Below are 57,671 nucleotides of genomic sequence, written 5' to 3' on the forward strand. Positions count from 1 at the left end.
AAGCCCGTCAGCTCGATGAATGGCAAAACAGACTTCCAAAGTCCGGCGAGTCGCATTCGTTTACGATCGTGATATTTATGCATACACAGGAGCCAGACTTGCTGCAGGCATCATCGGCTTCGAGCAGATCGGCCCCGAGCTCTCCGCGAATTCAGTGATCAAGCTCCCTGTCATGGAAGCCTATATAGAAGATGAATGGATAACAGGCACAATCGATATTTTGGATATTCGCTTCGGCAATCTGTGGACGAATATCAGCAGGACGCTGTTTAGCACGTTAGACATTCACTACGGAGATGTATTGGAAGTCATGGTGATGAATAACGGACACAAAGTCTATCACCAGGTCATGCCATTTGCGCGTTCATTTGCCGCAAATCCCGGTGGGCCAGCCGCTTGTTTACGTGAATTCACTGAACAATTTGGGAGTTGCCGTCAACCAGGGATTTTTTGCTAAGTCGCACGATATTGGAACTGGAAACGATTGGCGAATCTCACTTCACAAAATCAAGAAACCGGCATAAAAAAACCATAATAAAACAACCTGGCGGAAAATCCAGGTTGTTTTTTGTTCGTTCAAAATACATAAAAATGAAAAAATCAATGATGAAGTTGATGAGAAAGGAAGGGATAAATGTTCAAAAAATGAGCCTAAGGTCACCTTAGTTCCTAAGTCTTATTGTCTAACAACTGGGAAAAGAATATATTGATGGGTGTGCCGCTAAAATGAAAATATTCATTCAATTCATTTGTTTGGAAAAAGAAGATCCGGAGGAATGATATGAACGACAATTTGCAGATGGCGATGAAAACGCTGTCTAATGAAAAGAACAAAAGTACGGTGTCCGTTGTTGTTTTGTGTCTTGTTACCCTGGGGATTTACATTCCATATTGGTTTTTATCCAGAAGAAAAAGCTTCGATTTGCTGCCATATCATGATATTCCCTACACCACGTTAAAAGCCATTATATTTTATCATTTATTTTCTATTCCGATGAGAATATCAGCCGCAATCGTATTTCCAGAGATGCACTACAGCCTTTATCTATTGCTGGATAGAATTATTTTGATTTTGTCTGCTGGTGTTCTGATTTACTGTGCGCTCGTTGTGACGGCTTCATTGAATAAACTGTCGGGAAAAGAACCTGCCAAAGGCTCTGTTTTCGCATTCCTTTTAAATGTGATATACATACAGCACAGAATCAATAAACTGGCAGAGCCCAAGCGGCCTTATTTGACCAGGGCATCATAAGAACGAAAAAGGAAGTGAAAAAATAATCGATGTTAAAGACGAAATTGAAAATAGACTTAAGCAAGCAGAAAAGAAATCCGGTCTTTCTGACACCGATGTCGGAAGACGATTTTAGAACCTATCAAACATACTCAATCCAACATTACGCCATGGCAAAAGTGAAAGCCGGCACATGGACGATAGCGGAAGCAATGGAGAAATCGGAAGAACAACTGAAAACGCTTTTGCCCGATGGAACGGCAACCATCAATCATTATCTCTGGTCGATTGTGAATGAAAACAAGGATGTCATCGGCTGGCTTTGGCTTTACGCAGATCCCTACCACCCGCAAAAGGAAGCGTTCATTTATGATTTCGGCCTTTACGAGGCCTATCGCGGACAAGGAAACGGCCAGCAGGCTTTAAAGGCATTGGAAGAGGAAGCAAAGCAATTGGGTATCAAAAAGCTTTCCCTTCATGTATTCGCCCATAATAAGACGGCGAAACGGCTGTATGAGAAAATGAATTTTGAAACAACTGATTTGCATATGAGCAAGCGGCTGTAAACACGAGGATCAAAGCTTTAAGCTTTGATCCTTTTTTGGAGCAGTTCTTTGTTCCTATTCATGTTGAAAGAAACGTGTCGAAAAAAAGTCAAAATGATCATATCGAACCTCTTTATGTTACAGAAAGTGAGATTTAATATTACAGGATGAAAAAAATGACGATTTTAGCCCTATTGATTGTCGATTCCCAAAGAAAAAGCACGAAATTTGCCTCGATCCAAAAGACCCGATTTATTTATCGTCATCAAAAAAAGGAACTGATATACCTAAAAAAATTCCATTAAATAGCTAGATTTGGTTTTGATTTATCAATTGCGTTATAGTACCTTTTTATATGGAAAGTGGAAAAGTATAGATGGCAAGGAAAGAAGTTGGTTTAACAATGAAAGAATTTGCGGAATTTCCGAAGATTCGAGCCGATCACGCGCTTTTGTTAACGCTCGTAACCTTCGGGATGTATATTCCATTTTGGTTTCTGTCGAGAAGACAGCTGTTCGAGAGGTATCAGATCAAGCTCCCGTACATTGCGATAAAAGTGACGGTGCTCTTATTTGCTTTTTCAATGCTGGAATCGTTTTGGGCAAGCCTACATTATGTCTTAGAAGATGTTCTCCCTTATGGCGACAACATCCTGCTGCGCGCTCTGTACCCAGCGCACAGCTTTTTGCCTCAAGTTTCATTCCTTTTATTCTGCTTTGTAAACATCAGAAGCTGTTTCAGGATTCGGAAGGCTCTTCTAAAGCGGCAATTGAAGACAAATGGGGTGATGACCTTCTTGTTCAACGTCACTTATTTGCAGCATCTCATCAACAAACAGATATCAGAAGATCATCAAGGTGTGAAAAGCGAAGCGGTATAAATGAAAAGCAGACAGCGGAGACATTCAGCATTGGCCAGGAGGCCAGTGCTTTTTGTGTGGAAAGTTATCCAAAGGGCTTGTGGATAAATGATCTAAAGAAGGGTAAAACCTATTAACATGTGAATAAATAGGGTATATTGAATAGGGAGCTTTTTCATAAAAGAGCCCAATGATACAGATATTGGAGGGACTTTCATGAAGTCTTGCGAAGAACATATTGAGACCGTCATTGACATGTATGTGGATGAGGAAGAATTAGCCCCGGAAATCAGAAAAATCGAACATACACACAGCTTATCCACAACCTGTGAATTGTGCGATAAGCCCGCAATATATATAGTGGGGAACGAATGATCGGGCACTAAATACACAACCCTTATCCACAATTGTGGATAAGCTATCTGAATAACTTGTTCTTAAAGTGGGGATGACCTGTGAATATATCAATCGTAGCAATCGGAAAACTGAAAGAAAAATATTTAAAACAAGGAATCGACGAATACAACAAACGGCTTTCAGCCTACGCCAAAATCGACATCATCGAACTCCCGGACGAAAAAGCGCCGGAAAACTTAAGCGACCAGGACATGAAAATCATCAAAGAAAAAGAAGGCGAACGGCTCCTCTCCAAAATCAGCCCCGACGCCCACGTCATCGCCCTCGCGATCGAAGGAAAAATGAAAAGCTCAGAAGAACTAGCCGATAATATGGATAGACTCGCCACATATGGAAAGAGCAAGGTAACCTTCGTCATCGGCGGCTCGCTCGGCTTGAGCGACGCCGTCCTGAAGCGCGCAGATGAAGAGCTGTCGTTTTCAAGGATGACGTTTCCACATCAGCTGATGAGGCTGATTTTACTCGAGCAGGTTTATCGGGCGTTTCGGATTAATCGGGGGGAGCCTTATCACAAATAACGGCAATTTTTAAAGGAGAGCATATATACCGTTATTATCGCTCATTAGAAAATAGAGTGAAGCAAGCTTCGATTTCGGAGGAAGAATGGACTTTGTTTGTCAAGTTAACTTGTGCAAGGCTAGTAAATAAAGGAACGCGCCTGATTGAGTCTGGTGATCACGTAAGCTGCAATTATTTTTGCTCAGAAGGTTTATTCCGGTTATTTTACACGCTGGCCAACGGCAGGGAATATAATGTCGCTTTGGAGAATGATTTTGTTACATCCTATGGTAACAGGCCAGCCCACCAACTTTACGATCAAAGCGATGGAGGATTCGGCCGTTATAGAAATTCGGAAGGACGTACTGGAAGAATTAATGAATAAAAGCCATATGTGAGAAAGAAATTAAAGATTTATACCCAGGGATACATGAAAATTAAAGATGTCATTATGGGCATGGAAAATGCTTTTAAGTCCTATGAGTCGGAAGTGCTCAAAATGAATTGATCAAGTTAGGATGTAAAAAGACCGGAAAAACTCTGTGAGTGAAGTCCGGTCTTTTTATCAACTTGCCCTACCGGTGAATGACTATGTTAAAAATATCTTTTTGGCAACATTTACAGCATTCAAGACTTTAGGAAACCCCGTGTATGGGTAGCATTGCAGTAATGCCTCAATCACTTCTTGTCTCGTTAGACCTACACGAATGGAGGCATTGAGATGAACGTGCAACTGTGTCTCGCATCCACCTTGAGCAGTTAAGGCTCCTAATGTGACGAGTTGGCGCTGTTTAGGGTTTAGTCCTGAGCGGCTGTAGATTTCACCAAACGCAAATTCAATGATTTGTTCAGCTAATACAGGGGCAATCTCGGCAAGTGAATCGGCAACCGCCTCACCATGTTTGCCGTCGATTTCTTGAAGTTTTGCTACGCCTCTTTCCCGTCGTTCCCCTATAGAATGTAGTAGTTCGTCCTCGATGTTTACTTCGATATTTTGTTCTGCAAAAAGTTGTTTCGCAACGGTAATGGCATTTAAAGCACGAGGAGCCCCGCAAAACGGAATACAATGGGTAGCAATTTCAATAATTTCGTTTGGCGTAATTCCAACTTTCAAACCGAAATTCATGTGCCACTTGAGTTGATTTGGAGTATCACCTAACGATGTTAACGCAGAGATCACGATCATTTCTCTTTGTTGATAGGTGAGTACGGGATTATTGAAAACTTGCCCAAAAAATTCAATAATGTACCGACTTATGTGGGGAGATACATCGTTTAAAGTATGAATAACCGCTTGGATTCCTGCTTCATCAGTTTCTTGAAAAAGTTTTTTTCCATTTTCATAGTTTGAGTTCATCGCTTAATTGCCTCCAGTTTTGATGTTTTCTATTTCCCGGTACTTCTAATGTAGTTTATTATTGCTGCTCGAAGTCAAATATATGTTTTTACAATAGAATTTGCTATTAGGTAGAGGTTACTAAAGCATTTTTCTATCTTTTTGATCTGCATTTCGTTATAGTAACTATAACGAAAGGGGACGGATCGGATGTCATTTTCGATGAAATATGTAGTTGATAACTTACATGTGACTGCAAATACACTCAGATTTTATGAAACGGAAGGGTTGTTAAGAAAAATTTCTCGAGATTCAAATGGTCGTAGAATATATAATGATGACGATTTGAGATGGATCAACTTTATCCGATCTCTGCGGTTGACAGGAATGCCTATTTCTAAAATAAAAGAATATATCGATCTTTATGAATTAGGCGATGAAACATTCCTGCAAAGAAAAGAAATGATGATGCAGCATAAATTAGAAGTACAGAATAAAATCAATGAAAACCTAAAACATTTAGAAGTAATAAGTTATAAGGTTGCGATGTACGAACTTCAAGAAAGGAAAGACACGCAGAAAATTTAGTATACTGGACTGTAAGATAAAAGCTCGGCTGTATGCCGAGCTTTTCCAATGATGACACAGCTGTTTCAACATGGTTGTTTGTTACACGTTCCGGCGCCATATGCTTTTTAGTCAGTCCAGCTGAACATAAAACGTCGTCTTCTCGTTCGGCACACTCTTCGCATAGATCTTGCCCGCATGTTCGGCGGGGATGCCCGGACCAGTATTGGTCACCGAAACCTGGATATGGCCCTGACGTTTTTTAAGCGTTACGTGGATTTGGGATCCTATCTTTAACAATAGATCGTCAATAAGACGGTCTTTTTTATTTTGAATTTTGAAAAGGAACTTTGAAATTATAATTTATAGGCTTATCTCAGTGTAACATATAATTGACATCTGAATAAATGTCATATATATTGTACATATCGATGGTGATGAAAGGGTGTTTGGCTTGAACAGGGTCAAAGAGTATAGAAAACGATGCAACCTTACTCAGATTGAACTTGCCAAAAGAGTTGGTGTTGCAAGACAAACCATTAATCTAATTGAAAATGATAAGTATAACCCCTCTTTGTCTTTGTGTATTTCCTTAGCTAAGGAGCTCAAAACAGACCTTAACACTCTATTTTGGGAGGAGAAAATGAATGAAGAATCAAATACTTAATCGCTTTATTGGCGCAGTTGACGATCGTGATGAATATCAGCGTTATGAAATTTATAAGGAATTAGCCTTTTCTGGGGTTTTGTTATGGTATTTATCCATGTTATTAATGTTCATTAGTCTCATCATTGATACAATACAAAACACCCTATCGTTTGCGACACCTTCACTTTTCATGATTAATATGATTTACGGGGCTATGATTATTATAAAAATGAGGAAAAAACATCTTGATGAAACAGATTGTGCTTCGATAGAAGAATATGAGGAAAAGAAAAAACGCTTGAAAAAAACGTCATTTTTAGCTGGTTTTCAATGGGGGTTATCCATGTTAATTTTTATGGAATATGTATCTCCTTATTTATCGACTGGTGAAATAAATGTAAGTTTGTGGAATATATTTGTTTGGGTTATAGGTGGAATATTCTTTGGTATGACAATGTATTGGTTTTCAAAATCAAAGCTACAGAAGCACTTTTGATCAAATGGTCAAGCAAGGAGCTTCAAAGGAAAATGGGAATAGGAACACTTCGCAAAATGTGTAAGTGTTCTTTTTTACGCAGTAAGAATTAGAAGACTCTCTGTGTACTTTTTAAACGTTGAAAGGAGATAAATATGACATTTACCATATATATAAAAGTAATTGTGTTTTTATCCCGAGTTACCAACTTTTTAAAAATCAAATTAGACAAGGACCTTCGGTATCTATGAAGAAAATTGTAAAAAAATTTTTATCACCAAGTAAAAAATACAAAGTTGAAATTATGAAAAGACATGATGGTCTATACACAACAGAAGTCTTTGCATGGTTTGAATGGGATGACGAGTATGAACATGAGTATTGGAGTCCAATTAAACAAGGTTTATCACTGATTGATACAGAGAAAAGAGCGATAGAAATTGGTATTGAACAACTAAAAGAATGTTCAGGTGAACTTATCGATTAAGGAGGAGTTGTTCTAAAAACATCTCAAAACGAGAGTGTCGATGGTTAGGAATGATCATTGTTCAATAAAGGAGCTGTCCTAAAAGGTCATGAAATTGAGCTGAAAGGCCAGCTAAAGCATCTGAAATGCCCATCGAGCAATAAACTGCTGATCACCCAGACCACACTCAAACCCACCCCTTCCCCTCTGCAATCCTCGCCGCTTCCATCCGGTTTTTCGCATCCAGCTTCTGCATCATTTCAGAAATATAATTCCGGACGGTTCCTGACGACAAGAAAAGTTCCGCGGAGATTTCTTTCGTCGTCTTACCGAGAGCGGCGAGGCGGAGGATGGCCTGTTCGCGTTCGGTGAGCGGGTTTGTTTCGCGGATGGCGGCGAAGCTGAGTTCCGGGCTGAAGGTTCGTTTGCCTTCTGTGCATTTGCGGATGGCAGCGGCGAGGTCGTCGATTTCTCCATCCTTGAGCAGGTAGCCGTGGACATTGCTTTTGACGGCGCGTTCGAAGTAGCCGGGACGCGCAAACGTCGTTAGGATGATGATTTTCGTTTTTGCGCCTTGCTTTGCGAGCTCTTCGGCCACTTCCAGGCCGCTTTTGACCGGCATTTCGATATCCATGAGGCAGACATCCGGTTCCAGTTTGAGAATGGCGGCGAGTGCTTCTTCACCGTTTATCGCTTGGCCGATCACTTCCATGTCTTCTTCCAGATCAAGCAAGGAGCCGAGCGCGCTTAACAGCATCTTTTGATCCTCGGCAATGAATATACGAATCATAGCATTTCCTCTTTTCGTTCTTTCTTTATCATGGGAACGGTTATCTTTAATACAGCGCCGTTATGGGTTGAAACATCGATGTCTCCGTCGATTAATGAGAGCCTTTCTTTCATCCCGCGCAGGCCGTTTCCAAACGGTTTTTGCTGATCGATTCCCATTCCGTCGTCCTTGACGGTGATGCTCATGTTTTCGTCTGTTTGCGAAATGGAAATGATGCAGTGGGTGGCGCGGCTGTGTTTGACGATATTTGTGGCGGCTTCGCGAATACACATGCTGACAATGTTTTGTGTGACGGGAGGGATGCTTGAAAAATCGGAATCTCCCATGTATTCGAATGTGATGTCGGCAGCCCGCAGGATTTGCTGGATGTGAATGAGCTCTTCGGCGATCGTTGCCGTTTTCATATCAGACACGAGTTCTCGGACTTGTTTTAAAGCCGCTCTTGATGTGGTTTCCATTTCTCTTGCTTCTTTTCGCGCCCGTTCGGGATCGCTTGCGACGGTGCGCTGGACAAGCTGGCTTTTTAATGTGAGCAGTGACAGGGTATGGCCAAGTGTATCATGGAGATCGCGGGCAATCCGGACACGCTCCTCGCGCTTGACCAGTTCCTGAATATGCTGATTGGCTTCATCAAGCTCTTGTTCCAGCTCCATGCGGCGGTTCATCGAACGGATGCCAAATGGTGAAATGAGCATAATCACGAGAAAGGGCAGAAAATAAGAGAGCTGGTTGTGCAGCGACTGATCATTGAGCAGATGATAGGTGAAAGGGGCGACCAATACAACAACCAGGCTGGCAAGCCCGCGCCGGAACTTCTTTTTTTCCCGGTAATAACCGATAAAGTTTGCTGGAAAAAAGCCTAAAAAGACTAAGTTGATATCATAGAATACAGTGTAGATTAAAATGATCGAAAGCTGGATGGCCAGCCAATAAGAAAACAATTTTTTTTGCGGCGAAATAAAATAAAGCTGGCGGTACGTCACAAGGAAAAGCAGCACCAGTCCGAAGCCGATCAGCTGTTTCAGGCCCGCCGTCTGATATGTCAAATAGCTGATCGGCAGCAGCAAATAGATTAAAAAGATATAAGGAAAAAAGCCGTATCGGCTCGGAAACATGCTGAACGATTTTTTCATTCTGGCTCACACCGCTTCTTGTTTTTTTCTCAGATATTTAGATAGTAGCATAAGTGCTGCTGAATAGGTCAACAGGATGAGAATGTTTTGCCAGCCGGGCATTTCGCCTTTCACAATCTCCCACGCTCCGCTGCCAAAATGATAGGAAGGCAGCCAATAGCCGATATTCTGCATCATTTTCGGCATCACCTCAAGCGGCATCCACATCCCGCCGGCAACAGCGAGCGCCATATAGAGCACATTGCTGACTCCGGCCGCTGTGTCGACTTTTTTCATCATCCCAATCAATGTTCCGATCGCCAGAAACGGGAGCGAGCCAAGCAAGATCCACAAGCCGCTCAAAATCCATTCCAACGGGGTTAAAGAAACGCCGTTGATCAAAGCGCCGGATAAGAAGATTACCGTAATCGACAGGAGATGAATGACACTTTGCCCGGCCATTTGCGCGGCAAAATATACATGATCCGGGAGGGGAGTCACGCGAATAAACGTCGACCAGCCTTGAGCGCGCTCTTGTACCATGCGGATTCCGAGCGTCATGATCGAGGAGCCCATCACACTGAATGATGTCATCGACATTAAATAATGCGCTTTCCAGGCCTCAGGGTCGGAAGCGTTCGTGTTGACGATATTGGTGAAAATATAGTAGAAAGCAATCGGCATCGCCAGCGACCAAAAAACATAATATCGATTTCTGAGCATTCTTTTGATCTCTGTTTTGCACTGCATCTGAAATACGCTCATTTTTCCTCGTCTCCTTTGTCTGTCAGCTGACTGAACGCCTTCTCCAGATTGCCGCGTTCGATTTGAATATCATAAGCGCCGATCTTCTCCTCGAAAATGAGCGCCAGGATGTTGTCCGTATTGGCTGTTTCGATGAAGATGCGCTTGTTTTTTCTGTAAATCCGCTCGATTTCAGGGTGCTGATACAGCTTTTCCAGCGGTTGTTCCGGGTCCGCCATAAATGAAACGGACTGCCTCACAATGTTTGCTTTGATTTCCTGCGGTGTTCCGTCTGCGACAATGCTGCCGTCTTTAAAGAGCAGGATTCGCTGTGCGGCATCATCTGCTTCTTGTAAATAGTGAGTTGAAAAAATAATCGTTTTTCCTTGATCAGCAAGGTTATGGATCGTTTGCCAAAAGCGGTTTCTTGATGTGATATCCATTCCGACTGTAGGTTCGTCAAAGATCATCAGCTCAGGATCGCCGGCAAGCGCCAAGGCAAAGCTCAGCCGGCGTTTTTGTCCGCCGGACAACTTTTCTGCCCGCGTTTTTAAATCGCGATCTGTCAGGCCTGTTAAACGCAAAAGCGTTTGAAGGGGCAAGGGCTTTGGATAGTAGCTTCGAACGAGTTCGATGATTTCCCCTGCATTTAACCCCGGCATCACACTGACTTCCTGCAGCATCGTGCCGATTTTCTCGCGCACGCGCCTTTCTTGGGGTGAGGCATGAAATAATCTAACGTCACCGTCCGTCGGCTTTAACAGCCCCAGCATCATTGAAATCGTCGTCGTTTTCCCGGCTCCGTTCGGCCCGAGAATCGCGACAATTTCTCCTTTTTCAATTGAAAAATCTATCTGATCAACCGCCGTTTTTTGGCGGAAAGTCTTTGTTACATTCGTCAAGCTCACAACATTGCACATGACTTATAAACCACCTCCTGATTTACTCATTTTATTGTATAAGCTGAGGAAGGCGGATTTTAGTAAGTGATGTCATGAAAATCGGATGACAAATGTCATTTTTTGAAACAATGAAAAAATAACATGGAGCAAGCTAACGGTGTAAAGCAAATGAAGTAGGGAGATGAGCAGAGCGCCATAAAAATCGACGCATCATGGAGATAGAGAGAGCGGTCTTCAATTGTGAAAGAAGCTCTCTCTACTTAAAAGTGTCAAAGGAGAGTCTTAACCATTATTTTTAACCGGATACTTCCTCCCGTTCTTCACAATTTTCTCTTCCACAATCTCTTTCACATCCAGTCCAAGATCGTTGCACAGCATGAGTGAGTAGATCAAAACATCCGCGATTTCTTCACGGATGTTTTCTTTATTTGCTTTGAGTGCTTCTTCACTGCTGATCCATTGGAAGTCTTCGAGCAGCTCTGCTGCTTCGATGGAGATTGAGATGGCGAGGTCTTTTGGGTTATGGTATTGTCTCCAGTTTCGTTCATCTCTGAATTCGTTGATTGCGTTGATTAGGTTTTGGATATCACTCATGATCATTTTCCCCTTTCTAACTCGAGTAGTCTCTTTCTTAATTTAGGGTCTGTCGCATAAATATAGAGGCCGTGTATGCCCCGCTTCATCAGGACATTTATTGAATTTAATATGATTTGTTCTTTAATTTGTTCATTCTGTTCTGGAGACAAATCTGTACGTGACACGAATGCCCCTTTATCTTTGTATTTAGAAGTATCAATTACCAGTTCGTCGTTGTCTTCATCATAGCTTACAGAAGGGCCGAGAACGACGCCGACGTAATTTAGATCAAACCCTTGAACAGTATAAATGGAGCCGACTTCTTTAATAGAATTTGGATTTTCGGCCCATGTCACTTTATCCTGGGTGCTGTTCCAGGGCATGTTAATCCCTTCTTCATCAACGATGTAAGTCTTTTTATCTTTTTTATGTAAATAATCAAAGGTCGAGACAATCCGGGAGAGCCCGTCTTCACTGTTTTTATGTTCAATAGCTGTTTTAAACGCAGCAGCATCTTCGAATATTTTTAGCTCGAAGGAGGAGTCTTCAGTCGGCAAGGGAAGAACTTTCTTTTCAACAAAGCTGTCAATCCACTTCATCGTTTCTGGATTGGCGTTCATTCTCATTTGGTCTGTAAGTTTTACGGTTTTCGCATCATACTGATTGATGATTTCTTCGAGCAGCCTATCGTTCCAATAACTTTTAATCTTTAGGACTTGTTTTGGATCAAAGATCACAACAGTGATTTTACTTCGCCTAATGATCTCATCCAGCTGGTTTTGGTAGCGAAAATTGTTATAGGAATCTTCCTTTGTCAAAAGCAGATGAGCTTCGTCTACTAATACGATATCCGCTGTTGCTCCCGTCTTTGTTTTCTCATTAATAAATGGTGTTGGCTTCATAAGACTCTTTTTCTTCAAATTCGGTAAGCTGTTGGCGATACTTTTATAAGTCTTCAGCATTTCACTGTGATTCACCAGCAAGTAATTATCTTTTTTACCTAAAAAAGGGTCCCCGCTGTTAGCCAAGTCTTGAATCGTATTAAACAGAGAGGTTAATAAGACACTTTTACCTGTGCCGGCATCTCCTTCAATGACAATGACATGATTTCCTTCTTTTTGTATATGTTCTTTACAGAAATCAAGGATCTTATTTTTAATATCGAGCTGCTGGGGTGAGAGTTCCTTATAAGGAGATAACTTATAAATGTCTTTATTCCTAAGGTTTTCAAGAGAATCGCTCACAATTTTCTCTTTTCTCAGCTTCTCCCAAATGACTTGAAAGATATTTTCATTATAAAAGGGTTTCTGATAGTAATTGTGCATTTCTCTAGACCTGGTCTGGCTCACGTTTTGCAGCTGATAGCGGTTATCGGCGATAAAATAGTTAATTAGATTTGATTCGATATTGTACGTCGCAGACTGATGAAATTTCTCATGGCCGATTAAAATAAAGCGATTTAAACTTTTCCGCTTTTTATCATCTATATGATTCTTCAAACGCCGTGCAGCTTGAACCGTTTGCCCAATATATGCAGTCGGTTTCTTTTTCTCATTATAAAGGATATACACAATCGGATAGTTATTTAAATGCATTGTTTTTACAACATTCACATGGTCTGGAGTAAATTCTCTCTTTTCAAACACAAGTTCATTCATTGCTTCAGCCTCTGAATCTCTTTTTTAAAATAATAGTACCATATTTATGGCAGCCTATTGATATAAGTATGCAAATATTTTCCGGAGAAAGAGTCAAAAAAAGCGGCGTGCGGTTGTCATGGACTCTACGATGACAAGGAAGCAGCTATAACAAAGCGTTTTTTGTTGAAATAAAGCTTAGTAACAAGCCTAGATAGGAGCTGGCTGTTAATACGATCAGAACGGCATTGGATCAAAGGATTAAACATGACAGCGAGCTGCGGAAAAAAATATAAGAAGTGTTGCTTGAACAATTTATCATGATATCGAGAATTAGGCGGGAGGAGCCTATCATAAGTAAATGAGGTTTTTATAGATTCCACTCTAATAGATAAAAGAGGTCGTCTGAAAAGAGAAAATTCCTCCCTTTCATACCACCTCTGCAAAATGGGCTACCAAAGGGTTTGATTTAATGGGTCCATTTTGAAATGAATTTTTGAAGACTTATTGGGACAGCCTCGTTTTATGGATTTTTACTTTTTCAATAACAAATAAATAAAGTAAGGTGCCCCGATTAATGAGACCATGATTCCAGCTGGTATAGTGGTTTCAATGATATTACGTCCGATTGTGTCGGCGAATAATAATAACCAACCGCCAAGTAGAATAGCAACAGGGATAAATAGCTGATTTCTAGGTCCTACCAAAGTTTTTGCGATATGTGGGGCCATTAATCCGATAAAGGTAATACCTCCAGTGACAGAAACAGCAGCAGCAGCTAATGCGACAGCTGTTAAAAGTAAAATGATCCGCTCCCTTTCAATGGAAACCCCCACTCCAATGGTTACAGGCTCGCTTAATCCTAATAGATTTAGTCGATTTGCTTTGTACAAAGTAAACGGAATCAAGATGACTAACCAAGGCAGGAGAGCCCAAATAAATGGCCAATCTGTTCCCCAAATATTTCCTGCCAGCCATTTGGCGATGAAATCGACTTTTGTCCGTTCAGCAGAAGAAATAATGACAATCATAGCTCCGGAAAGTGCGGTTGAGAACCCGACTCCGATGAGGACTAAGCTTACAGGCTGCATGCCATTATTTTTGTTATAGGCTAACAGATAAATGAAGAAGCCTGTTATAATTGCACCGATAAAGCCAACAATTGGAATCATATAAACAAATGATCCAGCTTCGGTTGGGAAAAATAAAAAGAAAATGGCAATGGCAACCCCAGCACCGGAATTAATCCCAATAATGCCTGGATCAGCTAAATCATTTTTTGTGATTCCTTGCAAAATAGAACCTGATAAAGCAAGTGCCATCCCAGCTAATAAAGTAATCAATATTCGAGGCAAGCGAATAGAATATAATATAAATTCCTCTTTAAAGGTTCCTTGACCTAATAGAGTCCGGATGAGTCTGTCAAAAGATAAACTAGCAGACCCTATTCCCATCCCAATAACAGCTGTAGCTAGGATGAGTATGAGAGAAATCGATAAAATCATTCGCTGTTTTTTGATTAGTGCTGAATGTGTCATGAGAGTGCTTTTCCTCCCTTTCGGACAATGATCAGGAAGAACGGTAAACCTAGCATAGCCACAATGGCTATAACAGGTGTTTCATATGGTGCATTTAAGGTACGGCCAAGTGTATCAGCAAATAGCATAAAAGCAGCACCACAAGTTGCAGACATTGGTAAAATATAACGATAATCGGTTCCAACCATTGCTCGAACAATATGAGGAATTATAAGACCGATAAAGGTCATATTCCCAACAAGAGCAACAGATGCCCCGGCGAGAATGATAATGACAATAAATAGAAGGATTTTAATTCTGATGATATTTTGGCCTAAGCCAACTGCAACTTCTTCATTTAAGCTGAGAATGGTAAGTTGTCTCGAAAGGAAAAAGGAAACAACAACTCCAATTACAATGAAAGGTACAATCGTTTGCAGTTGGTTCCAATTCGTTCCGGAAACCCCTCCTGCTGTCCACATTGAGATATCTTTAGAAATTTTAAAATAAAGGCCAAGCCCTTCGGCAATGGCGTATAAAAAGGCGGAAACAGCAGAACCCGCTAATACAATACGGAGAGGAGAAAATCCGCCTTTTTTCATCGCACCAATTCCAAAAACCAACAAGGCGCCGATTGCGGCTCCAATAAAACAGGCAACCATCGTCAAAAAGTAGTTAGCTGAAGGAACGAAGGCGATCGTAACAGCCAATGCTGCATAAGCCCCAGCAGATAATCCTAGTAAACCTGGATCAGCAAGTGGGTTTCTTGTTATACCTTGCATGATTGCACCAGAGACAGCAAGAGCTGCGCCCACAACAATGGCGGCTATTTCGCGAGGTAACCGAATATCACGGATAATCGAAATATGATCACCGGTTGCAGAAGACGAAAGAGCCAACCATACATCTTCAACTGAGGCGTCTGCAGCTCCAAATATCATCGCTATAAAAAACATACCAATCAGAACTAGAATTCCTAAGATCAGTTTGAATGCAAATGAGGTAAAAGATAGAGTTTTTCTTACCATAAGGCTCGTCATTTTCCTTTCTTAGAATGGGAAAGGGGCTGACAGACAGGGAAATAACGTCCCTTTCCGGCCAACCCTTTTCAAATAGACCTCTACTTTTTCCAGTTTTAGTTTCCTAGAAATGCTTCTTTAAAGAATGCCAGTTGCTTTTCAAGTGTGATTGGGTCAGTGAATGATGCGCCTTCACCTTGCATTTCAATGACATGTCCCTTTTGGACAGCAGGAATGTTCTTGTATGTGTCTGTTTCTTGGAAAGAGGTATTTGCATCAGAGTACTTACTTAAAATGACATAATCTCCCGCATATTCTGGAAGCACTTCAGCTGATAACGTATAATACCCTGCTTTTAATGCGTCTTCCTTTACTTTTTCAGGCATTTTTAGTTTCATCGTTTGATATAAGATTTCTGTACCGCGCGCCCAGTTATTACCGAAAACATAAAGGTCTTTCCCAGATGCTTCAATAACAGATACTGTTGAATTCTCGCCAATTTTTGTACGAATATCTTCTCCAATTTCTTCTGCACGTTGCTTAAAGTCATCAACCCATGCTTGGGCTTCTTTTTCTTTGTTTAGTAGCTTGCCAATTTCCACGTGTTGAGTTAAATAATCTACTTTACCCCATGTATAAGTAACAGTAGGTGCGATTTCATTTAATTTGTCTAAGTTTTTTACCGTTGATAACGCGATGATTAAATCTGGCTCTAATTCAATAATTTTTTCTAGGTCATCCTCTGAAACTTCTTGAACATCTTTTAACTTTTCTTTAAAGGTTGGATTGTTTTTAGACCAAGTGTCTACACCGACAACATTGACTCCTAAATCTAAAACATTGCCAGTGTAGCCTGAAAGCATAACAACTCTTTGTGGGTTAGCTGGAACTTCAATTGGTCCTGTTTCCGCTTGGTATGTAATCGTTTCGGATTCTTTTTTTGTTGAGCCGCTGTCCTTTGTTGTTGACTCTTCATTGCCACATGCACTAATAATAAGAGTTAACAGTAGCAAAAACGGGATTAATAGTTTCTTCATGCTCATTTTCACCTCTTTATAAATTGTAAGTAACACTTATTTGTTCTCGAGTCACGGCCAATAACGGCATCAATTTGAAAGACTTCCCGCAGTCCTCACCTCTTCACAAGCCCAGCCTTCACGACTTCGCCGTCTTTAATGCAATGATATAATCCGCAAAACGAGCTAAAAGGACTGAGTCTGATTGATGTGGAATAATATGCGTAATGGCCTTCAGTAGATGTAGATTTTCCACAACCATTGGATTCGAGATGGTTGTCACCTTTTATCTGGAAATTGTTACACTGAGATTTTTTACAATTAAACGTCCCCCAGAGCCAGTACTTTAATTCTCTAGTAAATACTGAATCATCTTTATGGCCCGCAGAATGAGAAATGAATAAATAATCGATAATGATTATCAATATCAATAAATATATATTTCATTTTTCAATATGTCAATACAGAAATTGTGTCCTTATCCTAGTACCCTCATGAAAATGAAAACTTTTAGAAAGATAAAATGAATTATGATGAAAATGGGTTTAATAACTTATCATTGATAAGCAATTGCGAATGATGTTTGGGAGTCAACAGGATGATATTCAACCTTTGATAGCGGGTTAGGAGAGAGGAAGCTAATTGAATATTGGCCGAAACTTGGCGGGGAAATCCTTGTTTACCCGGAGAAAAATTTGGGATGTTAGTTGATTGACCTTTGATCCAACAGCTGTGTTGAATGAAAAAATAGAATTGATACCCATTTTTGCTTGCGCGGCGTCAGGTCAAAATCATTATACAAAGACAGTGATTATTGCTGTTGGGAGTGGAATTTTGCATTTTAAAAAGCTTGAAATTGAAGGAGCAGAGCGGTTAAAGTCGCTAATTTTCATTATGAAAAGATAAAACCGTAATCAGGAGGTGGAAATACTGCTGTTAATTAAACATTCCGTCTCGCCTGAGAACCCTCCTAAATGAAACTTGGCAGCAGGCTTTAGGTGAATTATTGAATCACTTTGTGGATGTTGAAAGGTCACACACCAAAGGAAATTTTCCAAAGAAAAAAATCAATGATTGGCTCATCTTCAGTTCATCCGCTACCATTATCCAATGTGATCGACTTCACGATCTTTGATCATGCGGAAGTGGGAAGAGATATAAGAAGTGTTGCTGGAGGGAGGGTTTAGAATTTGGTGTGGTGAACCATGCCAGGTGCGCATATTGTGTATGTTAATTACTTTTTAATAGAAAGAAAAAAGCCGCCACACTGCTATTTAAGCAGTACAGCGGCTTTGTATACTAGTTAGTTGCGAATCAGGTAATCAAACGCGCCTAAAGCGGCATTTGCACCAGATCCCATCGAAATGATGATTTGGTTATACGGGCTGTCTGTGCAGTCGCCTGCAGCGAACAATCCAGGAATGGTTGTTTCGCCGCGTTTATCGACTGCGATTTCGCCGATGCGGTTGCGTTCGACGGTTTCCGGCAGCCATTCTGTGTTTGGCACAAGGCCGATTTGGACGAAGACGCCTTGGAGTTCGACGTGTTTTTCTGCTCCTGTTTCACGGTCAACGTAAGTGATGCCGTTAACGTTTTCGTCGCCTGTGATTTCTTTTGTTTGCGCGTTTTTCACAACAGTTACATTAGGGAGGCTGTAGAGACGTTTTTGCAGAACTTCGTCCGCTTTCAGCTCCGGCGCGAATTCAAGAACAGTCACATGGTTGACGATGCCTGCAAGGTCAATCGCTGCTTCGATTCCGGAGTTGCCGCCGCCAATAACGGCTACGTCTTTGCCTTCAAACAGTGGACCGTCACAGTGCGGGCAATATGCGACACCTTTGTTTTTGAACTCTTGTTCACCAGGTACGCCGATATTGCGCCAGCGGGCCCCTGTTGAAAGGATGACGGTTTTGCTTTTCAGAACAGCGCCGTTTTCCAGTTCAAGTTCAAACAGATCTTTTTTCTCGAGACCTTTTGCGCGTTGCAGGTTCATGACGTCGATATCATAATCCTTCACATGTTCTTCAAGGCTTGCCGCAAGCTTAGGGCCTTCGGTGCGCTTCACGCTGATAAAGTTTTCGATGCTCATCGTGTCAAGGACTTGGCCGCCGAAGCGTTCGGCAACGATTCCCGTGCGGATGCCTTTGCGCGCTGCATAGATCGCTGCGCTTGCACCGGCAGGTCCGCCGCCGACAACGAGGACATCGAACGGATCTTTATCAGAAAGCTCAGACGCTTCTGTGCCGCTGCCCATCTTCGCAAGAATTTCTTCAAGCGTCATTCGGCCGCTGCCAAAGGATTCGCCGTTCAAGTATACGGTCGGCACCGCCATGATGTTTTTGCTCTCAACTTCTGATTTGTATGCCGCACCGTCAATCATCGTGTGTGTGATGTTCGGGTTGAGCACACTCATCATGTTCAATGCTTGTACAACATCAGGGCAGTTGTGGCATGTGAGGCTGATATAAGATTCGAAGCGGAATTCGCCGCTGATGTTCTTGATTTGATCGATGATTTTTTGATCGACTTTTGGCGGTCTGCCGCTCACTTGCAAGAGTGCCAGCACCAAAGATGTGAATTCGTGTCCGAGCGGAACGCCGGCGAATGTCACGCCTGTTTCCTCTCCGGCGCGATTGACGCTGAAGCTTGGCGTTCTGTCGAGCTGCGCCTTTTCAACAGTGATTTTGGATGACATGGAAGCCAGCTCTTCTACAAGAGCCAGCATATCCTTAGAGACACTGTCATCGCCTGCACTGACTTTAAGGACGATGTCATTTTCAATCATCTGCATGTATTGGTTTAGTTGTGCTTTGATATTTGCTTCAAGTACCAATTGTATGCACTCCTTAGATTTTGCCTACGAGGTCAAGGCTTGGTGTCAGGGTTTCAGAACCTTCTTCCCATTTAGCCGGGCAAACTTCGCCTGGGTTTTGGCGGACGTATTGAGCCGCTTTTACTTTGTTGATCAGGATGCTTGCATCACGGCCGATACCGCCGGCGTTGATTTCAACGGCTTGGATGACGCCGTCCGGATCGATGATGAATGTTCCGCGGTCAGCAAGACCTTCTTCTTCGTTAAGTACTTCAAAGTTGCGGGAGATCGTTTGAGACGGGTCGCCGATCATCGCATAAGTAATTTTGCCGATTTTTTCTGAGCTGTCGTGCCAGCCTTTGTGTACGAAGTGCGTATCTGTAGAAACAGAGTATACTTCAACACCAAGCTCTTTTAGAGCAGCGTATTCGTTTTGCAGATCTTCAAGCTCAGTCGGGCAGACGAAAGAGAAATCAGCTGGATAGAAGCAGAAAATGCTCCATTGGCCTTTCAGGTCCTCATTTGTTACATCGATGAACTCACCGTTTTTGTAAGCTTTTGCTGCGAATGGTTTTACTTCTTTTCCGATTAAAGACATGCGTAAATTCCTCCTAAATGTGTTATAGAAAAATAAAATAATAGAATTTATTTTTCTGTAATAATTCTAATTATATATAGATTATTAAATAATATATATTTTTTGTCAAGGGAAAAGAAGCACTTTATTCTTTTGGCTTTTTTATGGATGGTTTAGAATGTTGAGCCTCCTTTATAGCCAGGGTATCAGCGGGTGGAGATGAGAATGAAGACTGCTACTTGAAAATGCACCCGTCTTCTCATAGCAAGAAAAAGCCACCCACTAAAAGAATGGACAGCTTCTAAGACTTTTTCTTTTTCTCAACATGTTCGATCGTTTCTCCGTTCATTACGCTGTATAACCGGCTCTTTGGTTCATATATTTTTTGAGACGGCCATAGTCCGTGATGACCGGAAAATATATAGCTGAGCAGACAAGCGATAAAAAAGTACTCTGCTCCTTTTCCATCAAACATTTCCAATGCCAGCAAGAATGCGGCGATAGGGGTATTCGCACCGCCGGAAAACGCTGCAATCAGTCCCAACGCTGCTAAAAATGAGAGAGGTAAATGGAAAAAGGAGTGCAGGGTGTTCCCTAGTGTTGCTCCCATGAAAAATAATGGTATCGCCTCACCGCCTACAAAGCCTGTCCCCAAAGTAATGGCTGTAAAAATGAGCTTGGCCAGGAAGGCAAAAGGAGGTACATCTTCTTGAAAAGCCTGCTCCAACATGTTCAAACCCCGTCCATTGTAATCTTGTGAACCAGCCAATAAAAATAAACATACGATGATAATACCGCCAACAAAGGCTCTTATCATATGGTTTTTCTTAAACACTCTCTCGCTGTATATTTGTATGCCGTGTCTCAATTGGCAATATGAGACGCTTAATAGACTGAATATAACAGAAACAAGAAGAATTTTTACAAACGTAATGAAAGATAACTCAGGCAGAGCATGGATCATAAATTCTTCATGTTTCACTCCCCAAGCTGCAGTCGTGATATAGTGACCGGTGAAGCTAGCTACAACACAAGGGACAAGCGCTTCAAATTTCAGCTTTCCTAAAGCGGTCATCTCCATTCCAAATACAGCCCCGGTCATGGGTGCGCCAAATGCAGCACCAAATCCGGCGCTAATACCGCTCATAATGAAAATTTTAGTTTCTGCCAAACGGACCTTAAACAACTTGTTGATCATTTCCGCGACGCTGCCTCCCATTTGGACAGCCGCCCCTTCTCTTCCGGTCGATCCGCCGAAAAAAACCGTGATAAAAGTTCCGAAATAGACAATAGGCCCCATTCTCTTCGGAACTTTTTTGTTTCTATTAACAGCATCAATGACAAGATTATTTAATTGGGCCGTGTCATGTAAGGTGTTATTTAAGACTACTTTTCCATATTTCATGTATATGTAGCCAATGACAAGTCCTCCAAGCGGCAGAAGGTAGATGAGCCAGTCATTTTGCTCTCTGACTTCACCCAGGTAGTCGTTTGCTTCAAGCAGGAAGGCTGTCACTGATCCGACAATACCGCCAATGATGCCTCCACATAATATCCATTTGCCAAGAATATTAAAAAAAATGCTATACTTCATAGACAGCCTCATTTCAATCCTTTTGGATGCTTTTTGGAATGTGTAGGGTCATTAATTTTCGTAAAAATGTTGTCTGAGGAGTTTGCTTGCGGTGCCGGGGTGTCCATACGAGTTTGCTTGAGATTCATTTCAAGCAGTGATTTCAACTGTTGAATATCTTCTTTAGTCGCATATTGCTTATTCGGCTTTAACATGTATCCTAACTGACCGTTGGATTCGAGTGTCGCTCATTGTAAATCCTTGAATGATTGAATATTTTGTTGTCTCAATCTTACTTCAAGCATATCTACAGTTAAGCGCATTTTTTTATATGATTGATTTGAATTTGACCACCCTCGACGATTGGAACTGATTTTCCATAAATAAAGCTCTCTAAAGCATCAAATTTCAAAGTAAGATACTCAATCAAAAGAAGAGTGAGAATCATTAAGAATGTAACAATCAAGGTAATCCGAATATTTCCATCATTAACTGGTTGCATAATTAATGAACCGACAGCTATCATGATGACAGTATGTGCAACAGTAAGCTGTGAAATAGATTTTCTGCCAGGTAACCGTAAAATGAGTACTCCTCCTATAACAATGACAACAGCTTTCCAGATGAAATGTAAATCCAAGAATATTCCTCCCAAAAAACAAAGAATAATTATATGTTGTAAAAGAAATACAAAATTATTCATGGCTAAAAAAACAAAAGCCATCCCCTAAAAGAATGGCTTCGAATTGATAATTAAATTCCTTGATAAGCAGAACGGTAAATCTCAGCCAGCTCAGACACCAATGGAAGCTTCGGATTGGCTGTTGTGCATTGGTCTTCAAAGGCGCGATCTGCCAAGGTGTCGACTTTGCTTTCAAATTCTACTGCGTCTATGCCGTTATATTTCAGGCTCATTGGGATATCGAGCTCTTTGGCAAGAGCGATGATCGCTTGAACAAGGCTTTCGACGCCTTCTTCAGTCGTTTTGGCCGGCAAGCCCAGCATTCTGGCAATTTCCGCATAGCGCTTATCGGCTACAAAATGGCTGTATTTCGGAAATGCCGTGAATTTCTTCGGTTTTGTCGCATTGTAGCGGATGACATGCGGCAGAAGCACGGCGTTGGCGCGTCCATGGGCAATATGGAATTCAGCTCCAAGCTTATGGGCCAGGCTGTGGTTGATGCCTAAGAAGGCGTTGGAGAAAGCCATTCCGGCAATGGTTGATGCATTATGCACTTTTTCGCGCGCCAGTTCGTCACTGCCGTTTTTGTACGCCTTCGGCAGGTATTCGAATATCAGCTCGATGGCTTTCATCGCCAAGCCGTCGGTATAGTCGTTGGCCATGCAGGATACATACGATTCAATCGCGTGTGTCAGGACGTCCATCCCTGTGTCCGCTGTAATGTGCTTCGGCACCGTCATGACAAACTGCGGATCGATGATCGCTACGTCAGGCGTCAATTCATAATCAGCGAGCGGATATTTCGTATTGGCCTCCTTATCTGTAATAACGGAGAATGAGGTGACTTCAGAGCCGGTTCCTGATGTTGTCGGGATCGCCACGAACTGTGCTTTATCGCCCAATTTCGGATATTTGGCGATGCGCTTGCGGATGTCCAGGAATTTTTGTTTTAATTCAAAGAATTTCGCGTCAGGGTGCTCATAGAACATCCACATTCCTTTTGCGGCATCCATCGCAGAACCTCCGCCAAGAGCGATAATGACATCAGGCTCGAATTTAGCCATCATGTCGACGCCGTTCATGACCGTTTCAATAGATGGATCAGGTTCTACATCGGAGAAAATTTCGCAATGAACGTAGTCCGGGCGTTTCCTTAAGTAGTGAAGGACGCGGTCGACATAGCCCAGCTTCACCATTCCCGGGTCTGTCACAATGAACGCTTTTGAGATGTTCGGCATTTTCGCTAAATATTGTGTTGCGTTTTTTTCAAAGTAAATTTTCGGCGGCACTTTAAACCATTGCATGTTAACATTCCTTTTTGCCACTTTTTTCGTATTGATCAAGTGAACGGCGCCAACGTTTGTCGATACAGCGTTCCCTCCGTACGTCCCGCAGCCGAGTGTCAAGGAAGGCATATAAGCGTTGTAAATATCGCCGATCGCTCCCTGGGAAGACGGGGCATTGACGATGATCCGTCCCGCTTTCATCCTCAGGCCGAATTGCTCGATCGCGTCTTGATCTGTTGTGTGAATCACCGCAGAGTGGCCGATACCGCCGAACTCCAGCATTTCTTCAGCCCGTTTTAAGCCTTCCTGGAGTCCGTTCACTTTGTAGCAGGCCAAAACCGGACTTAATTTTTCTCTTGAAAGCGGGTATTGCGGTCCGACACCTTTCAGCTCGGCAATGAGGATTTTCGTGCCTTCAGGAACCTTGATGCCTGCCATTTCGGCAATTTTGCATGCGGGCATACCGACGATATCAGCATTGACGGCACACGTATTTTCATTGATCACCAATTTTTCTACCTTTGTTTTTTCGTTTTCATTTAAGAAATAGCAGTTGTTTATCGTCATTTCGGCTTTGACGTCTGAATAAATGTTTTTATCGATGATGACGGCCTGTTCTGATGCGCAAATCATGCCGTTGTCGAAGGTTTTCGATAAAATCAGATCATTGACGGCTTGCTTGATGTTTGCAGATTTCTCGATATAGCACGGTACATTTCCCGGTCCGACGCCAAGGGCGGGTTTTCCTGAGCTGTAAGCGGCCTTCACCATGCCGGCGCCGCCTGTGGCAAGGATCAAAGATACTTTCGGATGGGTCATTAAAGCCCGGGTTGCTTCAAGTGAAGGGGTTTCAATCCACTGAATGCAGTGTTCGGGAGCCCCCGCTTTGACCGCCGCATCTCTGAGGATTTTTGCCGCTTCACTGCTGCACGTTTGTGCGGATGGATGGAAGGCGAATATAATTGGGTTTCTTGTTTTCATTGATATCAGGGATTTGAACATCGTGGTCGATGTAGGGTTTGTCACAGGTGTCACCCCTGCAACGATACCGACAGGCTCGGCGATTTCGATGACGCCCTCATGTTCATCCTCGTTGATGATGCCGACCGTTTGATTGGATTTGATATTGTGATAGACATATTCTGTGGCAAACATGTTTTTGATGATTTTATCTTCGTATACCCCGCGTTTTGTTTCCTCTACAGCGAGCTTTGCGAGGGGCATATGCTGATCAAGCCCGGCAAGCGCCATCTGCTTGACGATGGCGTCGATTTTCTCCTGGTCCAAGCGGCGGAATTCTTCCAACGCCTTCAGCCCTTTTTCGACTAAACGGTCAATCATGTCTGAGACATTTTGCTTTTGTTTGAGTTCCTTTTCTTCAACTGCCATTGCAAACCCTCCAATAACTTGATAGGAATCTGATTACAATAGAATTGCCAGAGAATGTTTGTGAAACATTTCACAAGTTGTGTTAAAAAAATTTTTCCCGTTGATTCAGGCCGTTTTTTTGTGGTCTCATCTCCTTGTATTTTTGAATGAATTTATCATAACACGGATTTGAAATAGAAGTTTGTGAAATGTTGAACAAAGTATGAATCCTATTAAAAATAGGACTTAGGACATATATCTGGATTTCTCAGAAATAAAACTGCACATCCAAGAAGATGTGCAGTTCATCTGTCATTCATACCAATCCGTATGAAACACGCCTTCCATATCCGTGCGCTCATACGTATGGGCGCCGAAATAATCGCGCTGCGCCTGCAAAAGGTTTGCGTTGGAGCGGCCTGTGCGGTAGCCGTCATAATAAGAGAGGGCGGTGCTCAGGCACGGGAATGAGATGCCTGAGCTGATCCCTTCACAGACGACTTTTCTGAGTCCTGTTTGGTATGCCTTGAGCTTTTCCGCAAAGTACGGCGCCGTCAGCAAATTGGACAGGTCCGGCTGTTTGCGGAATGCATCGCTGATCAGATTTAAGAAATCGGCGCGAATGATGCAGCCGCCCCGGAAAATCAGGGCGATATCATTTAACGGTAGATCCCATCCGTACAGGTCGGACGACATTTTATATTGGGCGAAGCCTTGTGCATAGGCGCAGACTTTCCCCATATATAAGGCTTGTCTGACGTAATCGATCCACAAATCCTGATCCAGGTGTTGAGCTTTTTTTTCCGGCCCGGCAAGGATCTTCTCCGCGGCGACCCGCTCGTCTTTTAAAGACGACAGGTAGCGGGCGAATAACGATTCCGTGATAATCGATGATGGGATGCCATTGTCGACGGCTTGCAGGCTTGTCCATTTGCCTGTGCCTTTTTGGCCTGTTTTATCAAGGATGACATCAATCAGCGGTTCACCCGTCTTTTCATCTGTTTTCCTTAGAATGTCCGCGGTGATCTCGATGAGATAGCTTTTCAGCTCGCCTTCGTTCCACGTTTCAAAAATGTCAGCGATTTCATTAACGGATACATGTAATTGGTCTCTTAAAAATGTATACGCTTCCGAGATCAGCTGCATATCGGCGTATTCGATCCCGTTGTGGACCATTTTCACAAAATGCCCCGCACCTTTTGGTCCGATATATACACAGCATGGGTCATCTCCCACTTGCGCAGCGATTTTCGTCAAAATCGGAGCCGCTTTTTCATAGACATCCCGGTCTCCGCCAGGCATGATGGAAGGTCCTTTTCGAGCGCCGACTTCACCGCCGGAAATGCCGATGCCCAGGTAGCCGATTCCCTTCGCTTTCAGTTTTTCATATCTTCGTTCTGTGTCTTGGTAGTGGGAGTTGCCGCCGTCCATGATGACATCCCCTTCTTCAAGCAAAGGAATGAGTGAGTCAATCACTGAATCGACCGGTTTTCCCGCTGTGACCATTAAAAAGATTTTGCGCGGTGTTTCTAATGACTGAACGAAATCCTGAAGCTCGTAGTACGGATTGAGTACCTTTCCATCAGTCTTTTGGACAAGCTGGTCGGTTAAATCCCTTGTGTAATTATAGACTGCGACCTGTTCCCCTTTGCTGGCCATGTTCAGAGCGATATTGCTGCCCATGACGCCTAAACCTATGACTCCTATTGTATTGAACATTTGTTACCTGCTCCTTCTTCTTGAAACTCTTTATACAATTAGGCTTAACAATAATGTAAATCCTAATCCGGCTACTGCGATAATTGTTTCCAGCACCGTCCATGTCGCGAATGTTTCTTTCATGCTTAAGCCGAAGTACTCTTTGAACATCCAGAAGCCTGCATCATTGACGTGGGAAGCGATTACACTTCCGGCCCCTGTGGCCAGCACCACCAATGCAAGGTTGACATCGGTTTGTCCAAGCATTGGAATGACAAGCCCGGTTGTGCTTAAGGCAGCAACTGTGGCAGATCCTAAAGAAATACGCAAGATGGCCGCGATCAACCAGGCAAGCAAAATCGGAGACATTGACGTTCCTTTGAATAATTCGGCCACATAGTCGCCTACCCCGCCGTTAATAAGGACTTGTTTGAAGGCGCCGCCGCCTCCGATGATCAAAAGCATCATGCCGATTTGCGTAATGGCTGTTGAGCAGGAATCCATCACCTGTTTGATCGGAATGTTTCTCGCGATTCCCATCGTATAGATGGCGACTAATAAAGAGATCACCATCGAAGTCGATGCATTTCCGATGAATTGGATAAATGCAAGCGCACCATTATCGGCAAATCCCATCGTCTCATGAAGCAATGTGATAATCGTAGAGATGGACATGATAATAACCGGAAGCATCGCTGTAAATACGCTGATGCCGAATTTTGGTGTTTCCTCGAGCTTGAATGTTTTTTGTTCACCTAATGACGCGATGCTGCCCATTTTTTCAAATGATTGCGGGACGATTTTTTTTGCTATTTTCGTAAATATGGGTCCGGCTAAAAGCACTGTTGGAACGGCAACGATGAAACCGTAAAGCAGAACTTCCCCGATGTTGGCTCCGAGTTCTCCGGCGATTGCCGTCGGCCCCGGATGCGGAGGCAGGAAGCCGTGTGTGACGGATAAAGCCGCCGCCATCGGAATCCCCAAATATAAAATAGAAATCTTTAATTCTCTTGAAATGGCAAATACAATTGGAATAAGCAAAACAAGTCCGACTTCAAAGAATAAAGCAACCCCGATGATAAATGAAGCGATGACAACGGCCCATTGAATATTTTTTTCGCCAAATTTGTTGACGAGGGTCATCGCAATCCGCTGCGCGCCCCCTGAATCCGCGATCAGTCTGCCGAGCATGGCGCCGAGCCCGAAGATCAAGGCGATGTGGCCAAGCGTGCCGCCGAGTCCTTCTTCAATCGTTTTGACGATTTCATCAAGCGGCATGCCGAGCGCCAACGCGACGCCGAACGATACAATAATCAAGGAAACAAACGTGTTCAGTTTCAATCCCATAATTAACAGCAGTAATGCGACAATCCCGATTGCTACAATGAGTAATGGCATGATAACGCCTCCAATTCTTGTTGTTTTTTTTGTTAGTTAAGGCTTCTTTGGTAATTGGAAATTTGTGTATATTCGTGTTCCAAAGACCGCGACAAGTTGATAAAGATCGGCATTAATTTTCTGTACTCCCGGGCAGCTTCTTCTTTCGGCGAATGCCGGTGGGTGCTGCCGATCATGTCTGAGACGATGTCGAAGGAATCGATTTTTCCTGTGGCATAAAGGCCTAAAATGCAGGCTCCCAGACACGAACTTTCGAAGCTTTCAGGGACGACGACTTCCGATTCGAAGATATCGGCCATCATTTGCCGCCACACGTCAGATCTTGCAAAGCCTCCTGTCGCTTGAATGCGGGTGACAGGTCCGTCCATGCATTCCGTTAATGCCAAAAAGACGGTGTATAAGTTGTAAATGACCCCTTCCAATGCCGCGCGAATCATATGTTCCTTCTTATGGGACATGGTGAGGCCGAAGAATGAACCGCGCACATCCGGATTCCACAGCGGAGCGCGTTCGCCCGCGAGATACGGGTGAAAGAGCAAGCCATCAGCGCCGGGTCTTACCCGTTCGGCGATTTTGGTTAGCACATCGTACGGATCAATGCCGAGCCTTTTTGCCGTTTCGATTTCTGCAGAGGCAAATTCGTCCCTGATCCAGCGAAGAACGATGCCGCCGTTGTTGACAGGTCCGCCGATGACCCAATGGTTCTCTGTAAGCGCGTAGCAAAAAATGCGCCCCTTTTCATCGGTTTGAGGTTCATCGATGATTGTGCGGATCGCGCCGCTTGTCCCGATTGTGACGGCAATTTCGCCTTTTTTAATAGCGTTGACGCCGAGGTTGGACAGCACGCCGTCGCTTGCTCCGATGACAAAAGGTGTCGCCGGATCGATTCCCATTTGCTCGGCAAAGGCCGGCTGGCAGTTTTCAAATATCGCTGTTGTCGGAACCAGCTTTGACAAATGATCTCGTGTAACGCCTGCGATGGATAACGCTTCTTCGTCCCAATCCAAGGTTTTCAGGTTCATCATTCCCATGGCTGAAGCCAGAGAGTAATCGACGACATATTGATCGAAAAGCTTTTTGAAAATGTACTCTTTGATTCCGATATATTTTTTGGTTTTGGAAGCGATTTCATGACGTTCATTCACAATCCAGGCGATTTTGCTTAACGGTGACATCGGATGGATCGGTGTACCTGTTCGCTTATAGACTTCATGTCCATTCAGTTCATCCTTGATCTTATGGGCCCAGCCTTCGCTTCGATTATCAGCCCAGGTGATGCACGGTGTCAGCGGCTGGTCTTTTTCATCCATGGCGATGACACTGTGCATGGCGCTGCTGAATGAAACAAATGAGATCTTTTTGTGCGGATGTTGTTTCGTGATGTTGCCAGCAGCAAGAATCACGGCCTGAAAAATTTCATCAGGGTCTTGTTCGGCTGTCGAGATATCCGGTGTGTAAAGCGGGTATCCGATGCTTTCCTTTTGGATCACATCCCCTTTCTCACTGAATAAGACAGCCTTCGTGCTTGTCGTCCCGATATCAATCCCTAACATATAACTAGTCATTTTCTTGTTCAGCCCCTTTAGACAGCATTTGTTGCGATAACCAAAGGTCTTCAACCTTATCTTGTACGTCATCGAAATTTTGATGTAAGGACTTGAGCATCAGGGCTCTATCTTTTGTTTTGATCGCTTCAATATAAAGCTCATGATTGTTCAATACCCTTGCAAAGTCTTCATACTTTTCCTTTAAGCGCGCACGCATCGATAAAAGGATGAAGCTTTCCATTACAGGCTTTAAATTATTCCAGATCATCAGAATATAGGAGTGGTTGATAGACCGTACAATCGTTTCATGAAATAACACATCTTGATAAGAGAATTCATCCGCATCTTTGTATTTGATGGAGATTTTCATCATTTCTAGTATTTTGCTGAGGTCGGTCACTAATTGATCGACATCGGCTCTTCCCAGCCGCTCAAAGACAAACGTTTCCATGAGCAGACGGACATCGTAAATCTCCCTAATCTTTTTCTCTGTTAAACCAATGACAACGGCGCCCATTCTTTCCAGGCGAATGATTCGTTCAGAAGCAAGGATTTTTAAGGCTTCGCGAACGGGCGACCGGCTCACCGAAAATTCCGCAGCCAATTTATTTTCCGAAATGATGGTACCGCTTTCAATCATTCCGGAAATAATCCGCATCCTCAGTTCTGATGCCACGCGGACACCGGTTGAAGCTCGTGAAAGCCACTTCTCGGGATATAAAAAACTGTTAGATTCACTCATAACGTCACCTTCCAGTTATACGAGTATACTTGTATACAAGTATGATAACGCGAATTTTTTGATTATGCAAACACTTTCATTTCTAATTTTTATGAGAAATTTTCCCATGATTGCAAATGATCAAGGCCAGAGCGGTTATGTTTACTTTTGAGAAAGGAAGTGATGAGAGAAAAAAAGAAAGGGCGATTATTGTATCGCCCTCATATGTTGAGAGATGAGATTGAAGTCCTGTTGACCGATTTCTACATGTCCAAATCTGAAGGGATATCCCCAGTGTTTTTGATTTTCGATAAAAGAGAGGTGAGGAATAAGTGGATGGATGGACGTTTCCACACATTTTTGAAAGTCGATATTTCTTCTAAAAGGCATGAATCCATTCCCCATATCAAATTTGAATACATGATCATCAATGACCTTCCCGATAGCCGTAAATTTTTGATATGGTGTGTGATCTCTTAAATGAAGCTTTGGGGAGTAATAAATGATCCAATCCCCGGGATTCATTCTTTTTAAAGGCGCCTCTTTTCCGTGACAAAGCTGGGCAAAGCCCCCGGATACAGCCTTTGCGACATGATCCCGGGAAGCCACACCGATCCAATACTTTCGCTTTAACATCCGCAAGTATCGCTCCCAGTATTGTCTTCAGTGGATGTTGAGACAGGGAAGTTCATTTTTTGCCAGGCGGCTATGCCCCCGGCCAGTTCTTTTACTTGATAGTCTTGTTCTAATAGACATTTTGCTGCTTTAGCGGCAGTATTGCACCACACGTCCCAGCAGTATACGATTATTTCCTTATCCTTGGGGATGTCATTCAACCGGTCCCGCAATTCTTGTTCCGGTATGACCACCGCACCCTTTATCGTAGGATTTCTTAATTCGCTTGGACCGTTTCTGACATCGATTAAAAAATATGTCTCAGGGTTTCTTTTTGCTGACTTTAAATAATCCATCGGACTTATGGTGGCTTCTAAACGGGCGTTGAAAAAATCAAGTGCATTCATAAGGTAACCTCCTATTTTTTGTACTGGCTCCACACTCTTAAAAGCATATCTTTAAAGACCTTTTTTTCATGTTCATTTAAAGGGGATAACACGTCAGATTCTGCTTGTGCTAAAAGCACTCTGCATGATGACAACACATCACTGCCTTTTTCAGTGAGGATCAGACTGTATGCTCTGCGGTCATTTGGATTTTTAGCCCGCTCAACAAAGCCCAATGTCTCTAAGTGGTCAACATGGCTGACCATTGTTGTTCGATCGATCTGCAGTTTTTCGGAGATCAGCTTTTGGGAAGAGTAAGGGTGTTCCTTAATAAATAAGAGAACCCCGAGCTGTCTGGCTTCAAGGTGATATGGCGTCAGGGCATCTGCGACCTTGTTTTCCATTTGCTGAAGGACTTTTCCTAATAAAAACCCGTAAGACTGGCTTAATAGATCCAGTATAATCACCTCTTTTTATTATCAGTATTGTATATAGTCAGTTTAACTGACTATTTTGCGAAAAGCAACTACAATTTATCATCTCGTTAATTAATTAAATTAATTATGTGTGCTACAATAAAACAAATCATTCAATGGAGGATTCCCATGCAGCGAGGAACATTTCAATTAATGAAATCGGTGAACAAGTCGATCATTCTCAATAAAATCAGAACATCAGAGCCGATTTCGAGAGCCGAGATCGCCAAAGAGACGAAGATTACCCCGCCTACGGTCTCAAGCATTGTCAAAGAGCTGATCGGACAAGGACTCGTCAAAGAAAGCACGCTCGGTCATTCGAGCGGCGGAAGAAAGCCGACAATGCTGCACATCAACACAGGTGCCTTTTATGTCATAGGCATTGATGCCGGGCCTGAGACGGTGGAGTGCGTCTTAACCGATTTAGCCGGAGGGATTCTGCAGCGGACATCGAGCCTGTTGAAAAAACCGCTGACAAACGAGATGTTCATGGATGTTTTAAAAGAAAATATCTATGCGATTTTGGGGCGGGCCGATGTCGATCAAGAAAAGATCATCGGGATCGGCATCGCCATGCACGGGGTCGTCGATGCTGAAACGGGAATGTCACGCATTGCGCCGATTTTAAACTTAACCAATATTCCCATTAAAGATGTGCTGGAACAAGAATTCAACTTAACCGTAAGAGTTGAAAACGATGCCAGGGCGATGGCGCTTGGCGAATCGTGGTTCGGCGGCCACGATGACGCAGGCAGCATGGCTGCCGTGAATATTGGCCGCGGCGTCGGTGCGGGGATCGTCATCAACGGAAAACTGTACCATGGAGTTGAAGGAATCGCGGGTGAACTGGGCCATATGATCATTGATATCAATGGAGAAAAGTGCGAGTGTGGCAACCGCGGCTGCCTGCAGACGATTGTGAGCGGAAAAGCGATTGCCGAACGGGGGAAAAAGCGGTTGAAGGAAAGGCAGGACAGCCTGACAGCTAAAGATTTGTTTGAAATGGCCGAGAACGGCTGCCAAACGTGTATCGAACTTTTTCGGGAAACTGGTGTGATCATCGGAATCGGGCTGACCAACTTCATTCATCTTGTCAATCCGGGCAAAATCGTGCTGGGCGGCGGAGTGATGAAGGGCGGGAGGTTCATATTGCCGGCGATACGAGAAACGATACAGCAGAAAGCTTTAACAGCCGAAGCGAGGCAGACGGATGTGACGATAACGAAGCTCGGCGATGAAGCGACGCTTTACGGAGCCGTTTCATTGCTGCTGGCGGAGCTGTTTGATCCGGTGTTAAAGTAAGCTTATTTTTTTCGCCTATTTTAACACCGGTGAAGCCTTACCCCTGATGATTGACTGTGCGGATAAAGCGCATGAAAGCTTCGCGATCTTTAAAAACTCCGGCGTCCTCAAGGGCTTTGACAAATTTCTTGCTAAGTTCTTTTCGTACAATTGATTCAGCCTGCTCCGGCTCGGACAGCTCTCCGTATTCGGCTTTGAGCTGTTCGGCCCATTCCCGGTGATGCGCTTCAACGGCATCTGACTGACCGAGCAGGAATTCTTTTACTGCCGCCAATTCGGTCTTTAAGCGGGGAGGAAGGACGGCTAGGCCCATCACTTCGATTAAGCCGATATTCTCTTTCTTAATATGGTGAACATCAGTATGCGGATGGAATATGCCATATGGGTGCTCGGCAGATGTCCGGTTGTTTCTGAGCACAAGGTCGATTTCATAAACGCCGCTCACGTTTCTTGCGATAGGCGTAATCGTGTTATGAGGCGTACCATCTGTAAAAGCGGTGATATCCGCTTGTTGATCCGAGTAGTTTTTCCACGTCTGAAAAATATCGTCCGCCGCTTCAACAAGGCTGTTGATCGCAGTTCCTTTCAAGCGGATGACAGACATCGGCCATTTTAAAACGGACGCTTCGATGTCAGGGTACTGTTTGATTTGAAAGGAGAACGCGTCTTCTGCGCGCGTCATCGCAAACTCATATCGTCCGGCCTGATAATGGTCATGGCTTAAAATAGACCCGCCGACGATCGGCAAATCGGCATTCGATCCGATAAAATAATGCGGAAACAGCTCTGTAAAAGCAAGCAGTCTGTGAAAGGCAAGCTTATCAATTTTCATCGGCCGATGCTGCTCAGAAAATAAAATGCTGTGCTCGTTATAGTAAGCATATGGAGAATATTGAAAATACCAGCTTTCACCGGCGAGCGGGACTTTAATAATCCTGTGGTTCGCCCGGGCAGGATATCCGATTCGTCCGGCATACCCTTCGTTTTCTTTGCACAATAGGCACGTCGGATAGCTGCGTGATTGTTTTGCAGCGGCGCGTTCCCGTTTGATTTGCTCAGGGTCTTTTTCCGGCTTTGACAAATTGATCGTAATATCCATTGTGCCGTAAGGTGTATCCATCTGATACGAAACATTTTTTTCAATTCGTTTCGTCTGGATGTAGTTGCTGTTTTTGCTGAGCTGATAAAAATATTCGGTGGCCTCCCATGGCGATTGCTCGTATTTTTGCTGAAACACGGCATTGATGACAGAAGGTCTTGCAACAAAGCAGTTCATCACATTTGCCGCCAGCATGTCTTTCGCGTCTATGTCGTCGGTTATCACGCCGTGTTCGACTGCATAGTCGGCGAGTTTTTCCAAAAGGTCTGGGATGGAGCCGCCGGAAGCCGCAGAGGCTTCTTCAGGAAACGATTCCAGGCCCAGCAGATTCATCACTTGGTTGCGCGCGTAGTTCACGTCAGCCGGTTCGATTAACCCTGCTTCAAGCGCTTTTTGAATAAGTCCGGCTATGTCTTGTTCAATCATGTTGACACTTCCTTCCTGTACCCGTTTGGATGTGAGGAATGCCACTTCCAGGCGTCTTTAATGATCTTTGCTACAGAAGTGCGCGAAGGCCTCCAGCCCAGAACCTGCTTTGCCTTGTCAGATCCGGCAATCAGGATGCTCGGGTCGCCGGATCTGCGCTTGCCGATCTCGGCGGGAATGTCTTTCCCGGTTACCTTTCTGGCCGCATCAATCATTTCTTTCACCGAAAATCCTTCGCTGCTGCCAAGGTTGAATATATCGCTTTTGCCGCCTTTTCTTAAATAGTTTAATGCCGCCAGATGGGCGTCAATCAGGTCTTCAACATGAACATAGTCACGAATGCACGTGCCGTCGGGTGTATCATAGTCATCACCGAAAATCGTAACATGCGGTCTTTGTCCGAGAGCGGTTTGCAGGATGATGGGGACAAGGTGTGTTTCCGGACGGTGGTCTTCTCCGATCTCTCCCGTTTCCCTTGCTCCTGCAACATTGAAGTACCTGAGAGACACAAAGCTGATCCCATGGGCTTCTTCAGTCCGCTTCATGAGCTTTTCCATGATCAGTTTCGTTTCCCCGTAGGTGCTTGTCGGCATTGTCGGCATGTCTTCTGTAATAGGCACCGATTCAGGCTCTCCATAGACGGCCGCCGTCGAGGAGAATACGATTTTTTTTACATCGTGCTCGAGCATCGTCTGAAGTAAAACCTGTGTTCCGGATACATTGTTGTCGTAATATTTGAGCGGATCTATCATCGATTCGCCGACAAGTGAACTGGCGGCAAAGTGGATCACTTCTTCAATATGTTCCTTTTCAAAAACAGTGCGAAGGAAGTTGTTATCGCGCACATCCCCTTCATAAAAGGCTGCATCAGGATGTACCGCCTGCCTTTGGCCGGTCTCGAGGTTGTCAACGACAACGACGTTTTCCCCTCTGTCTATTAATTGATACACGGCGTGTGAACCGATATAGCCGGCACCGCCCAAAACCAACACACTCATATCAATTCCCCTTTCTATATTTCTTTGGCGCCGTCGCCTATCGCAGCAGTATAAAAAGCGGCATCATAGCCAACTGTTTCGCGGTAGACGGCATTCACGCGTTCTTTAAAGCTGTCTGTCCGGTCTTTTTCTACAATCGCAATCGCACAGCCGCCGAACCCGGCGCCGGTCATGCGGGCACCCAGGACGCCGTCCTGTTCCCAGGCCGCTTGGACAATGGTATCAAGCTCCAGCCCTGTCACTTCATAATCATCCCTTAATGACACATGAGATTCATTCATCAGCTTGCCAAATCCGGCAAGGTCGCCCTCGCGAAGTTTTTCCAGCGCTTTCAGCGTCCGGGTATTTTCGTACACAGCATGTTTGGCGCGTTTTTGATTGGTTTCATTGCGGATGAGGTGCTGATGAGCTTCAAATGCTTCCGCCGTCAATTCGCCCAGGCTTGCGATCGATAACTCCTGCTGCAGATCGCCGAGCGCCTCTTCGCATTGGGCGCGCCTTTCATTATATTTAGACCCGGCCAGCGTCCGCTGTTTGTTTGAATTGATGATGATCACATCGTGTTCCTTCAACACGAAAGGAGCGTATGTGTAATCAAGTGTATGGCAGTCTAACAAAATTGCGTGATCCTTTTTCCCCATGCCGATCGCGAATTGATCCATAATGCCGCTCCCCACACCGATGTACTCGTCTTCGACTTTTTGTCCGAGCTTCACCATGGAGATTGTGTCTGTTTGCAAATCATAAAGCCCTTTTAACAAAACGCCTGTCGCAAGCTCAATCGATGCGGAAGAAGAGAGGCCCGCCCCGTGCGGAATATTTCCGTAATACAAAATATCGGCGCCGTGAATGATTTGATGGCCTGCCGCTTTCATCAAAAGGAACATTCCTTTCGGATAGTTGGCCCAGCCGTCAGACTGATCAAAGGCTAAATCGCTCAAGCTGCATTCAATGATTCCTTTGTCAGGGAAGTTCTTTGAATAGAAACGGATCATTTGATCATCGCGCTTTATGCCAAGGGCATAGGTGCCAAATGAAATCGAGGCGGGGAAAACATGCCCTCCATTATAATCCGTGTGTTCGCCGATTAAGTTGATTCTTCCCGGAGCAAAAAAGGTTCGCGGTGTCTGTTCTGTCTTAAAAATAGAGCGAAAGTCGTTTGATAAAGCGGCTGCAGTATTCATATATCCTCCCATTCGTTTGACGTGCAGACTTAATAAATTAATTTAATTAAGTTTAACCCCAGTTTACTACGGGTTTTTAATTGGTGCAATAAAAAGTGTTTTTTCAAATGAAACGTTTTCATGTAAAATCCTTATTGGCAGGGATAGGGCAATTAGCACTTGACTTTTACAAAAAATAACGTTAAATTAGTAAAATGTTTTACTAAAAATATGAAAGATGTTCATGGAGGTTTTGCAATCGTGGCGACGATAAAAGATGTTGCAGAAAAGGCGGGGTATTCCATCTCGACGGTTTCCCGCGTATTAAATAACGACGAAAGCCTGTCCGTACCCGATGAGACGCGGGAGAAAATATTTGAAGTGGCGGAAAGCCTGAACTACCGCAAAAAAACGATCAGAACACTGGTAAAAAACATCGCGTTTCTGTACTGGCTGACGAATAAAGAGGAACTCGAAGACGTGTATTTTAAAACGATGAGGCTGGAAATCGAGAAGCTCGCAAAGCAATTCAACGTTGAACTGACGACGTATAAAATTTCGGGGGGTATTGACGCCATCCCCGAAAACATTGAAGGATTCATTGCGGTCGGATCATTTTCAGATGATGAATTAACCCGGTTAAGGCAGATGACGCCTCACGGAGTATTTATCGATTCGACGCCGGATCCGAATCATTTTGATTCAGTCAGGCCGGACTTAAAGCAGATGACGAGGAAAACGGTGGACTTTCTTATTGAAAAAGGGCATGAAAAGATCGGCTTTATCGGAGGCACGTACCACAATCCCAATACCGATGAAGACGAAATGGATGTAAGGGAACGAACGTTTCGCGATGATATGAGGGAAAAAGGGCTCTTGGAGGAAGGCTTTATTTTTTGCCGCAGGGGATTTTCGGTGGAAAACGGCTACCATCTGATGGATAAAGCGGTTGAAAGATTGGGTGAAAAGCTGCCGACGGCCTTTTTTACAGCGGCGGACCCGATTGCCGTAGGCTGCCTTCAGGCTTTAAATGAAAAAGGGATCGCCATCCCGGGCAGGGTGAGCGTCATCAGCATCAACAACATCAGTGTGGCGAAATACGTATCTCCCCCGCTGACGACATTCCATATCGATATTAAAGAGCTTTGCAAAAACGCTATTGAATTGCTTCTGGAGCAAATACTTGAAAAAAGAAAAGTTGTAAAAACGCTATATATCGGTGCGGAGCTGGTGGTCAGGAAAAGCACCAATTAAAAAAGCGCGGGCTGCTGAATAACAGCCTGCGCTTTTTCGTAAAATATTTTACCATAGTAAGTAAAATAATTGTTTACACTTTTCCTAAGACATGCTATATTGTTTTTGTAAAGCGCTTTCACTCCAATAAAAGGAATGAGACAAATGATGAATATGAAAAAATATGTTGGAATCAGCAGTGTCATCGCTCTCAGTTTGTCTTTAACTGCCTGCGGGCCTAAAGAGAGCAGCAATGGAGCATCAGACTCGAAGCAAAAGGAACTCGTGGTCTGGGAAGATAAAGAGAAAAGCGAAGGCATTAAAGATGCCGTCGCCCAATTTGAAAAAGAGCACGGCGTATCTGTCAAAGTCGTTGAAAAGCCTTATGCAAAGCAGATCGAGGACTTGCGGATGGATGGACCGGCGGGAACGGGGCCTGATGTGTTAACGATGCCTGGAGATCAAATCGGAACAGCGGTAACGGAAGGTTTGATCAAGGAATTAAAGGTGGACAAAGAAATCCAATCGATCTATACGGAACCGGCAATGAGATCCCAGGTGACAAACGGCAAGGTCTACGGCCTGCCGAAAGCGGTCGAAACGACGATGCTCTACTATAATAAAGATTTGATTTCTGAAAAAGAACTGCCGAAAACGCTGGATGAATGGTATGAGTATTCCAAAAAAACGGCTGACGGCAAAAAATTTGGCTTCCTGGCGCTGTTTGACCAGATTTATTATGCGCAGAGCGTCATGGGAGGATACGGCGGCTACATTTTTAAGAGCGATGCAGACGGCACTTATGATCCGGCCGATCTCGGCTTGAACAACAAAGGTGCAGTCGAAGGCGCCGAGTACATTCAGAAGTTTTATCAAGAGGGGCTGTTCCCTGCCGGAATTATTGGGGAGCAGGGGATCAATGTGCTGGAATCGCTGTTTACGGAAGGAAAAGCAGCAGCGATCATTTCAGGCCCATGGAATCTGGAACCATTCAAAAAAGCGGGCATCAACTACGGGGTTGCCAAGCTGCCTAAGCTGTCCAACGGCAAGCATATGAGTTCTTTTGTCGGTGTGAAAAGCTACAATGTAAGCGCTTATTCGAAGAATGCCGATCTAGCGGAAGAATTAGTCGTCTTCCTCGCCAATAAAGAAAACTCAAAGAAGAGATATGAGATCACAAAAGAAGTTCCCGCTGTCAAAGAATTGGCGGATGATCCTGCCGTCACAAAAAGCGAAGCGGCTCAAGCCGTTGCCGAGCAATCTCAGTACTCTGAGTTGACACCGAATATTCCTGAGATGAATGAAGTATGGACGCCGGCGGATGCGGCTCTGCAAACAATCGCAACCGGAAAAGCCGAACCGAAAAAAGCGCTTGATCAAGCCGCGGAAACGATACAAGGACAGATCAAAGCGAAGCACAGCGGCAGCAAATAAGCCGCGGGCGGGTGGTGTCAAACTTATCTTAAGTTTGGCGCCATTTATGATCAGGACGTCCATATAAAGAGGTGAAAGAGAAGGTGCAGCATCGCAAAAAAGCTTTACTATTATCAATGATTCCCGGTCTGGGCCAATTCTACAATAAACAATGGATAAAGGGTCTGTTATTCCTTCTTTTAGGCGTCTCGTTCTTCGCGGTTTTTGGCGATTTGCTGAATATGGGGCTGTGGGGCCTGTTTACGCTTGGAACCGAAGTGCCGCGCGACAACTCGATTTTTCTATTGGCAGAAGGCATCATTGCCGTGATTGTCACCTGTTTTGGGCTGGCTGTCTATTACGCCAATTTGCGGGACGCCTACCAAAACGGAAAGAGGCGCGATGAACAAAAGGAGCTCAGTTCACTCAAGGAACAATATCAAAACTTAATGGCGCAAGGATATCCGTATCTCATCAGCGGGCCATCGCTGTTCATCCTGATTTTTGCCGTTGTGTTTCCGATTTTGTTCAGCTTTGCATTAGCTTTTACAAACTATAACCTCTACCATTCTCCGCCAGCCCATCTTGTCGATTGGGTAGGACTTAAAACGTTTTCCGAAATTTTCACCGTTGATATTTGGCGGTCGACCTTTTTGGATGTTTTAGCTTGGACCATCGTTTGGACGCTTGTCGCTTCCACGCTCCAAGTCGGGTTGGGAATTTTGTTGGCGGTTGTCGTCAATCAGAAGGAAGTCCGCTTCAAAAAGTTTTTCCGGACGATTCTGGTCTTGCCTTGGGCCGTGCCCGGTTTTGTTACCATTCTCGTGTTTGCCGGCCTTTTTAATGACAGCTTCGGTGCTTTCAATCATCAAATCCTCGCCGCATTCGGCATCGATCCGATTCCTTGGATGACGAATGCCAATTGGACGAAGCTGGCGCTGATCCTCATGCAGGGATGGCTCGGATTTCCTTATGTGTTCATTGTAACAACCGGTGTTCTGCAGTCGATTCCGGACGACCTTTATGAAGCGGCGACCATTGACGGCGCGTCTGCGTTTTCGAAATTCAGGCATATCACATTGCCGCTGATTTTAATCGCGATGGCGCCGATTATCATTACACAATTCACTTTTAATTTTAATAACTTCAATATTATTTATCTATTCAATGGAGGCGGTCCGGCTGTTCCCGGGTCAACAGCGGGAGGAACCGATATTCTGGTGTCCTGGATTTACAAATTAACGATGCAGTCGAGCCAGTACTCTTTAGCTGCCGCATTGACGATCCTGCTGTCGGTCTTTGTCATCTCGATCGCACTGTGGCAGTTCAGACGGACAAATTCTTTCAAAGAGGGGGCTTAACATATGAAGAAAAGAAGACTCTTTCGGCTCCTTCTGACCTACTCTCTGTTGGTTTTTATGACAGCCGTTATCATCTACCCTCTGCTTTGGACTGTGGGAGCCAGCTTTAATCCCGGCAACAGTTTGGTCAGTACTTCTATTATTCCGGCAAATCCGACATTGGATCACTATAGAGAATTATTCGCCGGCAAAGAGAACCTCCAATACGGGCAATGGTATGTAAACTCGCTGAAAATCAGCATCTTTACGATGGTCGGGTCGGTCATCAGCGTTTCTTTTACAGCTTATGCTTTTTCAAGATTTCGTTTTAAAGGAAGAAAAAACGCTTTAGTTTTGTTCTTGCTGCTGCAAATGATTCCTCAATTTTCGGCTTTGGTTGCGCTCTTTGTTTTAGCGCAGATGCTGGGAATGATGAACAGCCATTGGCTGCTGATTATGCTGTACATCGGCGGACTCATACCGATGAACACGTATTTGATGAAAGGGTATATGGACTCGATTCCCATCGATTTGGATGAGAGCGCTAAGATTGACGGCGCAAGCAATACAAGGATTTTTCTGCAGATTATTATGCCGCTATCCAAACCGATGATCGCGGTCGTTGCCATGAACGGATTCACCGGGCCGCTCGGGGATTTCGTTTTGTCTTCGACGATATTGCGGACACCGGAGTCGTATACATTGCCGATCGGTTTATACAATTTAGTCAATGAAGTGATGGGAGCCAGCTATACGACGTTTGCCGCCGGCGCCATTTTGATCAGCATTCCGGTAGCCGTCATCTTTATCATGCTGCAAAAGAACTTTGTGTCAGGATTGACGGCAGGCGGAACAAAAGGATAGTCAGCAGAATATGGTCTAAAAAAGGAGAGTATCATGCCAAAAATTTATACGACACAAGCAAAATACATGCTTCACGGGGGAGACTACAATCCGGATCAGTGGCTTGACCGTCCGGATATTCTTGCGGATGACATCAGGCTGATGAAGCTTGCCCATACGAATACATTTTCAGTGGGGATTTTTTCATGGAGCGCTCTTGAGCCGGAGGAAGGCGTCTATACGTTTGAATGGCTGGATGATATGTTTGAGAGCATTCACCGGAACGGCGGCCGGATTATATTAGCGACACCGAGCGGCGCCCGTCCTGCTTGGCTGTCGCAAAAGTATCCGGAAGTGCTGCGCGTGAATGCAGAACGTGTCAAACAGCTGCATGGCGGAAGGCACAATCATTGCTTCACTTCAGACGTATACCGTGAAAAAACGAGAGAGATCAACCGCTTGCTGGCTGATAGGTACGGCAGCCATCCTGCCCTTTTGATGTGGCATGTTTCCAACGAATACGGAGGAGAATGCCATTGTGATCAATGTCAGCACGCCTTCAGAGACTGGCTGAAAAAGAAGTACAACCATGATCTTAAATCTTTGAATGACGCATGGTGGACGCCTTTTTGGAGCCATACCTTCAACGATTGGTCACAGATTGAATCGCCGTCTCCGATCGGGGAACATGCGGTGCACGGCTTGAATTTGGACTGGCGCCGCTTCGTCACTGACCAGACGATCTCTTTCTTTCAAAATGAAATCGTTCCGTTAAAGGAAATCACGCCGAATATTCCGATTACGACCAACTTTATGGCGGACACGCATGATCTCATTCCGTTTCAAGGGCTGGACTACAGCAAGTTTGCCAAGCACCTGGACGTGATCAGCTGGGACGCGTATCCCGCCTGGCACAACGATTGGGAAAGCACAGCAGATTTGGCCATGAAAGTCGGCTTTATCAATGATTTGTACCGCAGCCTGAAACAGCAGCCGTTTCTCTTAATGGAATCGACGCCAAGCGCTGTCAATTGGCACGATTTTAATAAAGCGAAACGGCCGGGCATGCACCTTCTGTCTTCTGTGCAGATGATCGCCCACGGATCTGACAGCATCCTCTATTTTCAATGGCGGAAATCCCGCGGCTCATCGGAAAAATTTCACGGTGCGGTTGTTGGCCATGACAACAGTACAGAGAACCGCGTCTTTCAAGAAGTGGTGAAGGTGGGGCAGACGCTGGAGCAGCTGTCTGAGGTCGTCGGCACGAATCGTCCGGCGGACACAGCGATTCTGTTTGACTGGGAAAACCATTGGGCGCTTGCTGATGCGCAAGGGTTTGGGCTGAAAACGAAGCGCTATATGCAAACATTGCATGAGCATTACCGCCCGTTTTGGGAACGGGATATTCCCGTCGACGTCATCACCAAGGAACAGGATTTTTCCTCATACCGACTTCTAATCGCGCCGATGCTTTATTTAGCAAGCGAAGAAACGATCGCCCGTTTGAAAGCATTTGTGGCAAATGGCGGTACATTAGTCATGACTTACATCAGCGGGCTTGTGAATGAACATGACTTAACCTATTTAGGCGGATGGCATCCCGACCTGAAAGAGATATTTGGCATTGAGCCCATGGAGACGGACACGCTTTATCCAGGCGACAAAAATGCAGTAGCTTACCGGAACCAGTCGTATGAACTGAGAGACTATGCAACCGTGCTGAAAATAAACGCGGCAGTCGCTGAAGGCTTCTATCAGTATGATTTTTATGCGAATTCGCCGGCTGTTACAAGCCACCGCTATCAAGAAGGGAAAACGCACTACATCGGAGCGCGGTTAAACGATCAATTTCACCGCGATTTTTACCAATCCTTGATGGAAGAGCTGTCCTTAAAGCCGGCATTTCCGGTCAATCACGGCAAAGGAGTGTCTGTCCAGGTCCGGCAGAATGATGAACATGATTATATCTTCGTCATGAATTTCACAGAAAAGCGCCAGCCTGTTACATTTTCATCAAGTGTCACGGATATGCTGACCGGTGAATTGATCACAGGTGATGTGACATTGGACAAGTATGAAACGAGAATCGCAGTCAACCGAAAGAATATGTAGCAGCAAGGTCATCCGCTCGTTCTCTTATGACAGCCATGAGCGGATGCTTTTTTAAAAGATTAATTGAAAACGCTTTCTTGAAAAGGGGTGGGAGAAAGTATGAGAAAAAGAGGAAGGTACCCAACATTGCTGGCTGTTTTTTGCGCACTGATGGTCGTGTTAGGCGAACGACCGGCTGAAGCCGGGGCTGCTTCTGCACCGGTAAAAGCTGATATTTTTGTAAAAAAAGTAGACGGGATCGACAAGGATTTTATAAAAGGAGTTGATGTCTCCAGTGTGATCGCTTTAGAACAAAGCGGCGTGGAATTTTACAATGAGTCCGGTAAACAACAGGACATATTTAAGACCCTTCAAGAAGCGGGCGTCAATTATGTGCGGGTGCGTGTCTGGCATGATCCATATGATAGAAAAGGACACGGCTATGGAGGGGGCAACAGCGATCTTGAGAAGGCCGTTCAAATCGGAAAACGGGCGACGGCCAACGGCATGAAACTGCTGGTCGATTTCCATTACTCCGATTTCTGGGCTGACCCGGCCAAACAGAAGGCCCCGAAGGCATGGGCGAACTTAAGCTTTGAAGATAAAAAACGGGCGCTCTACCAATATACAAAAGAAAGCCTGGAGACGATGCGAAAAGAGGGAATCGATATTGGCATGGTCCAGGTTGGCGATGAGACAAACGGGGTGATGGCCGGTGAAAAAGACTGGTCAAAGATGTGCGAATTGTTTAATGAAGGGAGCAGAGCGGTCAGAGACGTGGATTCAAATGTTTTGGTGGCTCTTCACTTTACCAATCCCGAAACGCCGGGGCGGTATGAAGCAATCGCTGAAACCCTTGACCGCAACGGTGTAGACTATGACGTTTTTTCAAGCTCGTATTATCCATTTTGGCATGGGACACTAGCCAATTTAACATCGGTGCTGAAACATGTGGCCGACCATTACGGTAAAAAGGTGATGGTTGCGGAGACCTCCTATACGTATACAGCCGAGGACGGGGATGGCCATGAAAACACGGCACCAAAAGATTCGGGCCAAACGTTACATTACCCGGTCACCGTTCAAGGGCAGGCGCATGCGGTGAGAGATGTGATTCAAGCGGTTGCTGATGTTGGGGACGCGGGGATTGGCGTTTTTTATTGGGAGCCGGCATGGATTCCTGTCGGCCCGGCTCATCAGCTCCAAAAAAATAAAACGCTGTGGGAAACATATGGCTCGGGCTGGGCCACAAGCTATGCCGCCGAATATGATCCCGAAGACGCCGGAAAGTGGTTTGGCGGAAGTGCTGTAGACAATCAGGCATTATTTGATTTCAACGGTCGTCCATTGCCCTCTCTCAACGTCTTTCAATACGTCGATACAGGTGCGGTGGCGCGCCTTTCAATTGACGAGATCAAAGACGTTTCGATAAACGCAGTGTCAGGCGGGAACATTTCTCTGCCTGAATCGGTAAAGGTCACCTACAATAACGGAGACGAGGGAAGCGCCGTTGTGACATGGGATCAAAAAGCGTTGAAACGGGCCATCAAAAAAGGTGTTGGAGAATATGTGATCGAAGGTGTTGTCAAAGGCGGAAAGACCGTTTTGGCTCACCTGAAAATCTTGTGCTGAATCCTGGCTTTGAAGAGCATGACAGCAGCATGTGGACGGGAACGGCGCTTCCCCTCACACCGACTACCTGGAAAATTCCGCAGACGCCAAGTCGGGAAATGTTTCACTTCATTTTTTCTCGGATGACAGAGTCGATTTCAAAGCAGAACAGACGATTACCGGGTTGAAGCGGGGGACATATCAGCTTTCGGCGTTTTTGCAAGGCGGGAACGCTGAAGGTGCGGAACTATATCTTTTTGCGAAAACAAGCGGCCAAGAATATCGAGCTGCCGCAGCCGTGAATGGCTGGGGAAACTGGAAGAACCCTGAGATTTCGGAGATCCTTGTGAAAGACGGGGCGGTGACGATTGGTGTAAGCGTGACAGCGGGGCCGGGCGCGTGGGGGAGTATTGACGATTTTGTATTGTATCAAAAAGCAAGATGACAGGGAAAAATAAAAGTAATGCCCAGACACAAAATCTGGGCTTCTTTTTCATTGCTTTCTCCCATCAAACAGCGTATCGGCAAATTTCACTTCGGGAAACTCGTCAGCCGGCCCTTCAAGCAGCCGACCGCTTTTGTTTTTTAAATGTTTGTCAAAAAAGCTTAAGGTATAGGCGTTGACGATGGAAGCCGCTCTTAGCGGATCGATTTGTCCTGTCATTCCGGTCTGTCGGAGAAAGGGGGTGAAAAACTGGACATCGGCAAAGTTGTAGTGTTCCATTCCTTTGACATACAGAATGTGGCCGCCGTACTTGCCGGCGTTTTGAAAATGGGCGATCTCAGCTTCGGCGTCTTTTGTCTCCTTAGCGATTTCTTCTCTTGTTGCCCCCATTGTTTTTAATTCTTTATCAGTATAGACGTATTTCTGTCTGACTTTATTAAAGCGGTCGAATGTGCTTTCAGAGAACATAAACAGAAAAGGTTTGGTTGAACCCGGACGGTTATGGTAGCGGTACAGGCCGCCGTCAAGGTCAATGCCCGCTGTGACTCTGCTGTCATAAGAGGCGTCGTATGAAGCGGCTCCGCCGAAGGAGTGGCCAAAGACGCCGATATGGTTCATATCGACACTCCCTTTCAAGCGGGTGGGAAGGTTCCCGGCATTGATTCGTTCGAACTGGTCGAGAACGAATTTGATATCGTCTGTCCAAACCTTCCCTACCTTGTCGCGGTAGTTTTTTTCAGCGATCAAATATTCATCTGTTTTCATCGGGGCCATCCTTCCATCGGGAAATGCGGTGGCAAAAGCGCTGTATGTATGGTCGATGGAGGCGACGATATAGCCATGGCTGGCAAGGTTTTCAGCTTGTGAAGTATGAAAAAACCGCGATGACTTGTAGCCGTGGTTTAAGATGATGAGCGGATAAGAACGGCTGTTATCGGCAATCTCGGCCCCTTCATAGGAATGGCTCTGAATGTATGTCAAATAGTTGGTCACGATGGATGGAAGGCTGAGCGTTTTCGAGAGCGGTTCCTCCTTCAGCACGGAGCCTTCCATAAACGGAGCGGGTCTTCCATCGGCATGTTTTGCCGGGTACCACACTTGTACCATCAACTCCCGTTTGCCTTCTTTCACTTCATCAAAAATCTCATCTCTGTCAGAATCGACAAAGTGAAAAGTCTGTGTTCCTACCTGATATTCACCCGTCGGCTTCGGAAGTTGAAAAACGGGAAAAGCATACAAGAAGCCCGCGGTCAGCATAAGCATGACAGTACACAGCACGTAAATGTGACGGGGGATATTTCGAAAAGCATTTTTTTTAAAACATCCATAAATGGAACCGACAAAGAACAGAACCGTCAGGGCATATGGGAAAAGCAGCTGCACCCGCAACCCTTCGGTCGCCCAGTGTATGACCAGGAAAAGCAGGGCAATTCCGCTTCCAATGATAATCGCAATCCTGCGCTGTTTCTTTCTAAAAAAACCGGACAACAATACACCTGTGTTCGACAAAAGCAGCAGCACTTCAAACAGTCTCAAAGTCATATCCTCCCTCGGAGAAATTTTTATAGTGCCACCTTATCCCATACGGCTGCTTTTGTACTATCGATTTTCCTTACATCCCGGTGACAATGTTGTCACTTAAACCGAAAAAACCCTCTCCATCAAATCGATGGGGAGGGATGGGTTTACACAGCCGCTGTTTGCCGAAGCGCATCCTCTACAGAGGTGTATTCGTATCCAAGATCGCGGGCGACCGCTTCATATGTGATGCTTCCGTTCGCCACGTTGACACCGCGAGCCAGCGCCTCATTCTCGGCAATCGCTTTTTCAACACCTTTGCCGGCGATCTGCATGGCGTAAGGAATGGTGACGTTTGTTAAGCCGATCGTTGATGTGCGCGGAACGGCGCCGGGCATATTTGCAACGGCATAATGGACGACACCGTGTTTTGTATAGGTCGGGTTGTCATGTGTCGTGATTTTGTCGACCGTCTCAATGATTCCGCCCTGGTCAATTGCAACATCCACGACAACTGAGCCCGGCGACATGGACTTGATCATTTCTTCTGTGACAAGCTTTGGCGCTTTTGCTCCCGGAATTAATACCGCGCCGATCACAAGATCTGACTCTTTGACCGCTTCTGCGATATTGAGCGGATTGGACATCAGCGTTTGGATGTCCTTGCCGAACATGTCGTCGAGCTGGCGCAGCCGCTCTGCGCTCAGGTCGATCAGTGTGACGTCAGCGCCGAGGCCGACGGCGATTTTAGCAGCGTTTGTTCCCACCGCACCGCCGCCGATGATCGTGACTTTGCCGCGTTTGACACCCGGTACACCGGATAAGAGAATGCCTTTGCCGCCTTTTGATTTCTCAAGAAATTGGGCTCCGATTTGTGACGCCATCCGTCCCGCCACTTCACTCATCGGCGTCAGGAGCGGAAGCGTTCCATTAACTTGGACCGTTTCATATGCGATGGCCGTGACACCGCTTTCGACGAGCGCTTTGGCAAGCTGCGGTTCGGCAGCAAGATGAAGGTATGTGAATAGGATTAATCCTTTGCGGAAGTAGCCGTACTCAGAGCTGATCGGTTCTTTCACCTTCATGATCATTTCCGCTTTCGCCCATACATCTTTGGCTTCGGGGATGATCGCTGCTCCGGCAGCTGAATAGTCGGCATCCTCAAATCCGCTCCCAATTCCGGCGCCTTGTTCTATTAAGATCTGATGACCGTTTTCGGCCAGGGCGACAACGCCGGCAGGGGTAATGGCTACACGGTTTTCATTATTTTTAATTTCCTTTGGAATCCCAATGATCATGATGTCTTCCTCCCTAAAATATGATTCTACCGCTAGTATAATTCTCTGCATCGGGAAGAACATCGTGCGGAAAATTAAAAATGAAAGCGCTTTTTTGTGAAATTTAACAAATTCGTGAACAATGACAGATCTGTGTCCATTTTTTTTTAAAATATTTTACTAGAAAAAATCGTTTTGTTAAAAAAACAAATGTAATCGCTTACATTTTGTGTTGTTTCACAAACATAACGATTTTTCATTATGATAGAATATCTCATGCGATATGAAAGCGCTATCTTTGTCAGGAGTGAGTCGTTTGGATATGTTAGAGATACTAGGAAAGATTAATCATGTATTATGGGGGCCGCCCAGTTTAATTTTATTATTTGGGACAGGCTTATTTTTAACGATTGTTTTAAAAGGACTGCAATTTCGCCGCCTGATCTATGCGTTTAAGATAGGGTTTGGAAAAGAAGACGCCAAGGATGCGGCTGCTGAAGGCGATGTCAGTCATTTTAAAGCGCTTATGATAGCGCTCGCTGCCACAATTGGAAACGGCAATATCGCCGGTGTGGCAACTGCTTTGACACTAGGCGGCCCGGGTTCAATCTTTTGGATGTGGATTGTCGGTTTGTTAGGGATGGCGACGAAGTATGGGGAAGCGTTGCTCGCCGTCAAGTACCGCGTCAAAAATGATAAGGGCGAATATTCAAGCGGGCCGATGTATTATATTGAACGCGGGCTCGGCCGCAAGTTTAAAGGGCTGGCGGTCGCTTTTGCCCTGTTTGGCGCCTTTGCCGCTTTAGGAATAGGAAACAGTGTGCAATCCAACACAATCGCCGATGTGACACAAAACAGCTTTGGCATGGCCAACTGGGTGACAGGGTTGATTTTAGTCATTCTTGTCAGCGTGATTATTTTCGGCGGCATTCAGCGGATCAGCACCGTTGCCAGCTTCTTTGTGCCGATCATGGCATTCTTGTATATGGGCGGGGCGATCTTGATCCTGATTTTGAACTACGATAGGATCGTGCCGGCTTTTGAACTGATTTTTGATTATGCGTTCCACCCTGTAGCGGCGACCGGCGGTTTTCTTGGAATTGCCGTATCTGAAGCGATTCGCAACGGTGTGTCCCGCGGTATTTTTTCAAATGAGGCGGGTCTTGGTACAGCAGCATTGATCGCAGGCAATGCCAGAGCCGATCACCCGGTGAAACAAGCGCTTGTCGCCATGACCGGTACGTTTATTGTCACGATCGTGGTGTGTACGATGACCGGTTTAACCCTGCTCATTACCGGTTTCTGGGACCCTTCCGGCGGATTGATTTCCGGCGTTCCCCATGACGGCACCCTGGAGGGCGGGGCATTGACAAGCGCAGCGTTCGGCTCTGTTCTGGGAGCAGCCGGAGAGTATATCGTCTCGCTTTCCGTTATCTTCTTTGGTTTTTCGACGATTGTCGGCTGGTATGTATATGGTGAAAAGTGTTTCGAGTACCTGGCCGGTCCTAAGGGAATCGCAGGATACCGCCTCGTTTATATACTCGCCTGCGGAATAGGAACGGTCGCCAACCTTGTCACAGTATGGGCATTTGCCGATATGGCCAACGCGCTGATGATGATTCCGAATTTAATCGCCATTCTTCTATTATGGAAAGTGATTGTAGCGGAAACAAATGATTATTTTCATCATTTCTATCAAAATGTCCATTCCATAGAAAGACAAATTCATTGATTCAAAAGGTTCTGCTCACCCGGCAGAACCTTTTTTGTCCTAAAAAAACCGCGATCAGTCTGTTCACAAATGACCTCAAAATTTGACGAATAATGTCGATAATAGGGACGTAAGTTTGTTTCAGGACATTTTTTTATGACATAGATAAGGAAGGATAAATACGATGAAAGTGAAAACGAAATTGCTGGGGATCATCTCGATTTTAGTCATTTCAATCATTGGAATTGGCGTTTCCTCCGTTTTGGTGATCTCTTCGACGGTCGGCAAGAATGAAGTGCTGAAGGACAAAATGGAGTTCCAAAAAGAGGTCAAGCACATCCAATATCGGTTGACTGGATTATCAAATGATGAAAGAGGTTTTATCATTACCGGTGATAAGGAATATGGCGATGGAATGAAGGAGAAGGCCGATGATGTCTTAAAAAGTCTCGACAGGGTCAAAGGCCTGATTCATGATGAAAAATATGAAGCGAATGTGGAAGAAATTAAACAAAACTTTACGGATTATTGGGCTTTAAATCAACAAGTACTGCAAACTTATGATTCAAGTCCGAAGAAAGCAGAATCCATCCACTTCGGTGAAGAAAGATCGCTGCGAAAAGAAGTATTGGATCCGTCTGTCAATAAACTGGTGGACAGCCTTGACGAGGATGTCAAAGACTTAAAAGCTGAAATTCGCGATAATGGGAAAATGAGCGAGTGGTTCTTCATCACGATTACAGGTGTATCAGCCATTTTAGGCGTGATCCTGAGCCTATTGCTCTTGAAGTCGATTATGGTGCCGCTCAGAAGCCTTAACAAGCAGCTGGAGGACATTGCGCATGGAGAAGCGGACTTGACGAAAAAAGTCATTGTCAAAAATAAAGATGAATTCGGTCAGCTGGCCCATTCGTTCAATGCTTTTGTCGACTCATTAACACAAATTGTCAAGCAGATCAGCAGCTCGTCTGAACAGGTCGCAGCCTCATCGGAAGAATTGTCTGCGAGCGCGGAAGAATCAAAGTCAACCTCCGAACATATTTCCGAAGCGATGCAGACGATCGCCGACAGTAATACGCAGCAAAGCGCCATGACCGAAAAAAGCTCGGAATCGATTAATGAATTGTTGGAGCGCCTTTCCTCTGTCGCTGCAAATACAGGCAGCATCGCGGACCTTTCTTCTTCGATGAAAGACAAAGCAGAAATCGGTTCTGAATCCGTCCATAAAATGCTGGATCAAATGAATTTCATTGACAAATCCGTCAATTCGGCCGGAAACGGCCTTAAGGCATTGGTGGCAAGCACTGCCGAGATCAGAGATATTTCTTCTTTGATCACAGATATTTCCGAGCAGACGAACTTGCTGGCGCTGAATGCGGCGATCGAGGCGGCCAGAGCCGGAGAACAAGGAAAAGGGTTTGCCGTTGTGGCGGAAGAAGTAAGAAAATTGGCGGATGAAACAAATCAATCGGCCACTCACATACAAGCATTGGTATCAACCATCCAAAATGAATCGGTGGAAACGGTCAATAATATTAAAGTTGTACAAGAGAACGTCAGCTCGGGTATTGCTCTTTCAAGGGAAACAACCGGGAATTTCAATGAAATTCTCAATCTGGTGGAACAGGTTGCTTCGCAAATACAAGAAGTGGCAGCGTCCACGCAACAGCTGACATCAGGTGTCGAAGTGATCCAGAATACGGTTCAGACATTGGCGGCTGGCACAAAAGAAACGTCAGACGGCACAAACACCGTTGCTGCTTCAACGCAGGAACAGCTTGCTTCCATGGAGGAAATCTCATATGCAGCAGAATCATTGTCGCAATTGGCTGAAGAGCTGCAAACGGTGATCAATCGTTTTAAATATTAAACCAAAATCCCCATCTCCCAAGGTGGGGATTTTCATGATTCCAGTTTGGCCAAAGCCCCTTCAGGCACCGCCTCTTTTTTGATTTCAAACATGCGGCTTTCCTTTGTCCCCCTGGCTTTGATTTTCAAATATGCGCCCGGGTGCAGCTTATGGTCGAGCTCTGTTTTGAATGGCTGTCCGTTTCCGCCTGCATCAAATCCGGTGAGCTGATAGACATATTTGCCTTTCTTGAATGTTACCGCGTTCTCCGTCGTTTTTGCGTAGTATTCATGCTGCTGCATGCTTTGGATCACCTCATCGGCTATCGGGACAAGACCGCCCGTCAGCTTTTGCAATGCAAACACCGCAGCGACGGCGATGAGAACCGCAGCCAGCCATTTTGCATTCGGTTTTTTCATGGCACTTTACTCCTCTTTCAGCGTTGTCTGGCACAATTTTATAAAAAAAGTAAAGCAGAAGAAATGGATTCATATGACAGTTTCCTTACACGATTGTAAGGTTGGCCGGTTTTGTGAAAGAGACAGCTTCATGTCATAATATAGCCAAACAAAGGAGAGACAGACAATGCAAAACATCATGATCGTTGAAGATGATCCGAAGATTGCGGATTTATTAAGAACCCACATTGTTAAATACGGATATCATGTCACTGTCGTCGAGGATTTTGACCATATCATGGACCAGTTCAGAAGCGAACAGCCTGATCTTGTGCTGCTTGATATTAATCTGCCGAGCTTTGACGGCTATTATTGGTGCCGGCAAATACGCCGGGAATCGATTTGCCCTGTGCTGTTTATTTCGGCGCGTACGGGTGAAATGGATCAGGTGATGGCTTTGGAAAACGGCGGGGATGACTTTATTACGAAGCCGTTTCACTCCGAGATTGTCATGGCGAAAATCCGCAGCCAGCTTCGCCGCGCTTACGGGGAATATGCGGCAAAATCCGAGGAGCGGATGCTTGAAAAAGAGGGGCTGCGGCTGTTTCCGGAACGGCTCGAATTGAGTTTTGCAGGCAAAACGGCATCTTTAACAAAAAAAGAAGCCGATATTATCGAAAGCTTAATGGAGCGGCACCCGCGGATTTCGGGCCGGGAAGATTTGCTGGCCAAGCTGTGGGATGATCAGGCATATGTTGATGAAAATACGCTCAATGTCAATATAGCCCGCGTCCGCAAAAAATTTCAGGAGCTTGATATTGATGATGCGGTGGAAACCGTAAGAGGCGCCGGCTACCGCCTGAATGTATCATGGGTAAAGGCGGGAGAGGAATGAAGCTTTTTTTCAAAGAACACTATCTATTGATCGCCGTACAGGCGCTCCAGTTTTTCGTGATGCTGCTCGTCTACTGGCTTGATGGATACCGACACATCAGGCCTGCTTTGTATGCCGTTTTTCTCGGTTTTTTCCTTTTGGGAAGCTACCTTGTCTATCACTACTATACGCGCCGCACCTTTTATCAGCGCCTTGGCAGCACCCTCGCGTCACTGGATGACACCTTTCAAAAAACGAGTCAGCCCCTGTCTCCTCTGGGAGAAGCGCTTGAACAGCTGCTGAAAAGCCAGTACAGACATTATCGACATGAATTGAAGGAACTGGAGCGCGGAAAGAAAGAACATCTGACCTTTATGGATCAATGGGTTCACCAGATGAAAACGCCGCTGTCTGTGATTGAGCTGACGGCGCAAAATTTGGATGAACCGGAATCATCAAGCATCCGCGAGGAGACGGAGCGAATCAAAACCGGGCTGAATACCATCCTCTATATGGCCCGCCTGCGTACAATCGAACAGGATTTCCACGTTAAACCGGTTGTGTTGGCCGATATTGTCCATGAGGTCAATCAGGAAAACAAGCGGTTTTATATTCGCAATCAGGTGTATCCTAAGTTTCAGGAGCAAAGGCAAGGCATTATTGTCGAAACGGACGAAAAGTGGCTGTTTTTCATGCTGACTCAGTTCATTCATAATGCGGTGAAATATTCGGCGGGAAAAAACAATACCATCATCATTTCGCTTGATGAAAAAGACGGTGAAGCGGTATTGGAAGTGACAGACTTCGGTGCCGGCATCCCGAAAATAGATCAAAACCGCGTATTCGATCCGTTCTTCACAGGGGAAAACGGCCGTAAATTCAGAGAATCGACGGGCATGGGCCTCTACCTGGCAAAAACGGCGGCCGACCAGCTCGGCCATCGGCTTGAACTCGAGTCAGAGGAAGGGAAGGGTACGACGGTTCGCACGATCTTCACACAGACGCAAAACCTTACATCGATGTAATGAAAGTGAAAGAATAATCGATAGCTAGCTATCCGTCCGTTTCGATAAACTGGTCACAGATCGAAAGTGAAATGTGAAAGGAGATCTTGTGATGCTTCATGTCAAACAAGCAAGTAAAATTTATGAAGGAAAAATCGCATACCGTGCGTTAACCGATATTAACCTGACGATTGAGGAAGGGGAATTTGTCGGCATCATGGGTCCTTCCGGAAGCGGTAAAACGACCCTGTTAAATATGATTGCGACCATCGATGAACCGACGACAGGAGAAATCCTGATCAACGGGAAAAATCCGCATTTGCTTAAAAAAGAAAAGCTGGCCAAGTTCCGCAGGAGAGAGCTTGGATTTGTTTTTCAGGACTTTAACCTTTTGCCTACATTAACGGTGGAAGAAAACATCGTCCTGCCGTTGACATTGGATGGAGAAAAGGTCAAAGAGATGAAGCGGAAAGCGCACGCTTTAGCCGAAAAACTCGGCATCACGCACATCATGAAAAAGCGCACATTCGAGATATCAGGAGGACAGGCGCAGCGGGCTGCCGTAGCCAGAGCGATGATTCATTCGCCGAAGCTTCTGCTTGCCGATGAACCGACGGGAAATCTTGATTCGAAGTCATCAAAAGATGTCATGGAAATGCTTGAATCAATCAACCGGAATGAGAAGACGACAATGCTGCTCGTCACGCACGATCCTCAAGCGGCCAGCTTCTGCAACCGGGTCGTCTTTATTAAAGACGGAAAGCTGTATTCGGAAATGAGCCGCGGCGATAACCGTCAGGCCTTTTTCCAAAAGATTCTCGACACGCTTTCTTTGCTGGGAGGGGATGCACATGACCTTTCGTCAGTTCGCGTTTAACAACGTCATTCGCAACAAAAGGCTTTATGCCGCTTATTTTCTCAGCAGCATGTTCACGGTGATGGTGTTTTTTACATTTGCGATATTTGCATTCCATCCGGCTCTTGGCGGGGATTCCCTCAGCACCGGCATGGGACAGAAGGCGTCCGGAGGTCTCTCTGTAGCCCGCGGCATTATCTTTGTCTTTTCTTTTTTCTTTGTATTGTACTCGATGAGCTCATTCCTGCAATCGAGAAGAAAGGAATTCGGCGTTTTAATGATTCAGGGGATGTCGATGCGCCAGATCCGCACGATGGTATTTTTGGAAAATATGTTGATTGGCTTTTTTGCGACGATTGGCGGGATTGTCCTTGGACTTGTATTTGCAAAATTAATCCTGCTTGCAGCCGAAAATGTGCTGATTATTGAAAACAAGCTCAATTTTTATTTTCCGCTTTTGGCGATCATTGTCACGTTTGTATCCTTTACCGCCCTGTTTTTATTCATTTCTTTTCTCGTATCATTTGTGCTGCGCAGTGAAAAGCTGATCCATTTGCTGAAAGGAAATCAGAAGTCAAAAGGCGAGCCGAAGGCATCCGTCCTGCTGACGCTGCTTGCGGCTTTGTTGTTGGCTTCAGGCTATTATGTCGCTTTGGCTGCAAAGGGAAACGGCGTTTTTATAGCGATGCTTCCGGTGACAATTGTCGTCATTCTCGGAACATATTTGCTGTTTACACAGTTGAGCGTATTTGTCATTCGCCGGCTTAAAAAGCGGGAGAGCTTGTTTTGGCGGAAAACGAACATGATTTTATTTTCCGACCTTTCTTTCCGGATGAAAGACAATGCGCGGACGTTTTTTATGGTGGCCATCATATCGACCGTCGCGTTCAGCGCCATCGGCACGTTATACGGTTTTCAAACCCTTTTGACCGGCGGGATGAAAAAAATGAACCCCAATACATTCACGTATAGTGCCGGGGAAAATAACAAAAACACTGAAAAAGATGTCGTGTTCATTGATGAAACATTGAAAGAGAAGAACATTCAAACAGAAAAAGCCGAAGCGTTACTAAAGTACTTCGAAATCAACGGCGAAAGCGTGCTGATCGCCAAGCAATCCGATTATAACCGGTTCGCTGTCCTTATCGGTGCGGAGCAAATCAAGCTTCAAGAAGGAAAAGCCGCGGCAGTCGAATTTGACGAACGAGAAGACCGCGGGGGAAGTGATTTGCTTAAGCAGCCGATCACCCTTGCCCCGGAGAGAAAGATTCACGCTGATCAAGTCGTTCGATCAAAGGCATTGCCTGAAACAGGCTCTTATTACGTTGTGACAGACAGCGACTATCAGAAGCTGAGAAAACCAAAAAGGGAAACATGGTTCTATGCATGGCAGGCTCAGGACAAAAATGACAGGCAAGTGATTGAAGCCGGAGAGAAGCTGGCGAAAAAATTAGATCCTTTTCAGTTCGTTGCTGTCGATTATGAGGTATATGATATCAGTAGAGGGTATGGCCCCATCTTATTCGTAGGATTGTTTATCGGCATCGTCTTTTTCGTTTCCGCAGGCAGCTTCCTTTACTTCCGTCTTTATACAGATCTTGACGATGATAAACAGAAGTTCAAGTCCATTTCGAAGATGGGTCTGACAGACCGCGAGCTCAAAAAAGTACTGAGCAGACAAATCGGCATCCTTTTCTTTGCGCCGATCGTTGTCGCCCTGGTCCATGGAGCGGTTGCGCTCACCGCTTTATCACATGCGTTCCGTTATAATCTTTTCAAGGAATCGGCAATGGTTCTCGGGATCTTTTTTGCGATCCAGGTGTTCTACTTTTTCATTGTCCGCTTCTACTATACGAAGCAGATTAAAGCGGCAATTTAGCCAAAAGATTAGACAGCTGTCTAATCTTTTTTTTCTTGCAAACGGCTGACTCAAGGTGAATAAACATGCCTAAGCACTTCGCCTCTTCCCTTATTTGGATGATTATGTTAATTTGATATTATTTCAAATTTGAAAGAGGAGTGGTAGTTGTGCAAGTGAAAGAAATTTTTGTACTTCGTTGTATCTCCTGTTTAAGCGTGGTTTTGCTTCATGCGATATCGATGGTGATGTTTCTCCAGGAAGAAATGCTCGGGGATACAGTTCATGTCATTGAGTCTTTTCGGACCCTGCTGATGTTCAGCACGCCGGCGTTTATATTCATTTCCGAATTTTTATTGGCCCATGCTTATTCCGAAGGTGTTCCGGAAGGTTTTTTAAAAAAGAGGTTTAAAACGATCTTTATCCCTTTTCTATTTATTGCCGTTCTCGATGCGTTTTTAACGGCGGGTCTGATGATGGAGCAGTTTCATGCAGCAGCGATTGTTCAAAAGCTTTTGGCCAACATTTTTCTCGGGAATTTCATTGGCTATTTTATTCTCGTGATCTTTCAATTTTATCTTTTGCATATGTGCTTCCACTCTTTTTTGCAAAAGGCATCACCGAAATGGGTGCTTTCCGTTTCTTTTGCGGTCAACACCGCCTACTTATGCTATTTTACGTTTATCAACCCGCCTGTCGTACAGGAGCAGGCCTCGTTTCCGTTTTCATGGGTGCCGTTTCCCGGGTGGCTGTTCTATTTTTGTTTGGCCTATTATTGCGGGAAAGACTACAAGCGCTTTTTGGCCCTATTGGATCAATACCGGTATGCGGTATATACCGCGGCTGTTGTCACGGCCGTGTCAATCG

53 protein-coding genes and 5 pseudogenes (2 of these 58 cut by a window edge) are annotated in these 57,671 nt (G+C 44.9%); 30 read left to right on the top strand and 28 right to left on the bottom strand.

Going from position 1 to position 57,671, the window contains the following annotated elements:
* The 8 genes and pseudogenes from ACINLD_RS10225 to ACINLD_RS10260 all read left to right on the top strand — a co-directional run.
* A pseudogene (locus ACINLD_RS10225) lies at positions 1 to 524 on the top strand (S-adenosyl-l-methionine hydroxide adenosyltransferase family protein) (it extends 311 nt beyond the left edge of the window).
* A 257-nt stretch (positions 525 to 781) separates the two neighbouring features.
* Positions 782 to 1,252 carry a DUF4234 domain-containing protein gene (locus tag ACINLD_RS10230; RefSeq protein WP_026589445.1) on the top strand — a complete coding sequence of 157 codons (471 nt, stop codon included), beginning with the start codon at positions 782 to 784 and terminating at the stop codon, positions 1,250 to 1,252.
* 29 nt (positions 1,253 to 1,281) lie between these two features.
* On the top strand, positions 1,282 to 1,797 hold the full coding sequence (locus ACINLD_RS10235) for a GNAT family N-acetyltransferase (protein WP_035428584.1): 516 nt from the start codon (positions 1,282 to 1,284) through the stop codon (positions 1,795 to 1,797).
* Positions 1,798 to 2,097: 300 nt separating this feature from the next.
* On the top strand, positions 2,098 to 2,772 hold the full coding sequence (locus tag ACINLD_RS10240; protein WP_410206984.1) for a hypothetical protein: 675 nt from the start codon (positions 2,098 to 2,100) through the stop codon (positions 2,770 to 2,772).
* A gap of 79 nt (positions 2,773 to 2,851) precedes the next feature.
* Positions 2,852 to 3,010: a CxxH/CxxC protein gene (locus tag ACINLD_RS10245; protein WP_077735891.1), complete on the top strand. Its 159-nt coding sequence runs from the start codon at positions 2,852 to 2,854 to the stop codon at positions 3,008 to 3,010.
* Between the two features lie 80 nt (positions 3,011 to 3,090).
* Complete coding sequence (gene rlmH, locus ACINLD_RS10250; RefSeq protein ID WP_077735892.1) at positions 3,091 to 3,570, top strand: 23S rRNA (pseudouridine(1915)-N(3))-methyltransferase RlmH; 480 nt, start codon at positions 3,091 to 3,093, stop codon at positions 3,568 to 3,570.
* 255 nt (positions 3,571 to 3,825) lie between these two features.
* A complete protein-coding gene (locus ACINLD_RS10255) occupies positions 3,826 to 3,948 on the top strand; it encodes a cyclic nucleotide-binding domain-containing protein (RefSeq protein ID WP_218669744.1) in 123 nt (40 codons plus the stop codon).
* 17 nt (positions 3,949 to 3,965) lie between these two features.
* A pseudogene (locus ACINLD_RS10260) lies at positions 3,966 to 4,058 on the top strand (Darcynin 2); the annotation flags it as partial.
* Positions 4,059 to 4,139: 81 nt separating this feature from the next.
* Here the strand turns inward: ACINLD_RS10260 and ACINLD_RS10265 are convergent.
* Positions 4,140 to 4,907 carry a carboxymuconolactone decarboxylase family protein gene (locus ACINLD_RS10265; RefSeq protein WP_051290447.1) on the bottom strand — a complete coding sequence of 256 codons (768 nt, stop codon included), beginning with the start codon at positions 4,905 to 4,907 and terminating at the stop codon, positions 4,140 to 4,142.
* A 201-nt stretch (positions 4,908 to 5,108) separates the two neighbouring features.
* Here ACINLD_RS10265 and ACINLD_RS10270 point away from each other — a divergent pair, with 201 nt between their 5' ends.
* The 4 genes from ACINLD_RS10270 to ACINLD_RS10285 all read left to right on the top strand — a co-directional run bounded on the left by ACINLD_RS10270 (position 5,109) and on the right by ACINLD_RS10285 (position 7,064).
* The gene (locus ACINLD_RS10270; RefSeq protein ID WP_236251182.1) at positions 5,109 to 5,474 is read left to right on the top strand and encodes a MerR family transcriptional regulator; all 366 of its coding nucleotides are present in this window, start codon (positions 5,109 to 5,111) and stop codon (positions 5,472 to 5,474) included.
* 433 nt (positions 5,475 to 5,907) lie between these two features.
* Positions 5,908 to 6,120: a helix-turn-helix transcriptional regulator gene (locus ACINLD_RS10275; RefSeq protein ID WP_026589436.1), complete on the top strand. Its 213-nt coding sequence runs from the start codon at positions 5,908 to 5,910 to the stop codon at positions 6,118 to 6,120.
* Positions 6,101 to 6,598, top strand: coding sequence for a DUF3278 domain-containing protein (locus ACINLD_RS10280; RefSeq protein ID WP_410206985.1), 498 nt, complete (start codon positions 6,101 to 6,103; stop codon positions 6,596 to 6,598). Before ACINLD_RS10275 ends, ACINLD_RS10280 begins: the two co-directional genes overlap by 20 nt.
* A 226-nt stretch (positions 6,599 to 6,824) precedes the next feature.
* Positions 6,825 to 7,064 carry a hypothetical protein gene (locus ACINLD_RS10285; protein ID WP_077736133.1) on the top strand — a complete coding sequence of 80 codons (240 nt, stop codon included), beginning with the start codon at positions 6,825 to 6,827 and terminating at the stop codon, positions 7,062 to 7,064.
* 166 nt (positions 7,065 to 7,230) lie between these two features.
* On the opposite strand, the gene ACINLD_RS10290 is transcribed toward ACINLD_RS10285, so the two are convergent.
* From ACINLD_RS10290 to ACINLD_RS10330, 9 genes are all read right to left on the bottom strand, one after another.
* Positions 7,231 to 7,833 (bottom strand): response regulator transcription factor, encoded by a 603-nt coding sequence (locus ACINLD_RS10290; RefSeq protein ID WP_077735893.1) that lies wholly within the window; start codon positions 7,831 to 7,833, stop codon positions 7,231 to 7,233.
* On the bottom strand, positions 7,830 to 8,966 hold the full coding sequence (locus ACINLD_RS10295) for a sensor histidine kinase (RefSeq protein ID WP_026589432.1): 1,137 nt from the start codon (positions 8,964 to 8,966) through the stop codon (positions 7,830 to 7,832). Before ACINLD_RS10295 ends, ACINLD_RS10290 begins: the two co-directional genes overlap by 4 nt.
* A gap of 6 nt (positions 8,967 to 8,972) precedes the next feature.
* Complete coding sequence (locus ACINLD_RS10300; RefSeq protein WP_026589431.1) at positions 8,973 to 9,710, bottom strand: ABC transporter permease; 738 nt, start codon at positions 9,708 to 9,710, stop codon at positions 8,973 to 8,975.
* The gene (locus tag ACINLD_RS10305) at positions 9,707 to 10,609 is read right to left on the bottom strand and encodes an ABC transporter ATP-binding protein (protein WP_026589430.1); all 903 of its coding nucleotides are present in this window, start codon (positions 10,607 to 10,609) and stop codon (positions 9,707 to 9,709) included. The genes ACINLD_RS10300 and ACINLD_RS10305 overlap by 4 nt, the downstream gene beginning before the upstream one ends.
* A gap of 264 nt (positions 10,610 to 10,873) precedes the next feature.
* Entirely contained in the window at positions 10,874 to 11,185 is a 312-nt protein-coding gene (locus ACINLD_RS10310) for a nucleotide pyrophosphohydrolase (protein WP_026589429.1), read from the bottom strand.
* 2 nt (positions 11,186 to 11,187) lie between these two features.
* Positions 11,188 to 12,825, bottom strand: a complete 1,638-nt coding sequence (locus tag ACINLD_RS10315; RefSeq protein ID WP_077735894.1) for a DUF2075 domain-containing protein — start codon at positions 12,823 to 12,825, stop codon at positions 11,188 to 11,190.
* Positions 12,826 to 13,337: 512 nt separating this feature from the next.
* Positions 13,338 to 14,342, bottom strand: a complete 1,005-nt coding sequence (locus ACINLD_RS10320; RefSeq protein WP_077735895.1) for a FecCD family ABC transporter permease — start codon at positions 14,340 to 14,342, stop codon at positions 13,338 to 13,340.
* On the bottom strand, positions 14,339 to 15,349 hold the full coding sequence (locus ACINLD_RS10325; protein ID WP_409444427.1) for a FecCD family ABC transporter permease: 1,011 nt from the start codon (positions 15,347 to 15,349) through the stop codon (positions 14,339 to 14,341). Before ACINLD_RS10325 ends, ACINLD_RS10320 begins: the two co-directional genes overlap by 4 nt.
* Positions 15,350 to 15,456: 107 nt before the next feature.
* Positions 15,457 to 16,377 (bottom strand): iron-hydroxamate ABC transporter substrate-binding protein, encoded by a 921-nt coding sequence (locus ACINLD_RS10330; RefSeq protein WP_077736134.1) that lies wholly within the window; start codon positions 16,375 to 16,377, stop codon positions 15,457 to 15,459.
* Between the two features lie 581 nt (positions 16,378 to 16,958).
* Between ACINLD_RS10330 and ACINLD_RS10335 the strand changes: the two are divergent.
* Together ACINLD_RS10335 and ACINLD_RS10340 are read left to right on the top strand one after the other, a co-directional pair.
* A pseudogene (locus ACINLD_RS10335) lies at positions 16,959 to 17,235 on the top strand (thioredoxin reductase); the annotation flags it as partial.
* Between the two features lie 259 nt (positions 17,236 to 17,494).
* Positions 17,495 to 17,590, top strand: a pseudogene (locus ACINLD_RS10340) (SEC-C metal-binding domain-containing protein); the annotation flags it as partial.
* A 69-nt stretch (positions 17,591 to 17,659) separates the two neighbouring features.
* On the opposite strand, the gene ahpF reads toward ACINLD_RS10340, so the two are convergent.
* From ahpF to ACINLD_RS10400, 12 genes are all read right to left on the bottom strand, one after another.
* Positions 17,660 to 19,189, bottom strand: coding sequence for an alkyl hydroperoxide reductase subunit F (gene ahpF, locus ACINLD_RS10345; RefSeq protein ID WP_077735897.1), 1,530 nt, complete (start codon positions 19,187 to 19,189; stop codon positions 17,660 to 17,662).
* Between the two features lie 13 nt (positions 19,190 to 19,202).
* Complete coding sequence (gene ahpC, locus ACINLD_RS10350) at positions 19,203 to 19,766, bottom strand: alkyl hydroperoxide reductase subunit C (protein ID WP_026589422.1); 564 nt, start codon at positions 19,764 to 19,766, stop codon at positions 19,203 to 19,205.
* Positions 19,767 to 20,046: 280 nt separating this feature from the next.
* Complete coding sequence (locus tag ACINLD_RS10355; RefSeq protein ID WP_372708733.1) at positions 20,047 to 21,351, bottom strand: voltage-gated chloride channel family protein; 1,305 nt, start codon at positions 21,349 to 21,351, stop codon at positions 20,047 to 20,049.
* A 280-nt stretch (positions 21,352 to 21,631) separates the two neighbouring features.
* Positions 21,632 to 21,958 (bottom strand): hypothetical protein, encoded by a 327-nt coding sequence (locus ACINLD_RS10360; RefSeq protein WP_236251184.1) that lies wholly within the window; start codon positions 21,956 to 21,958, stop codon positions 21,632 to 21,634.
* Positions 21,959 to 22,071: 113 nt separating this feature from the next.
* The gene (gene adhE / locus ACINLD_RS10365) at positions 22,072 to 24,675 is read right to left on the bottom strand and encodes a bifunctional acetaldehyde-CoA/alcohol dehydrogenase (RefSeq protein ID WP_077735899.1); all 2,604 of its coding nucleotides are present in this window, start codon (positions 24,673 to 24,675) and stop codon (positions 22,072 to 22,074) included.
* Between the two features lie 291 nt (positions 24,676 to 24,966).
* On the bottom strand, positions 24,967 to 26,373 hold the full coding sequence (gene gnd, locus ACINLD_RS10370) for a decarboxylating NADP(+)-dependent phosphogluconate dehydrogenase (RefSeq protein WP_077735900.1): 1,407 nt from the start codon (positions 26,371 to 26,373) through the stop codon (positions 24,967 to 24,969).
* A gap of 30 nt (positions 26,374 to 26,403) precedes the next feature.
* Positions 26,404 to 27,750: a GntP family permease gene (locus tag ACINLD_RS10375; RefSeq protein ID WP_026589418.1), complete on the bottom strand. Its 1,347-nt coding sequence runs from the start codon at positions 27,748 to 27,750 to the stop codon at positions 26,404 to 26,406.
* 32 nt (positions 27,751 to 27,782) lie between these two features.
* Complete coding sequence (gene gntK, locus ACINLD_RS10380; RefSeq protein ID WP_026589417.1) at positions 27,783 to 29,315, bottom strand: gluconokinase; 1,533 nt, start codon at positions 29,313 to 29,315, stop codon at positions 27,783 to 27,785.
* Positions 29,308 to 30,039: a GntR family transcriptional regulator gene (locus tag ACINLD_RS10385; protein WP_026589416.1), complete on the bottom strand. Its 732-nt coding sequence runs from the start codon at positions 30,037 to 30,039 to the stop codon at positions 29,308 to 29,310. Before ACINLD_RS10385 ends, gntK begins: the two co-directional genes overlap by 8 nt.
* A 186-nt stretch (positions 30,040 to 30,225) precedes the next feature.
* Entirely contained in the window at positions 30,226 to 30,654 is a 429-nt protein-coding gene (locus tag ACINLD_RS10390; RefSeq protein WP_077735901.1) for an EVE domain-containing protein, read from the bottom strand.
* Entirely contained in the window at positions 30,648 to 31,040 is a 393-nt protein-coding gene (locus tag ACINLD_RS10395) for a rhodanese-like domain-containing protein (RefSeq protein WP_026589414.1), read from the bottom strand. Before ACINLD_RS10395 ends, ACINLD_RS10390 begins: the two co-directional genes overlap by 7 nt.
* An 11-nt stretch (positions 31,041 to 31,051) precedes the next feature.
* Positions 31,052 to 31,423 (bottom strand): MarR family winged helix-turn-helix transcriptional regulator, encoded by a 372-nt coding sequence (locus ACINLD_RS10400; protein ID WP_236251185.1) that lies wholly within the window; start codon positions 31,421 to 31,423, stop codon positions 31,052 to 31,054.
* A 201-nt stretch (positions 31,424 to 31,624) separates the two neighbouring features.
* Between ACINLD_RS10400 and ACINLD_RS10405 the strand changes: the two genes are divergently transcribed.
* Positions 31,625 to 32,797 (top strand): ROK family transcriptional regulator, encoded by a 1,173-nt coding sequence (locus tag ACINLD_RS10405; RefSeq protein WP_026589412.1) that lies wholly within the window; start codon positions 31,625 to 31,627, stop codon positions 32,795 to 32,797.
* Between the two features lie 37 nt (positions 32,798 to 32,834).
* Here ACINLD_RS10405 and galT read toward each other — a convergent pair whose 3' ends face one another.
* From galT to ACINLD_RS10420, 3 genes are read right to left on the bottom strand one after another with little or no spacing between them, the layout of a single operon-like run.
* Positions 32,835 to 34,322 carry a UDP-glucose--hexose-1-phosphate uridylyltransferase gene (gene galT, locus ACINLD_RS10410; protein WP_077735902.1) on the bottom strand — a complete coding sequence of 496 codons (1,488 nt, stop codon included), beginning with the start codon at positions 34,320 to 34,322 and terminating at the stop codon, positions 32,835 to 32,837.
* The gene (gene galE, locus ACINLD_RS10415; RefSeq protein ID WP_077735903.1) at positions 34,319 to 35,320 is read right to left on the bottom strand and encodes a UDP-glucose 4-epimerase GalE; all 1,002 of its coding nucleotides are present in this window, start codon (positions 35,318 to 35,320) and stop codon (positions 34,319 to 34,321) included. Before galE ends, galT begins: the two co-directional genes overlap by 4 nt.
* Before the next feature lie 14 nt (positions 35,321 to 35,334).
* Positions 35,335 to 36,504, bottom strand: coding sequence for a galactokinase (locus ACINLD_RS10420; protein WP_077735904.1), 1,170 nt, complete (start codon positions 36,502 to 36,504; stop codon positions 35,335 to 35,337).
* A 240-nt stretch (positions 36,505 to 36,744) separates the two neighbouring features.
* Here ACINLD_RS10420 and ACINLD_RS10425 point away from each other — a divergent pair, with 240 nt between their 5' ends.
* The 8 genes and pseudogenes from ACINLD_RS10425 (at position 36,745) to ACINLD_RS10460 (ending at position 45,459) form a co-directional block, all read left to right on the top strand.
* Entirely contained in the window at positions 36,745 to 37,737 is a 993-nt protein-coding gene (locus ACINLD_RS10425; protein ID WP_077735905.1) for a LacI family DNA-binding transcriptional regulator, read from the top strand.
* Positions 37,738 to 37,881: 144 nt separating this feature from the next.
* Positions 37,882 to 39,150, top strand: a complete 1,269-nt coding sequence (locus tag ACINLD_RS10430) for an extracellular solute-binding protein (RefSeq protein ID WP_077735906.1) — start codon at positions 37,882 to 37,884, stop codon at positions 39,148 to 39,150.
* 83 nt (positions 39,151 to 39,233) lie between these two features.
* Complete coding sequence (locus ACINLD_RS10435; RefSeq protein ID WP_077735907.1) at positions 39,234 to 40,490, top strand: carbohydrate ABC transporter permease; 1,257 nt, start codon at positions 39,234 to 39,236, stop codon at positions 40,488 to 40,490.
* A gap of 3 nt (positions 40,491 to 40,493) precedes the next feature.
* Complete coding sequence (locus ACINLD_RS10440) at positions 40,494 to 41,333, top strand: sugar ABC transporter permease (protein WP_077735908.1); 840 nt, start codon at positions 40,494 to 40,496, stop codon at positions 41,331 to 41,333.
* A 33-nt stretch (positions 41,334 to 41,366) separates the two neighbouring features.
* Entirely contained in the window at positions 41,367 to 43,424 is a 2,058-nt protein-coding gene (locus ACINLD_RS10445) for a beta-galactosidase (RefSeq protein ID WP_077735909.1), read from the top strand.
* Positions 43,425 to 43,574: 150 nt separating this feature from the next.
* A pseudogene (locus ACINLD_RS10450) lies at positions 43,575 to 44,801 on the top strand (arabinogalactan endo-1,4-beta-galactosidase); the annotation flags it as partial.
* Positions 44,802 to 44,840: 39 nt separating this feature from the next.
* Positions 44,841 to 45,035 (top strand): Ig-like domain-containing protein, encoded by a 195-nt coding sequence (locus tag ACINLD_RS10455; protein ID WP_236251236.1) that lies wholly within the window; start codon positions 44,841 to 44,843, stop codon positions 45,033 to 45,035.
* A gap of 31 nt (positions 45,036 to 45,066) precedes the next feature.
* Complete coding sequence (locus ACINLD_RS10460) at positions 45,067 to 45,459, top strand: hypothetical protein (protein WP_277692108.1); 393 nt, start codon at positions 45,067 to 45,069, stop codon at positions 45,457 to 45,459.
* 48 nt (positions 45,460 to 45,507) lie between these two features.
* Here the strand turns inward: ACINLD_RS10460 and ACINLD_RS10465 are convergent, their stop codons facing one another.
* A complete protein-coding gene (locus ACINLD_RS10465) occupies positions 45,508 to 46,995 on the bottom strand; it encodes an alpha/beta hydrolase family protein (RefSeq protein WP_026589402.1) in 1,488 nt (495 codons plus the stop codon).
* A 149-nt stretch (positions 46,996 to 47,144) separates the two neighbouring features.
* Positions 47,145 to 48,275, bottom strand: a complete 1,131-nt coding sequence (ald, locus tag ACINLD_RS10470; RefSeq protein WP_409444420.1) for an alanine dehydrogenase — start codon at positions 48,273 to 48,275, stop codon at positions 47,145 to 47,147.
* A 301-nt stretch (positions 48,276 to 48,576) separates the two neighbouring features.
* Between ald and ACINLD_RS10475 the strand changes: the two genes are divergently transcribed.
* Both ACINLD_RS10475 and ACINLD_RS10480 read left to right on the top strand, forming a co-directional pair.
* On the top strand, positions 48,577 to 49,986 hold the full coding sequence (locus ACINLD_RS10475) for an alanine/glycine:cation symporter family protein (protein ID WP_409444458.1): 1,410 nt from the start codon (positions 48,577 to 48,579) through the stop codon (positions 49,984 to 49,986).
* Positions 49,987 to 50,149: 163 nt separating this feature from the next.
* Complete coding sequence (locus tag ACINLD_RS10480) at positions 50,150 to 51,835, top strand: methyl-accepting chemotaxis protein (protein WP_026589399.1); 1,686 nt, start codon at positions 50,150 to 50,152, stop codon at positions 51,833 to 51,835.
* Positions 51,836 to 51,867: 32 nt separating this feature from the next.
* Here ACINLD_RS10480 and ACINLD_RS10485 read toward each other — a convergent pair whose 3' ends face one another.
* On the bottom strand, positions 51,868 to 52,233 hold the full coding sequence (locus ACINLD_RS10485) for a DUF1093 domain-containing protein (protein ID WP_409444419.1): 366 nt from the start codon (positions 52,231 to 52,233) through the stop codon (positions 51,868 to 51,870).
* Positions 52,234 to 52,399: 166 nt separating this feature from the next.
* Between ACINLD_RS10485 and ACINLD_RS10490 the strand changes: the two genes are divergently transcribed.
* The 5 genes from ACINLD_RS10490 to ACINLD_RS10510 form a co-directional block, all read left to right on the top strand.
* Positions 52,400 to 53,107 (top strand): response regulator transcription factor, encoded by a 708-nt coding sequence (locus ACINLD_RS10490; RefSeq protein ID WP_026589397.1) that lies wholly within the window; start codon positions 52,400 to 52,402, stop codon positions 53,105 to 53,107.
* Positions 53,104 to 54,111 (top strand): sensor histidine kinase, encoded by a 1,008-nt coding sequence (locus tag ACINLD_RS10495; protein WP_026589396.1) that lies wholly within the window; start codon positions 53,104 to 53,106, stop codon positions 54,109 to 54,111. Before ACINLD_RS10490 ends, ACINLD_RS10495 begins: the two co-directional genes overlap by 4 nt.
* 91 nt (positions 54,112 to 54,202) lie before the next feature.
* Positions 54,203 to 54,967 carry an ABC transporter ATP-binding protein gene (locus ACINLD_RS10500; protein ID WP_026589395.1) on the top strand — a complete coding sequence of 255 codons (765 nt, stop codon included), beginning with the start codon at positions 54,203 to 54,205 and terminating at the stop codon, positions 54,965 to 54,967.
* A complete protein-coding gene (locus ACINLD_RS10505) occupies positions 54,942 to 56,825 on the top strand; it encodes an FtsX-like permease family protein (protein ID WP_409444418.1) in 1,884 nt (627 codons plus the stop codon). The genes ACINLD_RS10500 and ACINLD_RS10505 overlap by 26 nt, the downstream gene beginning before the upstream one ends.
* Positions 56,826 to 56,974: 149 nt before the next feature.
* Positions 56,975 to 57,671, top strand: partial view of an acyltransferase family protein gene (locus ACINLD_RS10510; RefSeq protein ID WP_077735914.1) — the 5' portion only. Its footprint extends 389 nt past the window's final position; 697 of the gene's 1,086 nt are visible here — the first part of the coding sequence; it begins with the start codon at positions 56,975 to 56,977; its stop codon lies off the right edge, out of view.

Source organism: Bacillus sp. z60-11 (genome assembly GCF_046464135.1).
In the GTDB taxonomy this organism is placed as follows: Bacteria; Bacillota; Bacilli; order Bacillales; family Bacillaceae; genus Bacillus; species Bacillus sonorensis_A.

Coding starts and splice junctions, on each gene's coding strand:
- ACINLD_RS10325 (WP_409444427.1), bottom strand. CDS start 15,349: ATGGTAAGAAAAACTCTATCTTTTACCTCATTTGCATTCAAACTGATC.
- ACINLD_RS10395 (WP_026589414.1), bottom strand. CDS start 31,040: ATGAATGCACTTGATTTTTTCAACGCCCGTTTAGAAGCCACCATAAGT.
- ACINLD_RS10355 (WP_372708733.1), bottom strand. CDS start 21,351: ATGAGGCTGTCTATGAAGTATAGCATTTTTTTTAATATTCTTGGCAAA.
- gntK (WP_026589417.1), bottom strand. CDS start 29,315: ATGACTAGTTATATGTTAGGGATTGATATCGGGACGACAAGCACGAAG.
- ACINLD_RS10305 (WP_026589430.1), bottom strand. CDS start 10,609: ATGTGCAATGTTGTGAGCTTGACGAATGTAACAAAGACTTTCCGCCAA.
- ACINLD_RS10235 (WP_035428584.1), top strand. CDS start 1,282: ATGTTAAAGACGAAATTGAAAATAGACTTAAGCAAGCAGAAAAGAAAT.
- ACINLD_RS10485 (WP_409444419.1), bottom strand. CDS start 52,233: ATGAAAAAACCGAATGCAAAATGGCTGGCTGCGGTTCTCATCGCCGTC.
- ACINLD_RS10290 (WP_077735893.1), bottom strand. CDS start 7,833: ATGATTCGTATATTCATTGCCGAGGATCAAAAGATGCTGTTAAGCGCG.
- ACINLD_RS10280 (WP_410206985.1), top strand. CDS start 6,101: ATGAAGAATCAAATACTTAATCGCTTTATTGGCGCAGTTGACGATCGT.
- ACINLD_RS10505 (WP_409444418.1), top strand. CDS start 54,942: ATGACCTTTCGTCAGTTCGCGTTTAACAACGTCATTCGCAACAAAAGG.
- ACINLD_RS10315 (WP_077735894.1), bottom strand. CDS start 12,825: ATGAATGAACTTGTGTTTGAAAAGAGAGAATTTACTCCAGACCATGTG.
- ACINLD_RS10390 (WP_077735901.1), bottom strand. CDS start 30,654: ATGTTAAAGCGAAAGTATTGGATCGGTGTGGCTTCCCGGGATCATGTC.
- ACINLD_RS10295 (WP_026589432.1), bottom strand. CDS start 8,966: ATGAAAAAATCGTTCAGCATGTTTCCGAGCCGATACGGCTTTTTTCCT.
- ACINLD_RS10490 (WP_026589397.1), top strand. CDS start 52,400: ATGCAAAACATCATGATCGTTGAAGATGATCCGAAGATTGCGGATTTA.
- ACINLD_RS10430 (WP_077735906.1), top strand. CDS start 37,882: ATGATGAATATGAAAAAATATGTTGGAATCAGCAGTGTCATCGCTCTC.
- ACINLD_RS10495 (WP_026589396.1), top strand. CDS start 53,104: ATGAAGCTTTTTTTCAAAGAACACTATCTATTGATCGCCGTACAGGCG.
- ACINLD_RS10405 (WP_026589412.1), top strand. CDS start 31,625: ATGCAGCGAGGAACATTTCAATTAATGAAATCGGTGAACAAGTCGATC.
- ACINLD_RS10385 (WP_026589416.1), bottom strand. CDS start 30,039: ATGAGTGAATCTAACAGTTTTTTATATCCCGAGAAGTGGCTTTCACGA.
- ACINLD_RS10400 (WP_236251185.1), bottom strand. CDS start 31,423: ATGGAAAACAAGGTCGCAGATGCCCTGACGCCATATCACCTTGAAGCC.
- adhE (WP_077735899.1), bottom strand. CDS start 24,675: ATGGCAGTTGAAGAAAAGGAACTCAAACAAAAGCAAAATGTCTCAGAC.
- ACINLD_RS10265 (WP_051290447.1), bottom strand. CDS start 4,907: ATGAACTCAAACTATGAAAATGGAAAAAAACTTTTTCAAGAAACTGAT.
- ACINLD_RS10320 (WP_077735895.1), bottom strand. CDS start 14,342: ATGACACATTCAGCACTAATCAAAAAACAGCGAATGATTTTATCGATT.
- gnd (WP_077735900.1), bottom strand. CDS start 26,373: ATGTTCAATACAATAGGAGTCATAGGTTTAGGCGTCATGGGCAGCAAT.
- ACINLD_RS10375 (WP_026589418.1), bottom strand. CDS start 27,750: ATGCCATTACTCATTGTAGCAATCGGGATTGTCGCATTACTGCTGTTA.
- ACINLD_RS10420 (WP_077735904.1), bottom strand. CDS start 36,504: ATGAATACTGCAGCCGCTTTATCAAACGACTTTCGCTCTATTTTTAAG.
- ACINLD_RS10445 (WP_077735909.1), top strand. CDS start 41,367: ATGCCAAAAATTTATACGACACAAGCAAAATACATGCTTCACGGGGGA.
- ACINLD_RS10310 (WP_026589429.1), bottom strand. CDS start 11,185: ATGAGTGATATCCAAAACCTAATCAACGCAATCAACGAATTCAGAGAT.
- galT (WP_077735902.1), bottom strand. CDS start 34,322: ATGATTGAACAAGACATAGCCGGACTTATTCAAAAAGCGCTTGAAGCA.
- ACINLD_RS10475 (WP_409444458.1), top strand. CDS start 48,577: ATGTTAGAGATACTAGGAAAGATTAATCATGTATTATGGGGGCCGCCC.
- galE (WP_077735903.1), bottom strand. CDS start 35,320: ATGAGTGTGTTGGTTTTGGGCGGTGCCGGCTATATCGGTTCACACGCC.
- ACINLD_RS10480 (WP_026589399.1), top strand. CDS start 50,150: ATGAAAGTGAAAACGAAATTGCTGGGGATCATCTCGATTTTAGTCATT.
- ACINLD_RS10440 (WP_077735908.1), top strand. CDS start 40,494: ATGAAGAAAAGAAGACTCTTTCGGCTCCTTCTGACCTACTCTCTGTTG.
- ACINLD_RS10330 (WP_077736134.1), bottom strand. CDS start 16,377: ATGAAGAAACTATTAATCCCGTTTTTGCTACTGTTAACTCTTATTATT.
- ahpC (WP_026589422.1), bottom strand. CDS start 19,766: ATGTCTTTAATCGGAAAAGAAGTAAAACCATTCGCAGCAAAAGCTTAC.
- ald (WP_409444420.1), bottom strand. CDS start 48,275: ATGATCATTGGGATTCCAAAGGAAATTAAAAATAATGAAAACCGTGTA.
- ACINLD_RS10230 (WP_026589445.1), top strand. CDS start 782: ATGAACGACAATTTGCAGATGGCGATGAAAACGCTGTCTAATGAAAAG.
- ACINLD_RS10300 (WP_026589431.1), bottom strand. CDS start 9,710: ATGAGCGTATTTCAGATGCAGTGCAAAACAGAGATCAAAAGAATGCTC.
- ACINLD_RS10500 (WP_026589395.1), top strand. CDS start 54,203: ATGCTTCATGTCAAACAAGCAAGTAAAATTTATGAAGGAAAAATCGCA.
- ACINLD_RS10285 (WP_077736133.1), top strand. CDS start 6,825: ATGAAGAAAATTGTAAAAAAATTTTTATCACCAAGTAAAAAATACAAA.
- ACINLD_RS10245 (WP_077735891.1), top strand. CDS start 2,852: ATGAAGTCTTGCGAAGAACATATTGAGACCGTCATTGACATGTATGTG.
- ACINLD_RS10270 (WP_236251182.1), top strand. CDS start 5,109: ATGAAATATGTAGTTGATAACTTACATGTGACTGCAAATACACTCAGA.